We start from the raw sequence: 57,671 nt of genomic DNA on the forward strand, positions 1-57,671 counted from the left end.
AATCCTTGGGTTCTTTCCACTTTCCGCCATTCGCTCTGAAACAGGGGGCCTTGGCTCCACCAGCGTTACCCGGCTTCATCACTACTACGCCCCCATCCGCCATCCGCGCGGCCGGCTCGATCTCTCACGAGATTGCCGTTGCGCGACTGCCCGCCACGCACCGACACGGACTTCCCTTGTTGCACGGTTAATCGCTTCTCTGCGTGCTGCCACCACTACCCCGGTGGAACCGCCGGATGCGTATCTCGCTCGCTTCTCCGACGACATCGGCCTTCCTCGTTATTATGGCGAGTCGGCTTCCACAACGACCTTTCGAGGCCTGCTCAGTGTTCACTCACGTTGCGGCCCGCAGAGCCCGCTGACCTCCTTCGAGGCCTTTTCAAAGAGTGCTTCAGCCCATTTGTTACCTCCTGGACCGCCCCTTGTGCTTCCGGCCGGAGCGAGAGTTGGCCGGGTCGGATTTGCACCGACCAATCAACCGTGCCTTAGCAAGGCACACATAACAATCCAGCTGAGAATTCGATTCGTCCATTTGTAGTCGGACGCCGAGCATGGTTATTCGCTGACTCTGTGGGTGGGGCTAAAGCGAGCGCGAACCTGTACTCGCTCGTCCAAACGTGTGTCGCAAATCGTGTCGACGCTTATCGATATCTGGTCGACCTATTTACGGCGCTGCCCTATGCCAAGACCGCCGACGACTACGAGGCCTTGTTGCCTTGGAACCTCGGCAAACCCGAAAGGGATGTCTCGGCATAATCTATTCCAGTCCGATGCGTGTCCTTCACCGACCGCTTACTCTCATCCAGTCGGCTAAGCTTAATGGGCACGATCCCTATGTCTATCTGAAAGGCATCCTGGCACGACTCCCTACACAGCCCGCCAGCCGGCTCGATGAGCTGTTGCCGCATCTCTGGCAGCCTCAGCTTCAACGGTAGGCTGATGTCGGCTGCCGAACCCCTGGGATCGCCGGGTGCTTACCGTGCAAGCAACAAATCGTTGTGATGTCACTCGATGAGCACCGCGAGCTGGACCGTCGCACCGCCCTGCTTACCGCCCCGTCGTTACGGAGACGTCGTACCCGGAAGTTGATTTCTAGCTATTAAGATCGACGCCGTTTCCTCTCGAGTGCCGACACACCGTGTCACAAAGCGACAATCCCTTTGCCGACAGCCCGTTCGCCCGAGGCAAAACGGTGCAGGAGGCAGCACGGCTTCAATTGACCATTCACACTAACAATACATCAGGTATTTTGGGCCTGTACATATGTACCTCGTCGACATCACTCTGATGCGCTAGACACGGACCATCTCATTTGAGCGAATTTAGCTGGTGAACGGCACGTCCTCAATTCCGGACACGGCCGTTGCCATCTTGCTAACATGCGATTCTTGCGGTGAAGCACCAATCGACTTGCTCTGGTGTTTCTGACATCCGGCGGTAGATCAGGTGTCTTCTAGTGCATCCAGCGTAACGCTGGGGCCGATAAAGCATGAGCGAATGCATACAATGAAGCAATCGTGAGTATTAGTGCGCAGGCCTTAGCAGCAATCGCTCTTTCTTAATCAGAAGCAATCGGCCGAAGTCTTTCGCGGCAAAGTTAGAATCATTTGGCAAAGTGTAGCGGACTCAATATTGCTGGCAATAGCGCCCAACTATACAGCTCATACCGGCCCACGCCTCGCGCGCGTAAATTATCCGACGATGTGCGCTTGACTTCGCCGACTCAAAACACCGAGGCCCCCCATTAAGCCAGGGCCGGCTATCAAAGCGAGCAACAAGCGAAGCCACCGGAAGCCAGAGGCTAACAGCGTTAATCAGCGCACCCCATGATTGTTGCGATTTAGCTGTGCCGACGCGCCATCAAAGGACCGACCAACGTACATTCTCCTAAGGCTGTGAAGTAGTAATGGGTTTAATCCTGTAAACATTTCGCCGCCCCTCTCGAGTAATTACAACAAGTTCATGTGCGACCAAGGCTTCCAGCGCTCGACGTGTTGTTTCTTTGCTCTTATCAATCTTCTCGGCGAGTCTTTCGATGGTGACTCGTGCTTCATGGTACGGATCAGCAATTTCGCGCAATACAGATAATAGGAAAAAAGCCTGCTGGTCGATGTTGGCTTTTAGCATTTAATTCTATGCCTTGATTTTCTCAAAAAAGTGATGCCGCCACTCAGCTCATTACTGGCCGTTCGCCCGATAAGAATTGAGCATTATGCATCGACGAAGATTGGGATGGTTCAGGTGAGCGGGTTCAACGATTATCATCGTTGGTAATGACCCTCTTTTGCCGACCATTTCCTGTACGAACACTCCTAGAGTCCTTCACCCGCCATGTACTCGCACTAATCAGGGTTCAGATGCCGCGGGCGTTATGTTGCCCTTTCGAGAAGAGTTCACCTTGGCCTCGGCGTTTTGAACATCTTGTGGATAATCGGCTCTGCCGCCACCTGGTTTATATCCATTTTTTTCTAGAGCTCCAAGTTCTGCAGTTGACCTAGCGCGATGCGCTTTGCGGTCGGCTTTGCGCTGTGCCTTCTCCGCTTGTCGGGCTTGGGTACTCGCGATATTCGAACTGGCGCCCGACTGGGCATGAGCGGACCACGAGAAACAGACGGCAAGTGCAGCTGTCAACGTAGCCCATCTAACAATTGCTTTCATTATGCAATCCTCAATAAAAAGTTCATACGGTAGCGAATTTTTAAACGCGTTATTAAAAATTTACAATTTGATGACTGTCAGTTTTACTAATCAAATTTTTTTACCAAAAAAACGGTAAAATATATATTTTCACAAAGCGTTGGACGTCTTTGAGTACTCGTAAAGACACAAAGAAGGGAACCTGCCTATCGCTTATGGAGCGTGTCGAGGAGGACTTTAAGGATGCTGCTAAGAAACGATTTGAACCGTTCCTCGTGCATAGTTCTGCATGCCACGGCATCAACCGTGACAAGCACACACCTCAACCGATCGCCGAAAGCCGCCGGACGACCGACAGATCCACAGAGGCTCTGACAATTACCCCTAGGCGATTCGCTGTTCGGGAAGGCGGAGCCTGCTAATCAGAGCATCGCCCTGCGTTGAATTGTGCTCTCTGGCTAGTTGCTCCGCCGTATCACCGTCCCCGGCGAGCAGAGCTTTTACCAATGGCTCGTGGCACAATCCAATTCCGCCATAATCTGCGTACTGATCGTCGCACGAAGCAATGAAAACTCTGATTTGTTGCTCGATTAACATGTAATGCTCTTGAAGGCGACTGTGCCCAGAAAGAACGACAATAAGCTTGTGTAATTCGAAGTCTGCGTTTGCGATAGCCTTTTGATTGTTTCCAGTACAGGTCAGACAAAGCCTTTGGTATGCAGCTTCCAAGCGCTTCCGACCTTCCGTGTCGATATGCTCGGCCGCAAGGCGGGCAGCTAGCCCATCAAGCACACGTCGTAAATTATGCAGTTCCCACGCATCATGGGCGGTGATTGCAATAACATGCCAACCCGTGTATGGGGTCTGAACAACCAACCCCTCCCCGTGTAGCTTTTGGAGCGCTGCTCGAATAGTTCCCCGTGACACTTTAAATTGTTCGGTAAGCTTTGCTTCAACTAGACGCGAGCCGGGTTCCAGGCCTCCAGATACGATTGTCTCGCGTAAGATATTTGCCGTTTGTACATCAAAGCTTTGTTTAGAAACTTCAGTCAGCTTGGGCATTCAAAGCTCCTGGTTTTGTCGATTCAGACATTGCGAACAGCCTGTAAATTCAGCATTATACTCGTGAGTGGGTGAATGTTGACAATCATCCACCAGCTCACATTACGCTGAGAATCTGCCAGACACACGCTATCGACAACCACCGCCAAGGCGTCGCCACACCGACGCGACGCCTAACCTCTTAGCATCTGCTCGTTGGATAACTCGAGTAGCTTAACCGCCATCAAATGCGGGGCTTGGCTCCCGAATTCCGAAACCGCGCGATCGTATATATTTTCAACGTGCTTGCAAAGCGGCAGATCTGCGGATACCTGCTGCGCAAGCTCTAGCGTAAGTCGCATGTCCTTCAATGCAAGTCCAAGTTCAAACGTGGGATCATAGTCGCCGTTCAGAATTGAGGGTCCATATCTATCCGCGACGTAGCTTCGCCCAGTACTGTGTTGAATGATAGAAAGCATTTTACCTGCATCTACCCCGCCCTTTACGCCAAGCATCAATGCTTCCGACAGCGCGATTGAATGCAAGTAACAAAGAACGACCTGAGCGATCTTTGCGACATAACCAGCGCCTGAATCCCCTAGATGTTCTATTCGGCTGCCGATCGCTTCGAAAATTTTGTGATGCCGTTCATAGACCGCCTTATCTCCTCCTACTAACACGGTGAGCGTACCAGCTTCCGCACCCTCAGCTCCGCCGCTGATAGGCGCGTCCAATGTGTGGACGCCGTACTGTATGGCATTCCCGCGAAGCTCGCGCCATACGTCTAGATTATTAGTGCTCAATTCGATCCAAGTTGCTCCCGATTTCATATTGGCAAGAAGCCCGCCTTGAATGGCAACTTCCTTTATGATTGAGGGCGTTGGGAGCGACGTCATTACGACTGAGACGTCTTGAACCGCCTCGGGAATCGAGTCCACCCAGCGAGCACCCGCCTCGATCAGTCCCGACGCTTTACTGCGGTCCAGATCATTAACCGCAAGATCGAATCCCGCTTTCAGCACATTGGCAGCCATGGGGGCGCCCATATTCCCCAAGCCGATGAATGCGATTTTCATTTGTTCGAACCCATTAATACGTTATAAAAACATCGGTTGCACAATGTAGGGTAACGGCCTATCCAACCAACACTAGCAACCCACGATTCAAGAAAAGACCGAATTGCTACAAAAGGAACCATCCACCCTTATAAATCAGTATTTGTAAGAGGGATCAATCCTTTCAACTTGGCGAACTAATGCTGGCCATTCGTACTTGCCCGGAATGAATGCTTCATATTGTTGAGCGGCCTTCTCCCACATAGCGGGATCAGTTTCAGCAAGCGGCAGTCCAGTAGCCGCAGCTTGCAACATGTTTGCGCACGCTCTTACCAGATAGTGCATGTTCATAAATGCTTCACCAGGTGTCTCGCCAACCGTCAGGAATCCGTGGTTGCGCATAATAAGGCATTTATTCTTTTCCATATGCTTCGCAATACGCAGACTCTCATCGGTGTCAACTGATAGGCCTTCCCACTCGTGATACCCAATCTTCCCGTAAAGCATTGACGAATCCTGCACAAGGTGCACGACGTCTCGAATCGCTGTTGCCGCCAAACCGGCAGGCGCGTGAGAATGGAAAACAAACAGAGCGTTCGGGATAGTCATGTGAATGCCACGATGAATGACGAAGCCCGCCGTATTGACTTCAGGTGGCCCGTCAAGCACGTTGCCGTGCTCGTCGATTTTGATTAGATTGGACGCAGTAATCTCTGTATTGTGGAGACCAAAATGATTCATTAGAAAATGGTGGTCGGAACCCGGAACTCGCGCCGTTATATGGTTCCACACGATATCGTCATAACCATAAAGATGGGCTAAGCGATGCATCGCTGCCAAGTCGACACGGGTTTGCCACTCAGCTTGTGTAAAGCGCGGCTTGGCCGAACTAGCATGTTTAAATTCTGCCATGACTTTCTCCAATAGTTAAGCTGGCCATGAATTGCCGAAACTAGTAACAAGGTACCATTATTGTTAATGGTTGACAATGTTGTTTCCTCTACACATCGCTTCCGTTCACGTTCCTAGCCAATTCATAGCGTCACGCGATCACAAGCGGAGCTCTTCGCAGTCCTACGCTGGTCTCAACTGGAGCTAGGAGCCACCGGTAAGATTGATGAGTCAAATTTGTCGCCTGCAAGCGGCGCAACTTGAACGCGTCGCTCGCTCATAGGCGACCTGCCAAAACCAATCCGATACGTCGTGCTAAAGTGACCCGCTGATTGAAAGCCACAAGCGACCGCGATGTCCATGATTGGCATGTCAGTTTGCAGCAGCAGTTCTCGCGCGCGCCGCAAACGTAGCGTTGTATAGTACTTGGTCGGTGTAACGCCCAAATATTCACGAAAGAGTCGCTGCAGCTGCCGCTCAGACTTGTTCACTATCCGGGCGAGATCCTCTCGCATCAATGGCTCTTCAATATGGTTTTCCATCAGTGCTATGACGTCTAGTAAGCATCGGTTTGCCGAGCCGAGTCGAGCCACCAACGGTATGCGTTGTTGAGCGCTGGAATCGCGCACGTAGGAGACAGCGAACTGCTCGGCGATTTGCGTAATCATCGCAGTACCCACTCTAGGTGCGATCAGATTCAGCATCATCTCCAACGGTGCCACCCCACCGGTGCACGTAACACGATCGCGGTCAATGACGAAAAGCTCTCTGAGGAATCGGGTCGATGGGAATTCATCCCGAAGCGCCGATAGGGTCTCCCAATGGATTGCACACGCATATCCCCCAAGCAAGCCAGCGCGCGCTAGTGCGTAAGCGCCCGTGCAGACGCTGCCCAACAACGCGCCAGTCTTAGCGAACATACGCAAGGTAGCAAGGTGCGCCGCTGTCGTTTCGTCCTGGACATCGACGCCCCCACAGACAAAAACTATGTCCGGCCGTCCGATACTATCAGCCGAGACAGTGTTCATGAGAAGTCCGTTGCTCGACACAACGGATCCTCCTTGTGGACTGGTTACTGACCATCGATATAGTTCTCGCTGGCTTACCTGATTTGCCATCCGAAGAACTTCGATCGCGTTCGAAAAAGCAATCAGAGTGAATCTCGGCAATATCAGAAATGCAAAATGTGCTATCGACGCGGCAAGATCAGGCGACATAGGCCGCAGTCCGTGGGACGTGTGCGCCCCAACAATGGTGTTGGCATCAACTCCCATGGAACAAAGTCGAACCTCATTTTGGTAAGTCACATTCCACACTCTAACGTTTGATCATCGCAAGTACCTCGGACTTGTCGAGATAGCCAATAAGATCGCCATCTTCGCTGCGCACGACCAAACAGGTTTTGCTGCTCATCAAAAGTGGCATCACCTCATCAAGGGTTTGATCAATTTTGACTGCTGACGCGTAATTGATAGAAAAGTCTTCAAACGAATTACCGTGGTTCGCAATCTCCATTGGCATCTTCCGAACCAGATGTTCGACGCGAATTGCCCGATAACGATTCACCCCTCCAACGAACTCGCGGACGTAGTCAGTAGCCGGGCGCATTAATATCTCTGTCGGAGTGCCGTGCTGTATTATTTCCCCATCTTTAAGAATCGTAATCCGGTCGCCGATTTTCAACGCTTCGTCTAGATCATGAGTAATAAAAACGATGGTTTTCTTCAGCTTTTTCTGTAAATTTAATAGCTGATCTTGCATTTCCGCCTTGATTAGGGGGTCTAGAGCACTGAACGCTTCGTCCATGAGCAAAATGTCCGGGTCATTCGCGAGCGCACGGGCTAAGCCCACCCGCTGTTGCATACCCCCCGAAAGCTGCCTCGGATAGTGTCGCTCAACGCCGACTAGTCCGACCTGCTGTAACCAAGCACGCGCCCGTTCGTCCCGTTCGGCGCGTGGTACTCCTTGCACTCGTAAGCCAAACGCCGCGTTTTCTAAAATGGTTTCGTGAGGGCAAAGGCCAAAGCGTTGAAACACCATGCTGACCTTGTGGCGTCGATAGTGCTCAAGCTGTTTCTTATTAAATTTAAGAATATTCTCTCCGTCAACAATGACTTCTCCACTAGTCGGTTCTACCAGACGATTGAAATGGCGAATCAATGTTGACTTGCCTGATCCCGACAAGCCCATAATTACATGTACATGCCCGGGTTCGACGGCGATCGAAACATTGTTCAGCCCAACCACATCCCCCGTTTCTTTCAGTATCGCTGTCTTCGTTGCACCAGCTTTGACCTTTGCCAGCGCCTGCACCGGAGCAGCACCAAAAATTTTGTAAACATTGCGGACTTCGATCTTGTATCGGCTGCGCATCACGTGTCTCGATCAGCTATTAATGTTCAGGTGAGCTTGAGCTCTTTTCCCAAAAGCTTGACTGATGCGATCAAAGATAACAGCCAAGATCACAATAGCTAGGCCGGCAAGAAAACCTCGTCCCACCTCCAGTCGGTTAATACCTTGCAGCACTTGAAAACCGAGCCCCTGGGCACCGATCATTGATGCCACCACTACCATAGCCAGAGCCATCATGGTCGCTTGATTGACTCCGGCCATGATGCTTGGAAGGGCGAGTGGTACCTGCACCCAGAAAAGTTTTTGAAGCCGGTTTGCGCCAAACGACTGAGTGGCTTCCACAATCTCATCGTCAACTTGCCGGATGCCGAGATCCGTGAGCCGAATCAACGGCGGGACGGCGTACACAACTGTCGCAAGTACTGCGGGGATTTTTCCAGGTCCAAAGAGCATTATTGCCGGGATCAAATACACGAAGCTCGGAAGAGTTTGCATGACGTCAAGTACGGGTAGCATCAATGAACGAAAGCGGTCCGACCACGACATCAAAATCCCTAAAGGAATGCCAAACACCACGGAGATCGTCGTACATACCAGCATCAATGCAAGAGTCCGCATTGCGTCGTCCCAAAGGCCAAGCAAACCTATCATTGCCATCGCGACCGCGATCCACAAGGAAACTGAAAATTTTCGGGCGCCCAGGTACGCTAACGTTGCGATAACAATTGTCACCAGCCACCAAGGGCTACCGAGCAACATTGATTCAAACAGGTTGAGAAGCTTCAGAAAAGGGACAAAGAAACCCTCGAGTTGCGTCGCCCAATCAGTGACAAATGTATTCACAAAACTATCGATGGCACTTCGCAACAACTGCGGATCAATTAGCTTAGGAAACATGGATTAGAGCCCTCGGTGTGTCGTCTTGGCACGCATAAGATACGTACCAAAACTTGTCATTTAAGACTTGAGATCACGCGATCCGCGACATCTTTGGTTACCCATTGGGTCCAGGTAGCCTGCTCCGTTTTTAAAAATTGCTCTGCAACGCGCCCGGGGTCGGCCTTTTGGTCCTGACCCCATGCGAGCATACGGCTGACAGTATCGTTCCGAATACTTACTTTGCTTAGAAACAAGTAGATATCGGGGGAGGATATTCTTAAATTTTTAGTCGCTATTGTGTTGACCGCGGACGGCGGAAAACTGGAAGCGACCGGATGCTCGCAGTTTGCCTGACTATTGCAAGAATCGTTTGCGGCATCGTACGAATTCATCTTCAGTTGAACCATTTTATATTTTCCTAAAATTGCAGAAGGCCCCCAGTAATAAAAGAAGATCGGTTTCTTCCGCTCATAGTTCGATACGATCGCCGCATCAAGCGCGGCCGTGGAACCTGCGGAATAGAGTTCAAACTTCTGATCAAGTCCATATGCTTTAAATAGGTTGCTTCCACGCGTTTCCGTCGCCCACCCCGGAAGACTATTGTAGAAGCGCCCCTTGTCGCTACCCGGAGGGGCGAAAATGTCAGCGTAACGAAGAAGGTCCTTCACGCTTTTGATATCGGGATGTGCGTCAATAACATATTCAGGTACCCACCAAGCGTCAATGCCACCGCTTGCAAACGTGTTTCCTGCGACACTCACAGCACCGCTGCGTTTTCCCTCTTCAAGTATCTCCTTCGCGTTGCTGCTCCACAGTTCCGGCGCGATCTGGGGGCGCCCTTGCTTAACCATGGTTGTGATGGTCGGCACAGTGTCACCGGGAATCAACTCCGTCTTACACCCGAAGCCCTTCTCGATGAGCGTGGACTCGACGTGAGCAAGCATCGATGCCGACGCCCAGCTCATGTCGGCAATTTGGATAGGCCCGTCTGTAGGACAGGCGGCTTCTACGCGTGACGCTACACCAACAAAACACACAGCCAACGATATGGTTCGAGCAAGTTGGTTCATTAAACACCTTTTAAGCAAGAATGGACTAGTTGCGTTACTGCGCCGGACAAGCCACCGATAGCAGTCGGTTTACAAAATTTACGAAGACACTAGCAAACTGCCTGATAACTTTTTAAGTCGCCAATTGTTGATTGTCAACCATTGTAAACATCACTATGCTTACGGAACTGGCTCGGCATCGCGATTCGCTCAGCGATCCTGCCGCAAATCAATCAGAGGGGTGCAGGCGAATCTATGAAGATTACAAACCTAAGAACCGTCACAGTAGATCTGCCGTTGGCCAAGCCGATGGTCACAGCGATTCATGAAACGAGGTCAGTGGGCTGCGTGTTGGTCTATGTTGAAACTGACGTTGGGTTGACTGGAGAAAATTACATCTTCACGTTAAATAAGGATCGACTGCAAGTGTTTGATTTCATGATCAAAAGTCTTGGTCATCACTTGATCGGTCAAGATCCTCACTATGTCGAGCGTATGTGGGATGGCATGTGGAAGGAAATCAATCCAATCGGTCATGAAGGCATCAGCGTTTCAGCGATTTCGGTGCTGGACACAGCATGCTGGGATCTGGTGGGAAAGGCCGCAGGCCAACCGCTATACAAGCTTTTCGGCGCATATCGCGATTCAGTAAAAGCCTATGCAAGTAGCGGGTTGTGGCTGTCGCAAAGCATCGATGAACTAATTAGCGAAGCTGAGCAGTTTATCGCGCAAGGGTTTCGGTCAATGAAAATTCGATTGGGGAAACCTCGGATCTCAGAAGATGTCGAGCGTGTCGCTGCGCTTAGAGGAGCGGTCGGTGACGACATAGAATTGCTTGCGGACGGAAACCAAGCGTTCAGCCCGGACCATGCAATCCGGTTAGGAAGGCAGCTCGAGCAGTTCAATCTCGGTTGGTTCGAAGAACCAGTGGTTGCTTATGACCACATCGGGCACGCAAAGGTAGCGGCTGCTCTCGATACACCAATTGCGTCCGGCGAGACTGAGTACACGCGATATGGCATGCGCGCGTTACTAGAAGCTCGCGCGGCGGATATCCTCATGCCTGACCTACAACGCATAGGCGGCCTTACGGAATTTCGTCGCGCATCGAGCCTTGCAGCCGCCTTTAATGTACCTATCTCCACACATATTTTCACTGAGCAAAGCCTTAGCATCGCCGGCTCGGCACCCAACTGCATCTCCGTCGAACATGTCTCATGGTTTTCGTCACTTTATCGCGAACGCGTTGTCGTCGCCGATGGACTTATACAGTTGCCACAGCGGCCCGGTCTTGGCTTTAGCTTTGATGACGATACGGTAGATCGTTGTCGTATCCGCTGATAATCTTTTTCGCCCGGAGACTCAATGGCCTTGTTATTTAGCTATGCGGGGGCAGACCCCGAACCGTGGTGTAACGAATTCCGCCGCCTTTTACCCGACTTAGAGATAAGATGTTTTCCCGATGTTGGTGACTCGCAGGACATCGAATATGCCGCTGTCTGGATGCACCCGCCCGGCGACCTATGCAACTATCCAAACCTCAAGGCGATCCTTTCGTTTGGCGCTGGCGTCGAACATATCATTCGCGACGCCGCGCTGCCAGCGAATGTACCAATCGTACGACTAGCTGATGATCGAGTTGCGCGCGACATGGCTATGCATGTGCTGCACTGGGTTATTCATTTTCATCGTCACTACCATCTTTATCGCGTTAACCAAGCCAACCATATCTGGCATCGTCACGAGCATCGAGAGACGGCCCAGCGCCGCGTTGGCTTCCTTGGCTTGGGAGCGATGGGTGTGGCTGCTGCACGTCTTGTTCGCGACATGGGCTTTGCCGTGGCTGGGTGGAGCAAGGACCCGGTAGACCTTGATGGGATCGAATTCTTTGAAGGCGATGAAGCCTTAGTACCTTTTCTCGCGCGCAGTGAGATTGTTGTGAACGTGTTGCCATTGACGCCTGCAACCGAAAGCCTATTAAATCGCGAACGATTCGGCTGTATGCCCAAAGGCGCCTGCTTCATAAACGTCAGTCGAGGAGCAATCGTGGTCGAGGAAGATCTTCTTTCGGCGTTGGACACCGACCATCTCGGCGCCGCTGCATTGGATGTTTTCCGGAACGAACCTCTAAATAAAGAGGACCCGCTTTGGGCGCACCCTCGCGTGTTTGTGACGCCGCATATTTCAGGAGTTAACTACCCACTGTCTGCGGTTAATCTCATGGCACGAAATATTCGACGCATCCAGGCAGGAGATCTTCCTTTCCCTATGTACGATCGTGCTCAAGGTTACTAAAAAATAAAGGCTGGAAAGTTCAAAGTCACCGGAAACCGTAATGGAAGAAGTAGTACCACTCAGGTTTTTGGGTTATTACAATCGGCTGGCTATAAAACGGTCGAGCTAATTATAATTAGGTGTCAGGAATCATATGTCACCCTGCAGCCATTACTAAACTAACTTACTCATCAACATAAGTCCTGCCCCAAATTATGCCCGACCAAAATTCATCAGTGCACTCCGTTGATTTTACTGTGCAGCCGGACTGGATCGACGAATATGGCCATATGCATGCTGCTTGCTATGTGACCGCCTTTGACCAGTTCGGAAACGAGCTTTTTGAACGATGTGGCGTCGGCTCACATTACACCGCAGCAAGTGGATGTGGAATTTTTACACTTGAGCTACATACAAGCTATCATCGCGAGCTCATTGCGGGGGATCCTTTGCGTTTACAACTACGGGTACTTAGCTGCGACAAAAAAAGGCTCGTCACGCTTCTTGAATTGACGCAACTTCGTGACAATTATCTCGCCGCCACGATGGAGCAGCTTTCAATTAACGTAAATTTAGAGACCCGCCGGGTTTGTACTTTCCCGAACGAAACTTATGAAACCCTCGCCGCAATTACTGAAACGCATGCGGTTCTACCACTTCCACCGCGCTTTGTAAGCCGCTGTCCGATTACGTCCGCATAACGCAGCCAACTTCAACTCGTGTCGCCTTGCTGCATTCCATGCAAACTATAGGTTTGCAATTGGCGATAAGTATTTTTCGCGTGCAGGATTAACCGATTTATGCGCACCTTTCGGAGGTTCAGTGCGAACGATAGCATTAGTAATGCTTGCTTCAGCGATCGTAGCTGAGGTTGTAGCGACATCGGCGTTGCGAGTTTCGAACGGATTTACTCGACTTGTGCCGTCACTTATTGTCCTTGTAGGTTACGGATTGAGTTTCTACCTGTTATCACTCACGCTACGGGTTTTGCCTATCGCGCTTGTGTACGCAGTTTGGTCCGGCGCTGGAATTGTCTTGATTGCGACCGTTGCAGCAGTTCTTTTTAAGCAAGTGCCTGACGTACCCGCCTTGATTGGAATGAGCCTTATTATCTCGGGCGTCGTCGTGTTGAATTTATTTTCTAGAGTTAAAGCTTAGCCACTGCTTTCTTGTTCCCTCGCATAGCTAAAAAATACTAACGCCGAAAATAATGGCAACAGTGTGAACCCCGCGACTGTTAGCGTCCTGGTGCGGACGGCTTGCAGATTAAGCTTTCCTGATGAGATCAATCCGTCTGGGGCTTACTTTCAAACAGGATACGGCGCGCCGGATATCGGCCACGCCGGCGAAAGCAATATTAATAAGGCGCTTCCACATCATTCATTGACACATAAACACTTTTCATCTCACTAAAATGATTAATGGCCAGCTTTGAATTCTCCCTACCAACCCCTGAAAGTTTAGATCCCCCGAACGGCGCTTCGACAGGTGCCATATTGTACGTATTGATATAGCAGCTTCCTGCCTGTAGTTTGCTTGCCACCCGATGTGCGCGAACGAGATTGTTGGTGAAGACACCTGCAGCCAGGCCAAAATCCGTGGCGTTCGCACGAACTATCACTTCCTCCTCTGATTCGAAGTCGAGCACTGACATTACCGGCCCAAATATTTCTTCTATTGCAATCGTCATCTCATCGCGCACGTCGGCAAAAACGGTCGGTTCCATGTAAAAGCCGGGGCCAGGAAGGCTCTTCCCTCCACTTACCAGCCGCGCGCCTTCGACAATGCCCTTTGCAATATAAGACTCGACAATGTCTAATTGACGCTTACTTACTAGAGGCCCGAAATTAGTTTTGGAATCCATCGGATCGCCGATTTGGACGGTTGTCAACCTCTCCTTGAGTCTGTTTAAGAAGGCAGCCTTTATGCCTCGCTGGACAAAGACGCGAGTGCCGTTGGAGCAAACTTGTCCCGAAGAGAAAAAGTTGCCCAGGATTGCACCGCTTACGGCGTTATCCAGATCGGCGTCATCGAAGATGATGAGAGGTGACTTCCCTCCGAGTTCCATTGTCACATGTTTCATTCCGGCAGCCGCTGCAGCGTAGACCTTCCTTCCCGTTGCGGCTGATCCCGTAAGCGACACCTTAGCCACACGCGGATCGGTAACCAGCGTTGCGCCTACATCACCGTAACCCTGTACGACATTGAAGACGCCTGAAGGAAGCCCGGCCTCGATTAGAATCTCAGCAATTTTCAATACCGAAAGTGGCGTCAGCTCCGAAGGCTTAAAGACCATTGTGTTTCCACACGCCAGAGCGGGCGCAGCTTTCCAGCATGCTATTAGAGTTGGGTAATTCCATGCGCCAATGCCCACACAAAGCCCGAGAGCCTCTCGAATTGTATAAACGAAGTCTCCCCTACCTAGTGGAATATGCTCGCCGGTCAAGCTGCCTGCTAAACCGCCAAAATACTCGAGCGCGTCAGCACCTGAGTTGGCGTCTGCGACGGTGGTCTCTTGTATGGGTTTGCCCGTATCATGCGTTTCAATTACCGACAAATCGTAGTTTTGAGCGCGTATCATATCCGCAGCACGGCGCAATACTCGACCGCGCTCGGTACCAGTCAGCGCTGCCCAAGATTTTTGCGCCGCCTGCGCCGATTGCAAAGCCTTCTCCAAAATTTGCGGCGTCGCCGAATGCAACTTTGCGATTAACTCGCCAGTGGCAGGATAAATGACTTCAATTGGCGTGCCGCTTTCATCCTCTACGTACTGGCCATCTATAAAATGACTTGCTTTCGGCTGGAAATTCAAGGTAATCCTCCTTTAAAACTCACGGCACGCGCATTTAACTAAAATATTCAATTACCTGTCCAAACCCTTAAACTTTTCTTGGCACGCGTCCAGCGCAGCCCGAAGGCCTTTCTCCGTCGTCAATTTTGTAAGCGTCTGGTATTCCTCTACCGGATAAGCTCCGAGAATGGCAACTTGTTCAAGATAATAGCTCGTTGCGGCTTTAAGTCCCTGCAAGTCATATACGTAATTAAGATAGGTCTTGTGCATTCGTTGCATTTCTCGCGGTATGCGAGCCATCAGTGTTGCTTTGGCACGAGTTGCCTCTTCAAGCTCAGAAGGGGATACTACGTCAGTGATAAGCCCGAGTTCCTTCGCCTCTTCAGCCGACACCTCCTTTCCTGTTAACAGCAAATTTTTCGCCGTCTTCATATTTACTAGCCACGGAAGAAACATGCAGTGCGCTGCAACGCCATAACGAACTTCTCCGTAACCCATTTTCGTATCGTTGGTGACAATGGTAACGTCACAAAACAACGAAAGTTCAAACCCTTTTCCGATTGCGTACTTATGTACGCTAGCGATCACCGGTTTGGTAATTCGCCACGGGGTTGTGAAATCATCAAACTGCTTGAAATAATGGTCGCGATATTCATAAATTGTAGAATATTTTGACGTTCGGATTTCTTCCGCATCCTCCTCGAGATCGTGCCCAGCACAGAAAGCACGCCCGGCCCCGCGGACCACAACCACATTTACATTAGGGTCTTCTTCTGCGCGCTCAAAGCCCGCCCTTAATTCTGCAATAAGCTTTAAGTTCATTGCATTGAGCTTATTCGGGCGGTTTAACGTCAGCCAGCAGATGTGTTCCCCATCAACTTCGTAGATTAAATGCTCGTATGTCATCGATTTGCCTCGCTATGTGTTTAACCGCGTAAACAAGAATCTAAAAAGAGTGGCGAATGCCAACTCGAACATCGCTTTGAGTAGTCGATCTGGAAGGCGTGAAGCTGTAACCTATGACCGCATCGACTCCGCTAGATGCTTTTAAGTAGTCCCCGGAAAGGTAGACATCAGTACGCTTTGAGAGCAAATAGTGCAACCCTAACGACCCCATGTTCCATTTATGGTCTTCAAACGCCGTGAATTGATAACCTCCATATAAAACCAGAGCTGGTGTAAAGTTATAGCCGGCACCGCCTTCCACCACGTGCATGTGAGATGACTGGCCAAATCCTTTGATAGTGCTGTAAGTGTAGTTGCCCATCAGGGTAACATTGCCAAATACATAAGAAGATCCAACACCATAAGTCATTTGACTATCTACGTTAAGGGGCGTACTGCTATAGAGATCGGTCACCGCTCCGGTTGCAGCGCTTACGGTTGCTACCGTCTGTCCAAGGAACGTCTTCGTACCTATCATTGCATATGGATCAAATGCGTAAATGCCATTTGGATCGTTCAAGCGCGTGACGGCCGTCCCAAGGGTGAAATTTCCATGTGCATAGTGAGCGCCAAAGCTATAAGCACTTTTCTGATGAAAATCGCCTGCAACGTTGCCAAACGAATACATGCCGCCAAAAGTCAACCCATTGATATCTGGAGACATGTATTTGATCGAGTTCGGCAAGCGATCTCCATTCATGCGGTCGAAGTCACCTTGATGAATCGCGTAACCGCTCCCAAAAGCGGATATATTATAGCCCTCCATAAAGATAAACGTTAAATCGAGTTGGTCGCCCAATGAGATCGTTCCCCATTGATTTTGCAAGCCAACATAGGCTTGCCGGCCAAACTCTGCACCGCCCTGTGCAAGCGTGCCGTCGCCCAAATGAAACCCGGACTCGAGCACGAACACCGCCTTGAGACCACCGCCTAGATCTTCCGTGCCTTTAAATCCAATACGATTACCATAGGAAATACCGTCATCGAACTTCGCCAGGTGTGACCCTCCCGCATTGTTGACATACGTGATGCCGCCGTCAATGATGCCGTAAAGGGTCACGCTGCTTTGCGCGTGAGACCACGTCGATGCTAATACAGCACTCGCCGACAACGCGAGCTTTGCTAATTTCACAGCATTCCTCTTCTTCATCTTTTTTCTCCCTTAGGCCGAGTGGAAATTACAGATCAGTGATGCGCGTTAAGCCGCTCCGGGGATTTACTCGTCGTCAGGCATGCGTCGCATGTATCGCCGCAACTTTTACAAGCAACATACAAGAGCAGTCTCCCAAGAGATAGCAAGTACAAACAAACTCGTCAGGGAACGCTCCAAAACAGGCGCCCTTAAGTCCTATCCATACTCGAATTCTTTCTCGTTCTCCGACGCACAAGCATTACCGCATTTTGAAAAAACGGTTTTCATTTTTCCTGTCTTCCGCTGCTTCCGATGCTCGATCTGCGAAGTCAGCTTATCTCGTGAGATGCACCACAACCAAGACGCAATCAAATGTAGGATTCCTAAGGTCGTTACCCGACCTTTCATCTTCATGGAATTCGACGGACCTTTTTAGCTTGTAACTTCTTGATTGACTGATGTAGCACGACTCGTCGTAAGACTATCGAGCCATCCGATTTCCATTTTTGGCACAGACTCGATCAACCTTTGTGTGTAAGGGTGCCGAGGATCGGTTAAGACCGACAACGCGTCTCCAGCTTCAACACACTCGCCATCTTTCATCACTATAATTTCGTCAGCAACTGCGTGCACGAGCGCGATGTCGTGCGTAATAACGAGATATGAAACGTGAGTTTGCTTTTGTAAGCGGACGAGGAGCTTTACGATGCCGTCTGCGACCAATGGATCCAATGCTGACGTGACCTCGTCGCAGATAATTATTTTCGGTGAGGCTGCCAATGCGCGCGCAATGCATACGCGCTGCTTTTGACCACCAGACAATTCAGCCGGCGTTCTCCCTAAGTATGTCGCGTCGAGCTCCATCTGTTCAAGAAGCGTAATTACACGTGATCGAAGTTCTGCTCCTTTAATTTTAAAATAAAGTTGCAACGGCCGAGCCAAAATTTGCCAAACCGTTTGCCGCGGGTTCAAAGCGACATCAGGATTTTGATAGATCAGCTGGATTTCACGTCGAGTCGCCATCTCCCGACTTTTCAAGTGCCGTGACAGGGGCTCGCCATCATAGACAATTGTTCCTCGCCTTGCAGGTAATAACCCGGTGATGACCCGTGCAGTGCTTGATTTTCCCGAACCTGATTCACCTACTATTGCCACCGTGCTGCCCGCTCGGAGTTGAAAGGATAAGTTGGATACTACTTCTTTAGCGCCGTATCCAGCAGAGATATCGTTCATTTCTAACAGAATCTTACCGGCCTCGGTCGCAGCAAGGCGTTTTGCCAACTTTACAGATAACAGTCGGCGGGTATAGTCCTCCTTCGGGCAGGTTAACATTTCGAAAGTCGAAGAATACTCTACCTTCTGACCCTTTCGTAGCACCATAATGTCGTCGGCAACCTGTGCCACAACTGCTAAGTCGTGAGAGATATAAATCGCTGCTAAGCCCGACTTCGTGATCACCTCGCGAATCAGATTCAAAACCTCAACTTGTACGGTCACGTCTAATGCTGTTGTTGGCTCATCGAAGACCACTATGCTGGGACCAGTGCAGAGAGCCATCGCAGTTGCAGCACGTTGCAACTGCCCCCCAGAAACCTGATGAGGAAACCGATCTCCAAAGTTAGGCGCGGTAAGACCTAGGCGAAGGAATAACCGCTCCGCCGTCGTAGCGGCATCCCTGCGGTTCAATAGTCCTCGCAACACCGCTGTTTCAATCACTTGTTTTACAAGACGAAACGCGGGATTAAAGGAAGCTGCTGCCGATTGGGGGACGTATGTTATCGCCTCTCCACGCAATCTATTTTTGCCAAAGACTGATTTGCCATTTAATAATATACTCCCTTCACTCACGAAGCAGCCTTCGCGAAGATAGCCTAATGCTGCCAAACCTATTGTGGATTTTCCTGCGCCTGACTCTCCGATTAGCCCGAGTACCTGGCCTGGCGCGATGCTAAAGTTCAACTTATCCAGCAGCTTGACGGGGTGCTCGCGTTTATCCTTAGAAGTAACCTCCACTGAAAGGTCGCGTACCTCGAAAATAGATTTCGGTTCGATCCCCATTTGTCCTACTCCTTTCGAAGACGGGCTGATTGGCCAATCAGTTTGTCTGCTAACGTATTAGCTGCAAACGCTAATATTGCAATTGCGAAACCCGGTATCAGCGCAGCAGGTACGCCAAAAATAATGCCGTCTTTATTCTCGCGCACTAGGCTACCCCAATCGGCATTGGGCGGCTGTACGCCCAATCCTAGAAAGCTTAATGCGCTTAAAAACAATATGGCGAACGCAAACCGAAGAGCGAATTCCGCGATCAGGGGAGCAAGTGCGTTAGGAAGTACTTCGCGAAGCATTACCCAAGCGAACCTTTCACCACGTAGTCTTGCTACTTCCACGTACTCCATGACGACAATCTCGCTTGCTAATGAGCGAGCAAGGCGATAGACCCTGGTTGAATCGAGTACCGCCATCACAACGATTAAGGTAAATAGGTTTATTGGGACTATCGCAAGAACGACTAGGGCAAGAATTAGGGTAGGGATCGACATCATTAAATCATTTATCCGCGATAACACCTGTTCAAGCCATCCTCCCACTACACTCGCAAGAAACCCAAAAAACATCCCAATAAAAAATGCTAATACCGTGGAGCTTCCAGCAACAAGCAGAGTAATCTGCGCCCCGAAAATTAATCGACTCAGTAGGTCCCTTCCCAAACTGTCAGTTCCGAACGGATGTCCACGAGTGATTGGTTCCCAGACATCGCCTACCGTAGTGTTAAGACCATACGGTGCCACCAGTGGTGCCAAAATTGCGGTGAAGACAAAAATCACCAACACCGTCAGCGCAAGGAAACCCGAATATGAGAGCCGGCTAAAGCCGTGGCGACCTGTCATTTTGGATACCGGATTCGAGGGTTTGATGTAACAGCAACAATATCTGCAACCAGATTCAGAGCAATATATGTTGCACCAAAGATCAGCGCGCAGGCTTGAACTACTGGAATATCGCGCTTGGAAACGCTATCTACCATCAATTGTCCTACCCCAGGATAGACAAACACGACCTCAACGACCACCACACCCACGACAAGGTATGCCAAGTTCAGTACAATGACAGTAACGACTGGAGCAATCGCATTCGCTAAAGCGTGAATGCCAACGACGCGTAAGCTCGAAAGACCTTTTAATCTTGCCATCTCTATATACGAACTACCTAACACATTCAGAATCGCTACTTTTGTCATACGAGTCATGTGTGCCGAAACGATGAAAACTAAGGTCAGACAAGGCAGGGCAATTGCAGAAAATCGTTCGCCAAGGCCCATGCCAGGATGGACGTTCGCCAAGTTGGGAACCCATCCAAGCTTTACTGAAAAAATAAAAATCAGCACATAGCCCAAGAAGAAATCGGGAAAAGAAATAAAAGTAAGGTTTAGCCAAGAAATGCACTTATCCATAACGCTGTTTTTGTTTACAACCGACACAATACCTAAAAAGAGTGAAAATGGGACCGCTATCGTGCCAGCGATCGCGGCCAAGAAAAACGTATTGGTTAAACGTTCGCCGATCAAAGCTGAAACACTTATGTCATTGGCAAGAGACTTACCTAAGTCGCCTTGCACAATCGCATCTATCCATTCGAGAAAGCGTTCCATTGGCGGTCGATTAAGATGTAACTGCTCATTCAATGCTGCCACGGACTCAGGGGTTGCTTGTTGCCCTAAAATGGCATGCGCGACATCGCCAGGCAATAGCTGCGTACCGAAAAATATCAGAATTGAAATGGCAAATAAAATTAAAAGACCAAGGAACACCCTTTGGGCAACGAGAAGAGAAATACTTTTCATGACAGTGTTTTATCAAGTATTAAGCCAGCAGCGCTCAGAATAACGGTAATTGGATAGTTCGCCATTAACATCGGCGAAATAGCCGCCGACCTTGTTGCTCACTCCATCGAGGAACTGGGGAAATACGGGGATAATAGCTCCTCCGTTATCACGGATTAACTCGCTTGCCTCTCTGTAAATTGCAACCCGCTTCTCTGCATCGCGTTCGCGTCTTCCTTGAGCTATCAAGTCGTCAAAATGTGGATTTGACCATGCCGTCTCGTTCCACGGCGCGCTTGACTCATAGCCAGTTGTTAACATTTGGTCTTGAGTTGGCCTTCCATCCCAGACGCTAGCGCAAAAAGGGACTTTGTTCCAAATGTTCGCAAAGTAGCCATCGCCTGGCTCGCGTTTCACTTCGATCACTATGCCTGCCTGTGCAGCTTGTTCTTTGAAGAGAACTGCCGCATCGACCGCACCTGGGAAAGCTCCGTCGGATGTGTGTAAAACGATTGGGCCCGAATGTCCTGATTTCTTGTAGAGTGCGGCTGCTTGCGTTGGATCGAATTTACGTTGGGGCAGTGGTGTTGCAAGCGGGTACAGCGAGTTGATCGGCGTATCGTTCCCTACTGTTGCCAAACCTCTAAAAATCTGTTTGGCCATCTGGTCACGGTCTATGGCGAGTTTGAGAGCCTGTCGAACAAGTGGGTTATCGAAAGGTGTGACGTTACATCGCATAGCAAAGAGATAGTGATTCCGTCCGGTCGTTGGAACAATTCGCGACACATTAGACGACGACATCATAGCCACTACTTTTGGTTCAACGCGATTGATCAAATGCACTTGACCGTTCATTAATGCTGAGACCCGTGCTGAGTTATCGTTGATTGTGAGCGTCTCGATGGAGTCGACATGGCCAACGTCACGACGCCAATAGTTGGGGAATTTCTTTGTTAAAAAGCGAACGCCGGCCTTTGCTTCGACAATTTGATACGGACCTGTTCCAATTCCCGAATCCCCAGGATCGCCATCAGGTTGTATAGCGAGGTGATAGTCTGTTAGCAAAAATGGGAAGTCGATGTTGGGCTCGGATAGGAAAACAGCAATTTCATGCTCTGACACCGCGTGAATATCCTGAACCGATGTGAGCGTGCTCGCGATCACCGATTTTGACTTTGGGCCTCTGTGACGGTTCAACGAATAAACTACGTCTCTCGCCGTCATGCGCTTTCCGTTATGGAAAGCGACATTGGATCTGAGCTGAAAGTTCCACGTTTTCAAGTCATCCGAGTGCGTCCAGCCTTCTGCAAGCATAGGCTGTAGCTCTTTTCCGTTCGGAGTCACAACGATAAGCTGCTCCGATGTTTGCTTGAGCACGTGAATCATAACCTGCGCATTAGACAGTGCTGGATCTAGGCTGTCGGTGGTCTGCCCTCCCACTAGGCCGACTACTAAGTGACCACCTTTTCTTGGCTTGTCTTGCGCTAACGCCGACGCGCCCGGAATTACGACCGAGATGCCAGCTGCTCCTACGCTAACAATGAACTTGCGGCGATCCAGCGACAGATTTTTCATTCGTTCTCCTCGGTCTGATATAGCGCAGATAAGTCAAATTGACATAACCGGTACGACCGCAGTCGTCCGTACCTGCTAAGGTTGTGCTCGAAAAAGCCCTATACCTAACACGCCTTGCGGTCCGCAAGTGACCTTTCGTCCTCTTTGCGGCGGCGATGAATCCTCGACCGTGCTCAATGCTTCGTCCAACGAATACTTTTTAAGTCGCCAATTGTTGATTGTCAACCATTGTAAACACCACCTGTGGAACTGCTAGCAACCCGCTAGGTCGCGGCAACAGCTCTATAGCGATGTCGTTGTGTTATCAGGCAACCGGATTTTGTGCCCTCGATGAACTAGAAGATCTTGCACTGGGCCTGCTTGTGCGTCTCGAAGCGCACGCGCAAAAGTTCGCGCTCGAGTGTGGCGAGAAGCTTTCGCACATGGCGTTGTTGAAGCAGCCGCCCACCGTACCCATCGAGGGGCGCACCCCCATCTCGCGACAATGCTGGCCGAAGCGATCGAGGTGTATCGGGCGGATTCAACTGGTCGTTGCAACATCTCTTAAAGGAGGTGTCAAATGAGACGGCCACAGGGTTCGGGTTCGCAACAGACAGGAACACCAATAATGCAATCGCCCAGCCCACCACGCGCCGGCTGAACACGTCGAGCACCACCGCGAGATACAGATACCCGACCACGGTCGGTACATAGGTCGCGTCGGCCACCCAGAGTTGATTGGGCGCCTTGGCGCTAAAGTGCCGCTGCACCAGATGGACCGGACGAGCACGGGGTTCACCTCGCGTGATGGTGACCCAGGGGCGCCGGCTCACGCCGCGCAAACCCGCCGTGTTCATCAAGCGCCTCACCCGCTCGCGGGCAGTGTGAATGCCTTGTTCGATAAACTCCGCATGGATGCGCGGCATCCCGCACGTGCCTCGTGAGCGCGTATGAACCGCGCGAATGCGGGCGAGCAGATCCGCATCGCGAAGCGCATGCGCGCACGGGCGGCGCTTGAGCTACGCATAAAGCCGCTGGTCGAGACGTTCAGCAGCCGTGCCATGGGGCAACGGGCCAGGTGGCCTGATTCGCCTTCAAGAACCCGAACCCTTCTCGGGTACGGTCACGGTCTCCGGGCGAATCAGGCCGCGGCCTTTGACAGGATGTCCCGCTCAAGCTCGAGCTGGCGAACCTCGCGGCGCAGCTGGGTCAGTTCCTTGCGCTCCGCTGTCGTTAGCCCTTCATGGCGCCGGCCTGCGTCGCGCTCGGCCTGCGCTAACCAGTTGAAGATCGACGCCGCGGTGGGCTCGGATTCCTCCGCGAGCTCCTAAGGCGTGCGCCCCGCGCGCATTAGTTCAACAATCTGCGCCCGGAAATCCGCCGGGTACGGCTTCCGACGTCTCTGCATAATGGACACCCCCTGTTCTAAAGAATAAGCGTCCACGAACCCGGGTTAACTCAAAGTTGATGTAAAGGAGAGGCACGGCCATCTCAACACGGATCCGGTCGTCATGACCAACTCCTTAAGGTTAGCGCGGCGACCATCGATCGTATGCTGGCCAGTGCGCATGCGTACATCGATGGGCGGCGCACTCAAACGGCCCACGGGGGATGGGCTCGGCCCTTCGGCGCAGCATTCCGGCGCATACCTTCGCCGATTGGCGTGATCGTCCGCCAGGTTTCTTCGAGATCGGATGGCCGAACATTGCGGTGGCTCGAAGATCGACGGCGAGTTCGTCCACACCTCTCATGCTGACTGATATCGAAAGCGGCTGGACAATACGTGTGGCGATGCGGGTATGTAACCAGATGCTGCTGATTGAAAAATTCGAAAAAGCAGCTGCCGATCTGCTATTCGCAATAATTGGGGTGGACTTGGATAATGACAGAGCGTTCATGACCCAGAGCGTTCTCGAACTCTGCAAGGGCCGTAACCTGGCAACCGCGATCGAGGGCATACAAGGAGAACGATTGGGCTTGGGTGGAGCAGAAGAACGTCGCAGTTTTGCGGCGACCATCGGTTACGGCCTTTTGAGCGGAGTCGAGGCCAGGAACCCACTGGCGCAGCCGTACGCATCATCTCGGATACGTTAATTTCTTCCAGCCATTGTTCAAGCGCAAGTCCAAGACCCGTGACGGCGCGCGCGTACACAAGGCTTATTAGCGCCCCCGACGCCGTGCGATCGACTTTTGGCGCACGACAGTGTCGGACCCGCTACCAAAGAGAAACAGAAGGCGCACTCAACCCTCGACTCTATACACCTGCTGCAGGTGATGCGGACGGCTCAGCAGGCATTGAGCGTTTCGCATCCCACGGCGTGCGAGTTAAAGCAGCACCGTCGGCCGGATCAGAGCTTGCCGTCTTCGTCGCCGGCCTCTCTTCGGCATCGAAAGAAAGTGAAGCACGTCCAACGCACCGCAAGTGTTAAGGCAAAACCGGCGGAGAAGTCGAGCGAATCCGTTCGCCGATGCGTCGCCGTTGCTCGAAGGATGGTTGACTGGAGAGCCCTCTGCCGACCAATGTATTGATGGATAGGTCGGCTGCAATATTTCCTAGAGCGTAAGCGAGTCAGGCACAACTACGAACGCTACACCGTCGGAGTGAGGCATGGCGAGCCGAGCGGGTAAAAGAATTGATTTTGGGTGGCTTGCGAAAGACTGTTTATGCGCCAACTGACGTGTAACGCAGACGATTCGAAAGTCGCTGGTGCCGGGGTATTCCGCGCCGAGGAAACCACGATGAAAGGAAGGGAGACAACAAGAAAACAACAGGACAATAACCGTCGCTGGCATTCTATTGTGAGGTCAAACGGCCTGACTTGCTGACTGTCGCCGTCCACCTTGCTGCGTCCTGCACTGTTTGCTTTCTACGGACTTTTTGCCCTTCGCGCGTTTTGAAAAGAGTTTGCTCAAGCGTCAAACTCTTTTCCTAAAATGCTCATCGCCGACCATTAATAGTCCACCGGCGATAATTAAAACGGCTCCTACGAGCACCTCCGTGCGAGGTAAATCGTGCCAGATTGCAAATCCAAGAATGAATGCCCAAAGCAAAGAAGTATATTCCAACGGTCCAAGGATCGAGAGCGGGGTTCGGTTTATGCCCTTAAGTAACATAAACTGGGCCGCCCCCCCTAGCACCGCCACCCCTATTAGCTGGAACGATTGCAACAGATCGGGGACCCTCCACCACAAAATTGCCGGAACGGCGGAAAACAACATGAAGTAGGTATTGTTCAGAACAAGCTGAACGGTCGCTCGCTCACGCAAAGAGATAGTGCGAAGAAGCAAAAGAGAGATGCTCCATAAAAATGCAGCCACCAATGCTAATGCTATGGGCAAGGTAATACCAATCCGCGTAGGATCACAAGCAACCACGACGCCAGCAAACCCGATGAAAACCGCCGCCCAGCGGAGAGGTGGGACGATCTCGCCAAGCATCAACACTGAAAGCGCCGTGACGATGACTGGAGCCGCGAAATAAATCGTAGAGAGCTCGGCAAGCTGTAAAGATTTTGCCGCATTGTAATAGCAGATCCATGCGGTGAAGATAAATGCGCTGCGAATAAACATCGGTCGCAGTATGGGCGATTGGAGTGTCTCGACCAAGAGCTTTCGCCCTCCGAAAACACCGCAGGTAGTCAAAATGATAATGGAGCGGCAGAACATAATTTGCCATACCGTCAGTCCCGCTACCACGAGCTTGATCAAAGCGTCATGACCGGAGAACAAGAAATAGGCAAACACGGTGAACAGTATGCCTGCCAGCAGCGGTACCCGGATATCTTGCGCGCAAGCATCGTTCATAAACGCTCCTAGAGCAATAAGCAACGGCAAGCATCGACTTAGCTTGCAAGCATTAAACCAAAGCAAATTTTCGTATCTGTTTCAATCACCATATAAAGATTCTTGGAAAATGGTAGCGGGCGTCGATCCATTCAATGTCGCAAACATCAGGAGGCAACAATCGATTTGCTGGAACGGTTGGCTCTATCTACCTCCGACTCGAGAAGATAATCGACAGTTGACTGTCGGCCTTTGACCGCCCAAAGCCTCGATTTGGCAGGATGAAAGACCGTGACGATTCCGTTCTTGCAGAAGGTCGTCTCGAGCTCTTGGGGGCTCCGGTTTTATCCCAACGCGCCTGATTCCTTTAGCGACGTAATTTCAAAATCGTTAAGCCCCAATTCACGGAGAATATCCAAGGTATGCCGCCCCTTAACTGGTATCGATCTTAATTCAGGAGATGGGGTAGCCATAAAGCGCGGAGCTGGGCTAGCCTGCAGCGCTCCATCAACGTTTTTATATACCTCACGCGCCAACAAGTGTGGATGCTTGGCGGCCTCCGTCATGGACAGGACAGGAGCAAAACATGCGTCGCTTCCTTCAAGCAACTCGCTCCATTCCGCACGCGTTTTCGTCTTAAACAATGCGGCAAGTTCTTCGCCAAGAGGCTCCCAAACGAGAGGATCTGACCGTAGATTTTCGGCGAAACGCTCTTCATCTTGAAGACCAAGAAGCCTAATTAGATGCTTATAGAAATGAGCCTCGACGGCCTGAAGAATTATCCACTCACCATCTGCACACACATAACTGCGGTCCCAATGTTGACGCAAAGCTCCTGGCCTCAAGTTCGCGATCGAAAAATCGTATTCGGGAAGGAAAGATAGCATCAGGTTCATCACGTGCGCTGACCCATCGACCATTGCGGAATCGATAACCTGCCCAGTACCGTCTTGCCTTGCGCGCAATATTCCCGCTAAAACGCCAATTGCCAGGTATAACCCACCACCGGCCACATCGCCAAGAATGGTTGGCGGCGCCTCCGGGGATTGGTTAGGCTGGGTGGACGACCATAGGGTGCCAGAAAGAGCCACGTAATTCGCGTCGTGGCCCGCTGCGTTTGAGAGTGGCCCGTGCTGCCCCCAACCAGTCATCCGTCCAAACACTAATGATGGACGATGCGAGAAGCAAACATCAGGCCCCAGTCCGAGTCGCTCCATGACGCCAGGCCGAAAGCCCTCAATTAAAGCGTCGGACTTGCCGATAAGTCGCAAAAGAGCTTCGACGGCTCCAGCCTTCTTCATATCAAGAACGATAGAGCGCTTGCCACGGCTACATATTGACCAAGCTCGTGGATCGCCAACGGTTTCGTCAGGACGTTCCACCGCGATCACATCCGCGCCTAAATCGGCAAAGAGCATTCCGCAAAATGGCGAGGGTCCAAGCCCGACCATTTCGATAATCTTCACCCCGCTTAGAACGCCCATAAAGCACCTTTTCCTCAACATTGCGATTTGAGAGGTTACGTCCTCAACCTCATGACAGCGTCCACAGCAACTGCGCCGTACCCTTCTCTACGCACCATGAGAGGGTTGATTTCCGCTTCAATAACGGCGTCTTGGTTCTTGATTGCGAAATCAGCAAACCTAACGATTGCAGTAATGGCGCCTTCAATATCTCCTTTCGGTCGCCCACGCCAGCCAGTGAACAATGGGAACAGCCTCAGGTTGCTCAACGACTCGGCGATCGTCTCCCGTGAAGCTGGCAGGAGCAAAGTAACAGTATCCCGCAATAGCTCGGCCTCAATGCCGCCCATACCAATCGTGAGAGCTAGTCCGATTGAATCGACGCGCCGGATTCCTATCAGCAGCTCACCAACCACGTCCTTTACCATCTCCTCAATCAGAAAGCTTTTAATAGCAAGCTCGGGGGCGTCCTGCTCAAGTTTCTCAGCCATTGCATATACAGTTTGCCAGGCCGCCTCCGAAGTACTTACGTTCAAAGCCACGGCTCCCAATTCTGTCTTATGAGCAAGCTGCGCGCTAAGGGCCTTCACGACTACCGGGAACTTAAGCTCGTCCAAACGACCTTTTCCTTCAGCCGTAATAACAACATTGCTTGGCACTTGAAGTCCTGCATCTTTCAGAGCGGCTTTCGCGGTGGCTTCGTCGAGGGCAACGCCAAGGTCTTCACCTGTCGGACAACTACCTAGAAGAATCTCATCGTCCGACATCGAGGCAAGCCTGTCAGCCATTTCTGAATATTGAACGGCACCCGCTACGGCTGTCATTCCGTCAGCCATCCCTAGTAGTGGGACCATGCCCTCCAAGATCATTCGTTCTCGCGCTTTCCTTGGCATATCTTCGGGTAACGTATTTATCCATGCTGCTGGAATTCCACGTTCACGAGCAATATGTGCGAATGCTTTTGCAGTGATATCCCAACCTGTTGGATCCCATCCCCCTTCTGGCGGATAGCACAAGACTTGAATTGCGACATCGTAATCGTCAGAGAGTAAAGCACGAAAAATGCTTAGGTTTTGATCCCATGCAGAATCATCGCCGCTATGAGCTGAAGCAATGTCAAGCGGATTCGCAGCATGGATGAAAGGCGGCAAATACGCCTCAAGACGTGCTGCGGCCGCTGCAGACGGTGGTGGCAAAATCAATCCACGTGCTTCAGCGCAATCGCTTCCAATGACGGCATATGATCCCGAGCTAGTAGCCAGTGCCGCGCGGCGCCCTCTCACTCTTGGTGCCAAAACCAGCATCTTTAGTGTTTCTAACGCTTCAGTCGTTGTACGCACCTCAACAAAACCAAGTCGTCGAAACATAGCGGAAGCTACGATATCATCGCCTGCCAGCGATGCGGTATGGGATTGCGCGGCTCTGCGACCGGCGGTCGAACGTCCGCCTTTAACAACTACTACAGGCACGCCCTTACGCGCCGCTTTTAAGCCGGCCGCTGAAAAGGTAACTGCATCCGGCATCGCCTCAAGGTAGAGGTTTATTGCAAGAACTCGATCATCGTCCAAGACGACATCCATAATGTCCGCAATATTTACCATGGCTTGGTTGCCGAGGCCCACGGAATATGCCACGGGCAAAGATCGATCGGCGCACCCAATATCGGAGAGGTAGGCACCCCCATTACTTATGACTGCTACACCTGAAGTGGCGCCGTGATCTCCAAAGTGATCCATCATAAAAACGGATCGATCTGCGAAATTTGCAACACCGGGACAATTCGGACCTATAACCGGCATTTCGCCGGCTGCTTCTACGAGAGCAGTTTGCGACTCTCCTCCCTGCATTTCGGAAAAACCCGCGCTATTGCAGATTGCCCCGGCAACGCCAAGTTGGGACAGGTCACGTACAAGTTGGACAACTCCCTCACGCGGGATGGCTATGAACGCGACGTCCGGAACCTCTGGCAACCCCGCCAAATCGGGAATGCAAGCAATCCCGGCAACTTCAGTGCGCCGCGGATTTACGACATACATCCGACCTGCAAACCCTCGCGCACGGCAATATTCGATCGCAGGCGTCAACGCCGCGCCACCCACAAATACCGCACTCTGCGGTGTTAACATTCGCTTAAGACGCTCGCGACGGCTGAATTGGGCAGTATGATGGTTCAAACAGGGCTCCATGGATCAGTTTTCTCGACATATAGGTGGCGATAAGCCATTACATCGATGGCTTTCAGAATCTTTGGATCGCAAATGCTGCAAAGTATGGTTGCTAGCTCTGCAAATCTACGTGATCAGCCTTGGCCGCGACGAAGTCTGCAAGAGCTAACCGCCGGGGAAGCGCAGTAGCAGAGCGCGCACCCTATTCGAGCAACTGCTAAAGGTGTACAAACAGTATAAGCGAAAAAAGGTTAGTTGTTAACAATCATCAATCATCGAGCCTCATCTTTCGTCGGCTTTACGCTTTTGTTCTTCGCGGTTGAGCGGTTCGAGGCGTCCTAATCAAACGATGGTAGGTTCCGGGGAGAGTGGCCCTTCTTCGAAGGCAACGTCATCGGAGGTGGTTCACAAGGTAAGTGGTTTATTTGTTGGAGATCGAAGCCCACACGCGCGCGTGGATGAGTGGCTAGGCATTCAACAACGCCCGACTTTGCCTCACGTGGTCAGTGCAACAAGTATTCAGCCGTAGAGCTTAAAGCTAGTTTAATAATGTTGGGCGGCTCTCTACTGTCGTGCTGAGTATAGTGTCCCCAAAATGGCTGGGAAGGAGGGGAAGACGAAAGGGATTGACGTCAAACACGCAGTGAGGGTAGAAACAAAACCTTTGTTATGCCCCGTGCTCTGCGTCCTCATGCTCAGCCGTTGGCACCGAGCTGTAGCTGACTTGCTCACTGCAACGAGCGAAAACGACAAGATGCATTGTTCACCCAAGTCTGGGTCTTAGAGGCATCATATTTGATAAAGGCGACCTTCGTGGGTGAACTCATAGTGTTCTTGTTGATGCCTGGTTTTTCGCTGCTCGACTTTGCGGCGATCGCAGAACCGTTACGTTCTGCTAACCGACTTGGCGGCGATCTCTACTGTTGGAAGGTGTTAAGTGCGGACGGGCATGCGGTCACGGCCAGCAACGGTATGTCTATGGCAGTGGACGGACCCTTAGAAGCAATTGAAGCTGCATACATCCTGTTCGTTGTAGCGGCTTATGATCCGCTAAAGCATCTTGATCGAACTCTTAAGCATTGGCTCAAGCGACATGCGAACGCGGGAGTTATTTTGGGTGGAGTAGATACCGGTGCGTTTGTGCTAGCGGAAGCAGGATTACTCCGAGATTTTCGAATAACCGTTCATTGGGAGACAATTGCTGCTTTCGTGGAGCGGTATCCCACGCTTCGGATCACTCATGAAATCTTCGAAATCGATGGCCAGCGAATCACATCAGCAGGCGGCACAGCATCGATGGACTTGATGCTGGAACTGATCGCGCGCCGTCACGGGCGCGATCTCGCAATCCGGGTAGCAGACCAGTTTGTATTGGGACAAATTCGCCCCCAGAAGAACCTACAGCGCACAAGGTTCGCTGAAAGTCATGGAGTAACCAACTCAAAACTTTTATCGGCAATTGCACATATGGAGAGAAATATAGAGCAGCCTTTGGCTATGGATATAATCGCATGCAATGTTAATATTACGCGAAGGCAGCTTGAGCGTCTCTTCAAAACAACCATGGACGAGACCCCAGCAGGCTTCTACCTCAGAATAAGATTAGACAGAAGCCAACAACTACTGCGACAAACCGGACTTTCGATTCTTGACGTCAGCGTTGCGAGCGGCTTCGAATCCGCTTCTTATTTTGCGCGCTGCTACAAACAGCGTTTTGGAAAATCGCCGCGGGAAGACCGAAGGGAAACCGCCGGAGTCCGAGATAACACGGCAAACTAGCATTTTTTCGCGAGGAGTATTGGATCCGCATAGTCAAGCACCCGAGCTCCCATATCAACTACGTACAAAGTACAAAAATTCGGCCTTGTCAAGGTCCACAGCATGGATCCTCGATAACGCTGGAATCGTATAGGCCGTTGGATTTGTTATAGCGGTAAACTTGCGCAATCTCAACAAGACGCTTGATTTGCGTGCGGGATTAACTGACGTACAATAGTGACAACGCATGAACGCGTTATTACGCAGCTATCCCAATAATTTTGTAGCGCGCAGCAATAAAGTGTTCGAGTCCTCCAGCAGTTTTACGGCCATCAAGTGCGGAGCGTGATTCCCAAACTCCACGCCTGCTCGTTTATACATGTCGTCCACGAATGTGCATAGAGGCAGGACAGCGGATACATGGCGGGCTAGCTCTATTGTTAGGCGCATATCCTTTATGGCTAGACCTAGTTCGAACGTTGGATCATAATCGCCGTTCAAGATCGAAGGGCCATACTGATCTGCCACATAGCTTCGACCCGTACTGTTTTGAATGATGGACAGCATCTTACCCGGGTCCACCCCACCCTTCACGCCGAGCATTAAGGATTCTGCTAATGCAATGGAGTGTAAGTAGCACAGTACCACTTGTGAGATCTTAGCGACGTAGCCCGCGCCTGATCGGCCGAGATATTCGCTACGGCTTCCTATTGCACTGAAGATCTTGCAATGCTTCTGATAGACCGCTTCCTCCCCTCCAACGAGTACTAACAGCGTGGCCGCCTTCGCACCTTCTGCACCACCCGTAATCGGTGCATCCAATGTAGAAATGCCGCGTAGTTTTGCTAGGTCACAGACCTCCTGCCAAACTTCCAAGTTATTCGTGCTCAAGTCTATCCACGTTGCTCCAGGGTTCATGCTAGCAAGCAAACCGCCATTAGTTGCAATCTCGCGGACTATGGCCGGCGTTGGAAGGGATGTCATAACAACCTCCGCATCCCGAACGGTCTCGTGAATCGTGTCATACCAGATCGCCCCAGCGCTAATTAGGTCCTCCGCTTTACCACGATCCAAATCATGTACGGCAAGGCGGAATCCCGACTTAAGCAGATTGGCTGCCATTGGAGCGCCCATATTTCCAAGGCCGATAAATGCTATCTTCATATTTCTTTAACCCCTAACTTGTTGTTTAAGTCGTGACGGTCCCGAAGCTCCAATCGTGAAGCCGGGTCGAGATCTAAAAGCTATGGGTCTCACGCGTTATCATTTATATAACGTATCTCGACAGCCGGAGCGATGCCCAATAAATTTATCTATTTTAGTCGTTAATGCTCAACCGTTCTGCATGGTCAAACCTGGCGGGCTACTTTGCAAAGAACCCCTACGTGTTAGAACCCTTATACTTAGCTTGGCATGCATCCAATGCTGCTCGCAATCCTTTCTCGCTGGTTAATTTTGTCAACATTTGATACTCCTCAACTGGACAAAACCCCATAATCGCTACTTGCTCGAGGTAATAACTAGTAGCTGAGCTAAGACCTTGCAATTCATAAACATGATTCAGATATTTTTTATGCATACGCTGCATCTCACGAGGTAACCGCGCCATTAGCGTTGCTTTTGTCCGCGTCGCCGCTTCAAGATCGGAGGTTGGCACAACATCAGTTACGAGCCCTAATGCTTTCGCCTCGTCTGCGGATACCTCATTCCCGGTCAAAAGCAAGTTTTTGGCCGTTTTCATATTTACAAGCCAAGGAAGAAACATGCAATGACCCGAAACTCCATAACGCACTTCCCCGTATCCCATCTTAGTGTCATCTGAGATGACGGTTACATCACAGAACAAGGAGAGTTCGAATCCCTTCCCAATTGCATAGTTATGAACACTTGCTATCACCGGTTTCGAGATGCGCCAGGGAGTAGTAAAGTCCTCGAACTGCTTAAAATAGTGGGCGCGGTACTGATAGATTGATTGGTAAGTGGAAGACCGCATTCCCTCAGCGTCCTCATCAAGATCATGTCCCGCGCAAAACGCACGACCCGCGCCGCGGATAACGACCACATTAACTCCAGGATCTTCATCCGCTTTCTCTAGACCATCTCGCAATTCGGCGATGAGCTTCATGTTCATCGCATTGAGCTTGTCAGGGCGGTTCAAAGTCAGCCAACAAATATGTTCAGCATCGACTTCGTACAACAGATGCTCGTAGATCATCGATCTTCCTTTTTTTAATGTCATTAGTCGAATAAAACATTACTCTTGTCTTCCAGTCCGAGACTGGATGCTCTTCCGATTCGGGAGTCCTGATCGCTGATGTGCTGACACATCTACGAAATATCAAACAACAACAAAACCATTAATTCGGTTGGGGATTTTGAAGCGCTCACTGCGACCTGCGACCTTTTTCCAGCAACTCATTAAGGGAGCAGGACAATGCTATCGACCTACATTCACATTGCCCGCGCTCATGGAGGTAAACAGTCAGCTAGCGGCCATGGGTGTGGATCGCACATGGCTACGTTCTAGTACACGAATGCGGGAAAGCAACTCGTCTCGGTCCATATAACCACCGCGCAGGAAGCGCTGCCCGCTCGTCGGATCGAAAGCCTTTCGCCCATGCATGATCCTTCGATTATCGAAGCACCACATTTGGCCTGCCTCCAAGCGGTGGCTCACAAGAAATCGCGAATCACGGGTAAGTGCTGAAAAGTGTTGATATGCGCGGTAGAATGCGCCCATTTCTGATGATGGTAAGTTGATCGGTGCTCGAAGCCAGTTCGTCAGTCTAATCTCGCTAAGCTCGCCGCGCGCATCAAGGCCAATAATGGGCGCGTGGCTTCTATAGTCGCTTTGCGGCGCCTTGTTCCAAAAGTCTATTGGATGCTCACAAAGTACGCGAAAGTCCTCGGGCGCTTCTGCTTGCAACGCCGCTGCGATAGCGAATCCGTCGACGAAAGTACTTTCGCCGCCCGCAGCATCGTTGATTAAACAATGGAGAAACTGCAGACCCGGTTGAAGCTCTCTTGTCGACATGTCCGTATGCGCCGGAAGCTCAAGCGAGGTGTAAGCATTGCTGTCAGTCGTTTCAGCTTTTGTCTTCACTTCGAAGATGCTTCCAAAGTTAGTTTCGCGCATAAACGATATACGTTTTGCTGCGGTTTCCACCGCTTCATTTGCTGAGGGGACGCCCGTTAGCATAGTAAGTCCAACATCCCGCGCGGCTAGCAACCAATCAAGCAGGACCGAATCCGAAGAGACTACTTCTGAATAGTCAAATGAAGGAATAACCAATTCGCTACCCCAAGGCTCTACGCTGCGTAAGCGTTCTGCTCGCTCGCTTCGTGATGCAGGGTCGTATGCATGTGAACGCAGCCACCCGGCCTCGTACTGGCTGTTATGACCGTCACTCCAACCGACAATCAACTTGCCCTCCTTATCTAAGGAAATTCTCTGGGCAGAAAGGTTGGCAGGCGCGTCCAGTACCTCAAACAGCTGTTCCCGCGTACGTGGATGCACGCATTGCGAACAAGGGCAGTTGTCGCGCAACCAAAGAAAATGATAGTTGCTAATCCGTTCATCGTCCCATGTCGTTTCCAAGCTGTCACTCAGCACTTTGTACGTACGAATACGATGTGTTGTTTCGAATGTTCTCCAGTCCGCGGCGAATGTCTCAATGACAGGGTTTTGGTTTTCGCTCATTTCGTTCTCCTTGTCGTACTACACGCTTTTGTGTCGATATACCGTCAATTCGGTGTTCGACGTATTGATGAAGACGTACCGCATTTGGATGGCGTTGCGTCATATTAAAGGTGACCAATAGCGATTGGAAACGCGAACGGTCATTATGACCCGAACCGGATTCTATCGGCTTTAATCGCGCTAACGTCTAAGCAACTTTACGGTCCTTGTTGGAGAAGAACTGCTAATTTTGCGACTTTCTAACGCAGTTTTGCGACAAGATGTGTATTTGCGCTGCTGTGTAAGGGATCGCTGTGTCAGAGCCAAGTGATGAGCGGCGCAAATGCCCCATCGGAGGATCGGCATAATGGAGCCATTCGATGATCGGCACATAGGCGCAACCTGTGTCGTGCAGTGAAGGCGGTTCAAACTTTCCCAATTGGATGCGCTTCGCTCTTCCTGAGCGGAGCGCCCATAGCCAAGCGAAGGTTCGAATTGTTTGATACCTCCAAGTCCTTGTCCACATGCGGCAAGGCGATCCTGACCGCGACATAGTCCGCGCTAGGTTCATGGGCCGCTAGAAGCCCACCGCTGTAAGGCACACTGCGCAGGAGCTCGGCTGACCTGATCCGGCGCAGTCGCTGCCGAGTTAAGGTCGAAAGTGGTGTTCGGGATGAGGCAGGGATTTGAAGGCGGTGGCGGTTTAGCTGAGAATGTTGCTTGTCTAGAGTAACAACCTGCCAAACCGGAATCCACCACCAATGAAGAAGGTTACAGAAGAAACAAGCGCGGGTAAATCGGAAGCACCGCCCAGCGGCCTTGACGATTTGATTCAGCGAGGCGCACGGCAGATCATCCAGCAAGCGATTGAGGCGGAGTTGGCGACATTGCTCGAACGCTACGATAACGTGAAGACGCTCGACGGGAGGCGCGCCGTGATTCGCAATGGCTACCTGCCTGAGCGCGAGGTCGTGACAGCAATCGGTCCGGTCACCGTGAAGGTGCCGAAGGTTCGCGATCGCTCAGGCTCGGGCGTGAAGTTCAATTCGAACATCGTGCCGCCCTATATTCGGAAATCACCCCGCGTGTCGGCGGCGTTGCCCTGGTTGTATCTACGTGGCGTCTCGACCGGCGACATGAGCGAGGCGCTGAGCGTGCTGCTGGGTGAAGAAGCCAGGGGCCTTTCGCCGAACGTGGTCAGCCGTCTGAAGGCGCAGTGGGCCGATGAGCACGCCTTGTGGAATCAACGTGATCTGTCAGGCGCTCGCTGGATCTACTGGTGGGCCGACGGCATCCACACAGGGCTGCGTAGCGACGATTCGGATGGTCAGTGCCTGTTGGTCATCATCGGGGTGAAGCCGGACGGAACGAAAGAACGCGTGGCGATCGGCGACGGGTTCCGCGAGTCGAAAGACGCCTGGTGCGAGCTCTTGCTGGATCTGAAAGCGCGAGGCCTGCAAAGTGGTCCGCTGCTCGCGAGCGGCGACGGCGCGATGGGTCTGTGGGCAGCATTGGCTGAAGTGTTTCCGAAGACTCGGCACCAGCGCTGCTGGTTCCATAAGACTGGGAACATTCTCAATGCCTTGCCTAAATCCCAGCATGGTCGGGCCAAAGCTGGCCTGCAGGAGATCTGGCAAGCCGCCACGCGCGAAGAAGCGCTCGTGGCCTTCAATCGCTTTACTGACATTTATTCGGCCAGGTATCCAAAGGCAACGGAAAAACTCACGAAAGACAGCGATGAACTGCTTGCCTTCTATGACTTTCCTGCCGAACACTGGCAGCATTTGCGAACGACCAATCCCATTGAGTCCACCTTTGCCACCGTTCGACATCGAACAACCCGCACGCGCAATTGCGTTTCGCGTCCGACCTTCCTTGGTCTCGCATTCAAGCTCATCGAGTCGGCGCAACAATCATGGCGGCGCATTCGTGCACCAGAGAAAATCGCCTCGCTGCTGGAAGGCATCCCTTTCAAAGACGGACTACCGGTGACCGACAGCACACCGGCTCAGCAACCGCTCGCCGCCTGATCACGCCACGCCTCGCAAACACCAGATTTGACAATAACTCGTCGCTGCCGCAAGACACCGTGATCGCCGCTCAGTTCGGCCGCATACCGCATCTGCCCTGCACCTGCGTATCGACGCTCGAACCCTTTGGCGGACAGATCAGCAGCTGGTTCAGGCTGATGTTGTGCAGGACACGACGATCCACAGTGCGCTTAAACGCGACCACCGCTACACCAGTAGATATTCTGCGCTGCGCCGCTTCCTGAGGCATCCGGGCGTCGAACGTAGCGTCACCGCGGCGAGCATTCTGGACTTTCCGCCGGGCGAGGCCGCGCAAAGTTAACTTCGGCGCTGGCCCCGCGCTCATTCACGAATCAGGGCATGCGCTTAAGACGTAGTTCTTCGTCATGACGCCATGCTGGTCGCGTCACCGGTACGACGAACTCGTCTTCGATTATACCGTCGAGACGTGGCTGACCTGTCATCGGTGCGCTTTTGAGTGGATCAGCGGCTATCTATGCTGATCATCATCGACAACACGAAGTGCAGGATCATCAGGGCATGCATGTATGACCCAATGTCCAGCGTTCCTAAGCGGGGCTTGCTGAAGGATACGGCTTCAGGATCGATGTCGTCCGCCCCACGACCCGCAGAAGAAAGGCGTCGTTAAATCGGGCGTCAAGTACGTCGCGAAGTCCTTCATGCCGTTACGCACGTTCCGTAATCTGCTGGATGCAAACCGGCAATTGCGTGAATGGATCATGCTGGACACCAGTGTTCGTGAACAAGGCACGACACGCGAACAACCACTGGCGCGTTTTGCCATCCAGAAGCCGCTGTTGACGGTACCCCCGATTTGCCGCCGGTGCACGCCGCGTGGTTCAGCAGGGATTGGAGAATGCGACCGAAGCGGCCGCCGTTGACGTAGGTATCGGCGTGCGTACTGCGGGGACTGCGCGATGGCCGCGCGCTCCAGACCTATGGCAGAATCGCTTTAATGGACCGCCACCTGAGGCTGGCATGCGCCAGCGCCCGTTCGCATGCGGCCTCCAGTCTCCCGTCGCCCACCTTGTCCGCGAAGCCGCACAATGCCCTGCCTGCCGCGCAAATTGCCAAGCGCCTCGTCGTTGAAGAGCGCCTCAATCACTGCGTGGCAGTAAGGACCGACTCGTTCGGCCTGGGCTAGACACCATTAAGGGTCGTGTTCGCGCCACGCCTTCGCTGCCGGCGGCTGATGATCCCGGCCTGTGTAGCGAACGCCAGGCTTACGTAACCGGGGGTGGGTGGTGACGATTTCGTGCTGATGGAACAGTTGCACGACCGTCGGTTGCCTTTGCCCAAACGTCTTGCCGAAAAAGGCAAACGGCACCGAGTAGAGCATTTTGCGATGCTGGATGTGAGCGTCCCGAAGAACCGCGATCGATCCACTAGATGCCCATAAACCTCAGTCCTAGATTAACACGGCGCTCAAGCAATTGCGCCCGTCTGGCGTGCTCAATTCCCTTAAGGAGTGCAACCACCAAGCCGTTGACAGCCATCTCGCCTACACGGAGTTCCTCGCCATGCTGCTCCATGACGAAGTCTCCGACGAGACCAGAAGAAGCTGCGCACCTGCCTGGCCCGTGCTGACTTCGCAATGAGCAAGACCCTCGAGACATTCGACTTCGACCGCCTGCCGAACCTGAATCGAACCCATATCCATGACCTTGCTATTGGTCGCTATATCAATGAGAAGGTCCCTATTCTCATTACCGGGCCAACCGGTACCGGCAAGTCGCACTTAGTCCAGGCTTTGGGCAATTGCGCCGCCCGGCAGGGACGTGATGTCTTGTTGGCCACGCAGCCCCGGCTATTGAACAGTCTGCAGACAGCTCGCGCGACCGATCCTTATAAACACAAACTGACGCCTGCAGGCGTACCGGTCCTAATCGTCGACGAATTTGCGCTCAAGCCGCTGCGCTCGTCGCAGGATGAAGACTTCTACGACGTGATCGCCGAAAGGTACGAGAGCGACGCGACGGTCCTGGCCGAGTAACCTTGCCTTCAGCGAATGGGGAGAGGCGTTTGCCGGCAACCGCATCCTCGGCGCTGCGACTCTCGATCGCTTACGCCACGGCGTCTATAGCATCGTGCTGGTGGCGACGGCTTCTGTTGTTGTCCGTCAATAACGGGAGTGGACAAAATTTAAGGGAGCGCGACTTTTTGCTCTAAGCTACCTTCGACACCGGTTAGAGATAAAGTCAAATGTGGTGTTTGGAAAGTTCGGTCTGATCAGGCGGCAAGCGGTTGCTGAGCCGGTGTGCTGTCGGTCACCGGTAGTCCGTCTTTGAAAGGAACACCTTCGAGCGACTTTTTCGGGCGCACGAATGCGCCGCCACGATTTTTCCGCCGACTCAATCCGCTTGAATGCGAGGCCAAGGAAGGTTGGACGCGAAACGCAATTGCGCGTGCGAGTTGTTCGATGCCGAACAGTGGCGAAGGTCGACTCAATGGGATTGGTCGTTCGTAAGTGCTGCCAGTGTTCGGCAGGAAAGTCATAGAAGGCGAGCAAGTCATCACTGTCTTTTGTGAGCTTCTCCGTCGCCTTCGGATACTTGGCCGAATAAGCGTCAATAAAGCGGTTGAAGGCCGCGAGCGCTTCTTCGCGTATGGCGGCTTGCCAGATCTCCTGCAGGCCAGCTTTTGCCCGACCATGCTGCGATTTGGGCAAAGCGTTGAGTACATTTCCAGTCTTGTGAAACCAGCAGCGCTGGTGTCGAGTCTTTGGGAATACTTCGGCCAATGCTGCCCACAGCCCCATTGCCCCACCGCCGGCCGCGAGCAGTGGACCACTTTGTAGGCCTCGTGCCCTCAGATCCAGCAAGAGCTCGCACCAGGCGTCCTTCGACTCGCGGAAACCATCGCCGATCGCCACGCGTTCTTTCGTTCCGTCCGGCTTCACGCCGATGATGACCGACAAGCACTGGCCGTCCGAATCGTCGCTGCGCAGCCCCGTGTGGATGCCATCGGCCCACCAATAGACCCAGCGCGCGTTTGACAGATCACGCTGATTCCACAGGGCGTGCTCTCGGACCACTGAACCTTTACACGGCTGACCACGTTGGGCGAAAGACCTTTGGCCTCTTCGCCCAGCAGCACGCTCAGCGCCTCGCCCATGTCGCCGGTCGAGACGCCACGTAGATACAGCCAAGGCAACGCCGCTGACACGCGGGGTGACTTCCGAATATAGGGCGGCACGATGTTCGAATTGAACTTCACGCCCGAGCCCGAGCGATCGCGAACCTTCGGCACCTTCACGGTGACCGGGCCAATCGCGGTGACAACCTCGCGCTCAGGCAGGTAACCATTGCGAATCACAGTTCGCCTTCCATCAAGGGTCTTCACGTTGTCGTATCTTTCTAGCAATGCCGCCAATTCTGCCTCGATTGCTTACTGGACGATCTGCCGTGCGCCCTGTTGAATCAAGTCGTCAAGTCCGCTGGGCCGTGCTTCCGATTTACCCGCGCTTGTTTCTTCTGTAACCTTCTTCATTGGTGGTGGATCTCGGTTTGGCTGGTTGTTACTCTAGACAAGCAACATTCTCAGCTAAACCGCCACCGCCTTCAAATCCCTGCCTCACCCGAACACCACTTTCGACCATAACTCCACCGGTTAAGCGAGGTGACGGATGGATATGCACTGGACGATCTACCTACAGCGAGACGGCGCCGATGAAAAAATGCCGTTGGCGCGGTTTAAGCGCCCGCTCGAAGGAGCTACCCCGGCTGACTTCGGATTGTCGATGTCAGAGGCAAGAAGCGTGCTTTCCAGTCTTCAGCAGTTGGTGGCTCAAAATCAGATCCGCGCCTACGATGCTCGACGCCGCCGCTGCAGACATTGCGGGCGATATCGCCGCATAAAGGACTGGCGCTCCCGAGTTTTTGCGACTGCGTTGGGCGATATCAAAGTTCGAGTGCCCCGTGTGATATCGTGCTTGTGCACCCCCGAGCCACTCGACGATAACGACGACTCAGCGGATCTTCGATTTTCCGAGTGCCCGATAGAAGGTTTGCTACCGGGGCGACGTACGCCGGAGCTCGATACATGTGTGCAAAGCAAGGTGCTTGCGTTTCCTACCGGTCCGCCGCGCGCAATGTCGCGGATCTCACTGGGTTGCACACACTATCTCACGCCACTATTCGCAGAGAAACGCTCAACTGCGGTGAGCACATTGAAAACGAGCAGTTCCACGTTGGGTGGTTCGCGGGAACCCAACACCGTAGTGGAGCGAAGCACTTGCGTCTGGCAATTGACGGCACGGTAGTCACAGCGGTGCCGCTGGAAGAGGTGCGAAAGTTCGAAGTTATCGCGGGCCGTGTTGAGTGTGAGGGCATAGTTGCTCGACGGTTTGCTTGTGCCCTCCAGCGTACAAGCCTGACACGCGTGCTTATTGCGGCTGCGCTCGACCGGTGTGGTTGGGTACATTCTACTTTGGTCGACGTGGTCGCGGACGGTGCTCGAGGTATGCGATCGTTAGTGACTTCGGTGGCGCCTTGCGTTGCACCGCGGATCCTTGACTGGTTTCACATCGGTATGAAGCTTCGCGCGGTGCGTTCGGCGCTGTCCGCGTACACATTTCCTCTCGACCAGCAACCAGTGGTCATGCGGCGATGCCTGCGACTAATTAATCGCGTGCGCGATAAGCTGTGGCGAGGCCGGGGCGAAGCGGCAATTGAAATTCTAGGTACTCTCATCGCCTCCTTGAATCTTGAGGTTGGATCTTTGCCACAGTTCTACAGTCTAGCTGCCGGCACAGCGAGTAACGCGGCCGGTCGATTATTGACTTTCCTGGTGAACAATCGCAGCGATCTCATCGACTATCAACAAGCACGTATGAACGGCCGTCGGGTATCGTCGGCGTCGGCCGAATTGGTAATGAATCATTTGATAAATCGACGGCTCACGAAGCGACAACAAATGCGGTGGTCATTGAGAGGTGCTCACTACCTACTGCAAACACGAGTGGAGCTGCTCAACGGTAGGCTGGAGACCTGCTTCGCCAAGCGCTTCCCTCACTTCAGATCGCCAGAGGTCGCCCATCCTTAGGTGCGTCTCCCCCATATTTTGTCCACTCCCAGAATTAGTGAACTGCAACAGATGGCTGCGAGACCGTTGATGCTCTTGCGGAAGTCAACGGCGTCGCAATGCACCTAAACCTTTAGTTCATCGTCCAGGCGGAACATCGCACCTCCTAGCGTCTCGATCTTGGCCGATAGCAACGGCGCGTCGTTGCCGCTGCATTCAAACCGGAGTGTGACGCCGTTGGACATCTGCACTGTCAACCGCGCCGACGCCAACGCGGACGATGACGTCCTTGCTGCGGGGGTGTGCCGTTGTGGACCACGACCCAAAATGCCGAAGTGCATGCTATGTCAGCCAACTGCGTGACATCAAGCGCGACGATTGACCCTTTTTCAACAAACGCGCGCGTCCCGTCGCTGAAGCGACTCGTACCTAGCTGGTTTCGCAACGAGAACAAGTGAACGATGGTTTGTACCTACCGAAAGCGCTCGACTACAGCTTGCAGCGGTGCACATGATCCATACCCATATTGGTGACAGTGATTTGGCCGAAACCAAGTATTCCCGATCTTCAGCAATATTGATTTCCACGTCGCGAGCAGGAGATCGTTTCAAAAGATTTTCTAAGTCTGTGGCTGCGGCCATTCAATACAAAAGGAGAAGCATCGGGCCCTATGCCTCAAGAGGTGAGCCAGCAACGTTCGAAATATCGACGATTTGATAATTCGCCGCCGACGTCAGGTATGTATCCACCAACCCTAGTGCTAACGCCATCGAGAAAATGAGGAAACATCGGGATAATCGCGCCACCATCATCACGAAGCAACTGATTAGCTTGCTCGTAAATAGCAACGCGCTTGTTTATTGCTCTCTCCTGTCTTCCTTGCGCCAGCAGCTCATCGAACTGAGAACTAGACCACGCTGTCTCGTTCCAAGCTGCGTTCGACTTATAAACCAAATTGAGCATCTGATCTTGCGTGGGTCGTCCATGCGAATAGGTCACACAAAAGGGCACTTTATTCCAAACATTGGACCAGTAACCATCGCCCGGCTCGCGCTTAACTTCAATCGCAATTCCGGCTCTTGCAGCTTGCTCCTTGAAAAGCACTGCCGCATCAACCGCCCCGGAAAAAGCTGCGTCAGACGTATGCAAGACGATTGGGCCGGAGTGGCCAGACTTCTTATAAAGCATCGCAGCTTGTTGCGGATCATATTTACGTTGCGTAAGCGGGGTAGAGAGCGGGTATGATGAATTGATAGGAGTATCGTTTCCTACAGCACCCATGCCTCGGATGATTTGTTTTACCATTTCATCTCGGTCGATCGCTAACTTGAGGGCCTGTCGAACGAGCGGATTGTCAAATGGGGGAACATTGCAGCGCATCACGAATAGATAGTGACCACGTCCAACGGTCGGTACAACTCGAGCAATTGTTGCCCGCGTCATCATTGCCACAACCTTGGGCTCGACGCGATTAATCAGGTGCACTTGACCGTTCATCAGGGCGGAAACCCGAGCGGTGTTATCGTTAATAGCAAGTGTTTCTATCGTATCAACATAGCCCACGTCGGGACGCCAATAGCGCGGAAACTTCTTCGTTACGTAACGGACTCCTGGCTTCGCTTCGACGATTTGATATGGACCGGTCCCAACGCCTGAGTCTCCTGGGTCTCCATCAGGCTGTATAGCTAGGTGATAATCTGTAAGTAGAAAGGGGAAGGCTACATCGGCTCCTGCAAGCGTCACCACGATTTCCCGCTCAGACACCGCTTGAATATCGACGATAGACGCCAGTGTGCTAGCGGCTCCCGATTTCGACTTCGGTCCCCTATGGCGGTTCAACGAGTAAACGACGTCCTTCGCGGTCATTGGCTTGCCATTGTGAAAAAGGACACCAGGCCTGAGCTTGAAATTCCAAGTTTTCAAGTCGTCGGAGTGTGTCCAGCTTTCAGCGAGCATTGGTTGGAGCTCTTTGCCATTGGGGGCGACAATTACGAGCTGCTCCGTCACTTGCGCAAGCACATTTTCAATGACTTCTGCAGTCGATAGAGCCGGATCAAGGCTGTCGGTTGTTTGACCGCTTGACAGACCTACGACCAAGTGGCCGCCGCGCCTCGGTTTCTCCTGGGCTATAGCAGATGCACCAGGGATGGCAAGCGAGAGACCAGCAGCGCCCATGCCAAATATAAATTGACGACGATTAGGTGATTGTTGTTGCATAGATTTCCTTTTTCCGTTTTCTCGCGACGCTTCTGTGTGCACCACAAATAGTTGCTGGCTAATTATCCTGTGCTTGACATGTGCTTACTCCCCTCACCAACCTCCCCATCACCTGTATGGACGTGGAAAGACTTTTTAAGCTGTCAATTGTTAATTGTCAACCATTGTACGCGTGTAGCGTTGGATTTGGCAGCTGGCGATGTGAACCGGACATCGTTGTGCTAGCAAAGCTTGCAAATCGTCTCTCCACGTTCATGCGACGCGGGTTGTGAACTGCTTGCGCTAGCAAGGCTCTGAACACGGGCTAGTGGAATTAATGAATGCAACAGTTGCTTACCCGTCGCCGTCAATACGTGTCTCACCCTAGGCGTGCAAATAAGAGGCCACCAACGGTCGTCTCAATGTTCGCAAGCCGGTGGCCGACGGCAGACGGTGTCGGCCCCAGCTCGGCGGCTGCGACGATTTACACTTCTCATTCGCGCAACGCTGTCGAAGGCGACGATAGCTTTTAGGGCGGAATTCGCATATCTTTGGTTAGGCACGAGTTCTAAGATTGTACGGCACCCGCTTGCATGACTTCCGCCCTAGGCAGCGCGAAGAACGAGACTTCCCGGATCACTGCTCAGAAGGCATAGCGTTGGAACCCCTCACCTTGTGCGAGAAGCTTTTCTGATCGATGCTTGGCATTCCAGCTGGCATATCGGCATCAATCTCGGCTGATCTTCGCGAAACTGGAGCAGTGCTGCAACGTAACGCGCATCGGCATCGCTTAGCTCCTACGTCCAGGTATTTGGTGCTCGGGTGATACATGCTTTGAGGCACTGCGCCGCCGCGACGAAATCTTCGTTCTGTTCTTTCAACGTCTCCTCATCGCTCAGGTAGAACGTCCAGTAGAGCGTCTTGAGCCTGTCATCCCTTACTTTCACTGGCTAGCCTTCCATTAGCGTAACCGGCATGACTGCCGCAGCGAAGAGCAGCCGCAATTGGAAACTGCTGCGTGGGCAAATCTACCAGACGTTAGGTAGATAAAAAGAAGAATTCAAAGCAGACGGCCCTGATTATCCTCATTAAACCAACCTTCCCAAAAACCGTCGTACAAATTTATCGGATGCGGAAGTCCAGCAGTCGTTCCCTTCGAACGAAGCGAATTCAGGCGTCCGGCGCACGAAGCATCGTCAGTGATGAAATGAGATATCCCGGCTGCGACGCACTGCCCGATCAACTTGGCGTCATCCTTGATCGCCACGCGAGCGTCGCCCTCCTGGCGTGCTGCAAACATCGCATCGAAGATCCGCGCGGTGACAATGGCATGATCGATGTTGAAGGGCAAGGTCATGAAATTATTCAATCCCAGATCTGAGATGCGCTGGCGCACTTCAAACTCACTGATCACGATCGTGGACAGATGCATCATGACGCCGGCGCCGATGAACCGTTGGAAATATTCTTTGGCCAGCTCATGATGCGGACGACTTGTGCTGCTCAGGCAGATCAAAAAGCTGGTGTCGACCAAAACCGAGTTCAATCGGTCTCCCCCCGAATGTGACGCACCCACGTGGCGGGATCTTCGGCATCCGACCACGCCTGCTCGCCGTTCGCAGTCAACCGCGCGAACTGCTGCTGATCGAACTTCGGCTCGTAATGCACGAATTCGACCAGCTGAGCATCGATTAGCTCACCGGTCGCCAAGTCCATCGAGGCCCGGATGCGCACGTGAACCTCTTTGTAGAGATGATTTTCGGTTTCGGCACGAATCAGGGCTCTGTCCGTCTGAACAACGAGCGTTTTGCCGTCGGGTAGCTTGATATGGGCATTCGCCTGAGTTGATCCCCCCAAGTCCACGACCTCCCCGCGAATGTAACGCTCGACGTTGACAATCGTCCTTGCCTGCTCCGCCTTGAACCTAGTCTGATACGTGATGGCAATGACTGCCCCGCTTGGCGTCGAGATCTTAAAGTGCATCGATGCTTTTCTATCGGCGGCGGCCTGCCATTTCTGGATGATGATCCGGCGTTTTGGATCAATTCCGCTGATATCGGTACCTGATTCTAATATTCGCAGATCGTGGACCAGGCTGGGGGAGGAGAAATCCCGGGCCTGAACCGCGAGCGAGCCGTGGACGACCGCCACCTCGGCTGCGTCGGCGTCCGCATCACGGCCACTTCCCTTCAAAAAGTCCCTCACGTCGCTGGCAAAGCTCGCCAGGGTCGCGAGCGGAACCCTCGCCGGGCTGATGTCGTAGCCCGGTGAGTCGTCTTCAAGCGAGAGAGTGAGAGGTGGTTGGTCCATGACTGCATTGTCCCGCGTTTTTCCGGTGTCCGTCTATGCCTTCGCGCAGGCCCCGCTGTAGAGATCGCTGACGGGCTACTCCACGCCCGGATTGCACTCATCTTACCGAGCATGCGCAAATGAAGGGGATGATAGCTGTAACTATCATCCCCTTCATTTCAATCCCAGCGCTTCGGAAGAAGCCAGCTACCAAAAGTCGCGCAGGGGAGACGGCTCCCTGACTTGCAACGGCACCCTGCCCTACCAAACAGCCCGTTATTCCCGTGACGGTGGAGCGGAAGCGGAGCAAAGTACCCGCAACCGCATCCCAACCCTCAATCCAAGCGAGGTTATGTTGATAACCGGTGGTATCAGCATTGAGGTTTTCCACATGTGCACCGCTGTCCCCTCCCTTGCTGATTTAGGCGGTGCCGCTTGAAGACTCCGATCGTCCGGACTGGAGATCCAGCAACATTCGGTCAACCTTGCTTACTCGCTCGCCGATGTCGCCAACATGGGGCGTCGAGCGTCGGGACCAAAACTTAAGAAGCCCCGGTACGCCGGTCCAGTTCCGCTGTAGTGCGCTCCAGCTCCCGCGCGATCATCGCCTCATCTGGCAACACCGTCTGGTATTCCGCGGCGAGAATCTTGTTAGGCAAATTGTCCAGCGCGTAGTGTGCTTCGGCCGCACCTTTTTCGGCGCAAAGGATCAGACCAACAGGCGGATTCTCCCCAGGCTTCATCCAGTGCTCGCGGGCGTAGTTCAGATAGAGATGCATCTGCCCGGCGTCCGCGTAGCTGAAGCGACCGACCTTGAGATCGATGATGACCAGACATCTCAAACGTCGATGAAAAAACACTAGATCGACCCTAAACCACGTGTCGTCTATTCTTAGGCGGCGCTGCCTTCCGACGAAAGCAAAGTCGTCGCCGAGCTCCAGCAGGAAATCCGCCAAATGGTGGATCAGCGCCTCCTCAAGATCCGTCTCCGAATACTCGTCCTTGATGTCGAGAAACTCAAGTACGAACGGGTCGCGAATCGCCTCCTCTGGCGTAAGGAGATCGCCTGGCTGGACGTCAGCGGCTTTCCTGAGCAGGGCAGCCTTGTTGCGCGACAGCGCGAGCCGCTCATAAAGCTGGCTACTGATCTGGCGGTCGAGCTGGCGCACGGACCAGCCTTCGCGCAACGCCTCGGTTTCATAGAAAGCGCGAGCGGCCGCCGTCTTCACTGACAGCAGGCGCACATAGGCGGACCAGGGCAACGTAAATCGGGTGGCTAGCGCCATGTAGTTGGGCGCCGTTGCCGTCGTGTCGACGACGTCTTTTGCAGGCCGCGATTTTCCAGACGGCGTCTGGACATTCATCGGGGCTGCAGATTTTCCAGACACCGTCTGGAAAATGTCCGCCGCGGACCAGGCCAGATAAAAGGCCCGCATGCTAGCCAAATTGGCCTTGCCGAATCCGCGTCCGAAACGTCGCGTCAGGTCGTTCGCGAGTCGCGCGATGAGCGCCTGACCGTAGCCGGCGCGCGCCTGCCCGCCCTGCTCACTGCCCACGATCCGCCGCCCGATCTCCCAGTAGGCAGCGGTCATCACGGCATTGACGTTGCGTGCCGCCGTGCGTCGCGCCGACTCGACCACGCTGATCAATTCATTGTGCAATCCGGCGTAGTCGCCGAGCCCGATCCCCGGCTTCGTCATGGCCCGCCCACCGCGTCCGTAAACACCTTGCCGACCGCAACCTTGAGCGTCTTCTCTGCGGTAATTTGAATTTCGGCGCCCATCGACGGGTTGCGGCCGATGCGTACAGGATACTGCCCCATCGAGACCGATTCGAAACCGTCCAGTTGCACGACGTCGCCGGCGGTCACCGAGCGCGTGACAACGCCTAGTACTGCAATGATTGTTTCGCCGGTGACAGTCTTGCTGTCGTCGACGCTGGCTGCGACAGCGTCGACGAGATCCTTTTCGTTCATGAGCAGCCCTGTTCAGTGAGCGAGATTCGCACCCTACCCCATCGCTCCTCGCACAGGCAAATCACTGCGCAAACGTGACGCGTGCCAATGTCAGCGCATTTGCATTTGTGTGTGATGTGCACAGTGCGACTCCGGATGGAAAAACGCCGGCAGCGCCGGCGTTCTTTTGAGCATTGTCTACGATTACGAGGGCTTGCACTTGATCCGTGGTTGTCGACGATACCCGTTTTGTACAAGTCAAGTTCCTTAATAGACCGTTAGTTGCAAGCGGTGCCTGTTCCATTCTTCCGCTTTGAAACCGAGCAAGCACGATGATTGAACCGAGAGAAGGAAAATCTCATTTTTTTCTGCTGGGCCACGTGAGGACGAATTCGAGCATCGGAACGGACGGGAAATCGCTTTGTTCCACGCGTAGAGTTTACTTGAAGTTAACCAGCTACGCGGTTATTCTCCCGGTTATTGGCTTTTTTCTTCCAAACCGGGATAGTTCCCGCTGACCGCGACAAGGAACAGCATTGTGAGCGTTGCAGATCTTTCAACCACAAGAATCCCTGATGTCGAGGAATCCGTTTCAATCGATGATTTGGTCGATCTTTCTAATCAGGCGGCGGACGTCCTAGATCAGATCCGGGATGCAATGCTCGAACCATACCCTCGGAAAAAAGCGCCTTCATTCACTAGTGCGACGCTTGCGATGCTGTGCGGGATCGATAAACCCCGAGTGAAATATCTTAGTAGCAAAGGAGATTTGCCCGTCGGTACGTCAACAGGTTCCGGGCGGGCTAAAGTTTTTACTCTCGAAGAAGCTATTACTTGGATTAAGGCTACTTCCAAGCGCCCTCTTCGCCCGTCCGGCGCACGTGCGCGTGTTTTTGCCATCGCTAATTTTAAAGGCGGTGTGACGAAAACTACAACGGCCGTATCGGCCGCGCAGGGTTTAACGCTCTTAGGTAGGAAGGTATTAATTGTTGATTGTGATCCGCAAGGCTCGACAACGCAACTTTGTGGTTATGCGCCGGAGACCGAAGTTTCAGACGATACGACTCTGCTTCCGCTCTTCTATGGAGACGAACCCGATGTGCGCTACGCGATACGCCCGACCTACTGGCACAACCTTGACCTGATTCCCGCGCGTATTGCGTTATCTGACGTGGAATTCGAAGTGCCAGCCAAGTTGCTGTCTGACCGTAAATTTGAATTCTGGGATATTTTAAATAAAGGTCTTCGCCCGGCACTCGCGGACTATGACGTAGTGATCATCGATACCCCGCCTGCACTGAGCCAGCTGACAACGAATGCGCTCGTTAGCGCCGACGCCATAATTCTTCCGTGCCCCCCCGAAGGCATGGACTTCGCAAGCTCTACTCAGTTTTGGCGTCTGTTTTCTGAGGTCGCAAGGCGACTCCCGAACGTGCGTACGAACAAACGTTACGACTTCGTCAAGGTGGTCATGACTAAAGTCAAAAATACTGAGCTTTCTCGGGTCGTCCAAGGCTGGCTTCATAAAGCCTATGGTGCGCGCGTTCTACCGATATTGCTTCCTGAGTCAAGCGTCCAAGTCAGTGCCGCAGCGATGCTATCGACGATTTACGACGTAAATAAGGCAGATGTTAATAGCACTTCCTATGCGCGCATTCGAGAGCCGTTTGACCGCTTTACCGAATACTTGGATAGCCAATTAGTTCGTGCCTGGACGAAGGAGATGGCTCAATGAGCATGGCAAAGAAAATGGCGGAGCGCACGAGCAGCATTGATGCGGATCGGTCGAAGCGGCTCGGCGCATCGACTGACGCTGCGCCGGCAACCTCTACTGGCCGCTTGCTGGACGTTCAGCTCCGCGTTAATGAAGCGATAGATAGGGCAGATGTAGCAGAAGAACGTGCGACTAAAGCTGAAGCCGCACGAATCGCCTTGGAACGGTCGCTTGATGATGCAAAGCAACAACTTGCAGAACTAGAGGCTTCTTCATCCGCAGCAGGTGAAGACATATTGGTAAGCTCATTGGTGGAAGTTCCAGGGCGTCGCCGCGTTCTTTCTAGCGAAGAATATGAAGAACTGAAATCCAACTTGACTGCGAGCGCACTGATCCATCCGATTGTATTCATGGACGCGGGCGCCGGCAAAAACGAGATCATCTCGGGCCATAACCGCGTGCGCATTTATCGCGAATTGGGACGCGAACGCATTAAGGGAGTTCGGTTTTCTGGATCGCAGGAAGAAGCCGAGATGGGTGCCGCATTCTCGAACTTACTTGCCCCTTCTCTCCCCGATTATGAAAAATATCGACAGTTTGAACGAATGAGGGATCTGTCCGGGTTTTCGCAGTCCGACATTATCCGATTGTCGGGATTGGCTCAGGGGCACGTCGCTCGCATATTTTCATTCGCGAATCTTCCCCAAAAAGCTAAAGAACTGATTTCGCAAAATCCGCACAGACTAGGCGGTCACGCAGCACAAAAGCTGGCAATGCTTTCGGAACAGGGCCGTAGCGAACAAGTGGTCGAAGCAATTGCAAAATTGGTTGTGGATTCAACTTTTACACAAGAAAAAGCTGTCGCGCTCGCCTCACCTAAAGCCAAGGTCACTTCGGCCCCAGCGGTCCAAACTTTCAGTCGCGGGAAGCGAAAAGTCTGCGAGATGTCAGTGCGAAGCGGAGTGATTGGATTGCGATTTAACGGCAAAGAAGGTGATGCGCTTGCCACAAACTGGAGCGAACGAATTGCTGAGTTCATTAGGTCCGAACTGCTTAGCGAAAGTTGATATTCCACTGGATTAGCCAGCAATATCAAAGACTTAACGGAAGAACAATCCCTTGCAGTCAATTTATTCCAATGGAATAGTACGCAAAATCAATGACTTACGACTCGAAGGCTTCGCGCATATGATCTAGACAGCAAAAAAGACAAAAGCCTCCGGTTGGCGCCGAAGGCTTTTGAATACAAGGGCTTGGTTGTCCCCTGCGAAACACTCTCCGACCGCAAATCGGAAAGGGCTCTGACAGTTCGGAGTGTAGCGCAACGATAAGGACAGTCAAGTACGACTCAACCATTTTTTTAATGGTCGACAGACATGTCTATCGCGCAACGCTCCGTTGCTAGCGAGGGTAAGTTGCATCTAAACGATCGCGATGCCCTTATTGCCTACAATGCGGAAAACATAAATTTACCGTGGATCATTTTTCGCGCTGCCTTTCGGGCGAGTCGAACCGACCAGCTTCCCGCGCGCGCACGCGCTACGCTTGCTGCCTTGGCGCGGACCGTTGATGCTTCTAAGCCTTTTGGTGCGATCTACGCCAAGCGCGAGCTACTCACTGACCGTGCGATGCTCTCCATGCGAACCTTCTATCGCAGTCTCGATGACTTGGAGAATGCAGGATTAATAGATAGGCGCCCGCAATCAAGGTATGTCGAAGCTGGATTGTTTGGGCGATCATATCTTCATCTCACCGAACAGGCGGCAGTCCTCCTTGGCCTGATTGAACCAACTCAAGCCCAAGGCGTTCAGACTGACGTTGAGTCTGCAACCCCATCAAGTGCTAGCCCGGGAACCTCATTTACTCGACCGTCTGCCACCGTGGCAGACGGTGGTATATATATAAATCTTTACCCTGATTCTTCTCAAAAGAGACAACCGGGACAAGTGCCAGCGGACCTCCAGCGCCTGCGGGCCCTGGGATTTTTTGATTTCATGATTTTTAAGCTCATGCGCGAAGCTCGGGAGCAGGGAAAGCGCCTCTCCGATGTCGTTGAGGCGACCTGGGATCACCTGAAGCTCGCCGCTGCGCCAATCAACTACCTGCGCGCCCTGCTGCGCAACCCGGTCGATTTTTCACACTTAGTCCGCCGACGGATCGAAGCCAAGACCGCTCAATCCAGGGAAAACGATCTCCAAGCACATGCTGTCCAGACAGCTCGAGAACATGCTGGCAGATCGTTCGTCGATGCGGATGCCCAACGCCATTACCTCATCGAGCCCGACGGCCAATCGATGACGATTACCAATGCAGGGGAGGGCGTTCCCCGCCAAGCTGTCAATTGGGTGCAGCCGTTCGCTGTCGCATTGCAAAGCGCCAAAATCCGCCTCGCAACGACCGCCGATCTCGAGGCATTTGCCGCGACCTGTCGCAAGGGATTCACCCCTGATGGGCCCGCCATGGCAATCAAGCGGCAGCCGATTATTGCCTCTGCGTCGGCCCAACAGCGCCCGCTGGTCACACAGGAGGTCCGGGCACACATCGCGTCGCTGCGTCGATTGCTGCAGCCTCGGGCGCTTGCCACGTGACTGCCGTCCAAGGCGCGCTACGGGCGCCTTGGAGGCTTCTCATGGTCCAGGTTCATGTTTGATATTCGATTCCAAGACCTAGGCACCTTTATGTTTGTCATTCGAGAAACACAACACGGCAGCGACCAGCTTCATTCGGAGATGCGGAAGTGTAACGCGACCAACCAGCATCGGAATCAAGTTGGCGCCACCAAAATGCAACTACCGATCCGCCGCGCAAGCGTCCTCGAACAGCTGGCCGAGTTTTGAAAGATCGCGACAACGCCGGGCGGCTGAGATGGCGGGGCAGGGCGGATAACAGACCCACGAACGGATTTTGATAGATCACCGGTCAAGCCTGATAACTCGTATTTGCCTTCGCCGGCTGCGCTTGTTACCCGCGATCAAATTAGTCCCGGCAAAGCAACTACTTGGGCCATGTATAAGGAACGAGCCTCGTCGATTTTTGTGCATACCAAAGATTGGTATATTATGAGGGTGCTAACAGGGAGGTTCGCGATGGCACGCAATACGTCCGTTCTGCTTGGTGATCATTTCGCCGAATTTGTTGACGCTCAGGTAGGGTCGGGCCGTTATGGTTCGGCTAGTGACGTCGTACGTGCAGGTCTGCGCCTCTTGGAGTCGCACGACTTACAAATCCGCGCACTGCAGGAAGCGCTCAAAGCCGGCGAGGCGTCGGGTGAACCTACGCCGTTTAACAGCGAGGCTTTCCTAGCGCGGATGCAGTCAGAGCATGCCCAAAAATAACCGGGTGCTCCGGCTTACGCCGCTGGCGGAAGCAGATCTCGAGGATATCTGGCGCTATACGTTTGACCAGTGGTCGCTCGAACAGGCCAACCTATATCATAACGATCTGGTCGCAACGATGCAGGCCCTGGCCCGCGGCGACAAATCCGGTCGTGCCTGTCCCGTGCGCGATGGTTATCAGCAGTACGCCGCGGGCTCGCACATCCTGTTCTACCGAGAAACAGCACGCACGCTCGATGTCATTCGAGTGCTGCACCAGCGAATAGATATCGACCGCCATCTTTAAACATGTTTGATGCAATCGCCTCGCCCTGGACATTGCACGCCGGGATACGCTTTGCGGGGCGGAGGGCAGCAAGAAGCCTGAGCTAGCCGGCCTAGCTTGGCTTTTCGCCCTTGTACATTGCTTGAACGATGGTTAGCGCACATAGCTGTTCACTTCGGAACTTGCCTTTGTCATATAGGCGCACTATCTTTGATACTGTATAAACGTACAGCTATCGGAGGGTGCCATGGAGGAGTGGGTCCGAGTCCAGAATGAGCGCGATCGCAGAGTGCTGGTTTGGCTGCGTGGACAGGTGAGCGATGACGCAATCGCCTCGGCCGCACGCGCATGTACCCGGGGCGATTCGAAACCGTATTTATCTGCTGTCTGTCGACGCCTAGGTCTCAAGGCGCCCATCTTGCCGTCTATGAGTCCAAGCAGCGAAGCGGTAGGGGAGAAGCACTTGGCTGCAATGTACGAAATCCTCCGAGGGCGTCCCAACGGCGTTCGGCCCGGACGCTGAATTTGATCCGACTGGCGGTCATTTCTGGCAATAAATGGGCGGTCTTTAGCAATCCGCCCTTGTCTGATAATTGTTATTAGCAGACAAGCGTTTAATGGGTAAAATCGAGGTATTTCCACTTCGCGCCCGTCCTAGAGCTAATGATCTGCTTTAAAATGCAGGTTTCCCCGAACTCGTCGGCTGATAAGCAGACGGTGAGGGCGCGTGGCTAATCAGGCACAACAACTCACGCTGCCCACGCCGCGGACCTATACGCGCACTGATTTCGCGGCGCTGCGCGCGTTCGTCCAGCACATCGCGCCCTCAGTCATCGCGCACCGGTACTACGATCCGGATGACCGCGAAGTTTCTCCACAAGCAACCACCGCCGACGCGATGGAGCGGTTCCTGCGCACCATGCTCGACGATCTTGTGCAGCTTGCGCTGCGCAATGGGTCGGCAGCACTTGCCTCACATCTAAAAGCGTCCATCAAGCAACACGGCAGCGCCAAGCTCACGGCGGTTACGTTACGCATGGTCGAGCAGGCGTCGGTACTCGCGGCTGCGGCTCCCGCGGCGGATCATCACGTTGGCCTCTGGCTGCGACCGCTGGTGGCCAAACGACTGACGGCCGAGCGGATCACGACACTCGGCGAACTCGTTGCGTATTGCAATTCGCACGGCGGCAGCTGGTGGCGCTCGGTGCCCCGCATCGGCGCAGGCCGAGCGAGCGTCCTTGTTGCCTGGCTGCGTCGTCACGAGCAAGCGCTCGGGATGCGAGTCGATGATGATGTGGATGCGGGGCCGCTCGTGCCGGCGGTGGGTCTTGGCAACGTTGTCGTGGTCGGCGGCTCGATCGACGCACCGCTTCTGGCACCGTTCGAACGCCTCGCCATCCCGACCGTGTTATCTGGTGAACACGGGACAAACCGCGCGCGTGAGTTCGCATTCATCCGGGCCGACCACGACCTGGCTGCAGTGCACGCCTATTTGAATCGCTACCGCGATCGGCCACCGACGGTGCGAGCATACACGCGTGAACTCGAACGCCTTGTTTTGTGGCTCGTGATCGTACGCGGCGTCGCGCTCTCGTCGATGACGGTGGAAGACTGCGAGGCGTACAAGGATTTTTTGAAGACGCCGAGCGCGAGTTTTGTGGGTCCGAAACGCTCGCGCGCAAGCGGCCGGTGGCGGCCTTTTACGCCCGAGGGCTTGTCGCCCGACAGTCAAGCGTACGCGGTGCGCGCGATTCGGGCGGCGTTTGCGTGGCTCACGACAGTACGGTATCTCGCCGGCAATCCATGGAGTGCGGTGACGGATCCGGCGACGATCACGCGCGAGGCGGAGGTGCAGGTCGAGCGGGCGTTATCCACCGATCTCTGGACCCGGGTGCGCGCAGAATTGGATGCCCGGTGCGATGGCGAGGACCTGGGCGGCTTGACGCCGACCAAGGACGAAGCGCGCCAGTGGCGCATCGCGCGCGCGGCCATTTTATTGATGGGGAACTCGGGTGTGCGGCGTGATGAAGCGGCCAACGCTCGTCGTGAAAATTTGAGTGTCGCTGTGGTCACCGCACAGCGTTCGTCAACTGACTCGTCAGCCAGCTCAGCCAACGAGCAGCGCTGGGTGTGGGCGTTGCGCGTCACAGGCAAGCGCCGCAAGCAACGCACGGTACCCGTGAACGTGACGACCGTCGCAGCGCTACGTGCGCATTGGGCGGATCGGGGACAGGATTTTGATGCAACGTGGGCCGAGGGTCCCTTGATCGCACCGGTGGTGACCAACGGAACCGATGCGTCGCTGGCGAAGCATGGCGATGCATCGGAAGGCAAGGGCGCGGGTGTCCACCGAATCCATGAGCCTTACGCGGCAGATGCCCTCGCGAGACTCGTGCGCGAAGCCATTCGACGCATCGCGCAAGCGTTGTTGCGCGAAGGTGCACTGTCACACGACGCGCACGTCAAACTCCTGGCCACCTCGGCGCACGCGTTCCGGCATACCTTTGGTACACAGACAGTCGCCCGTGGCATGCCGATCGATGTTGCTCAACGCATCTTGGGTCACGCGTCACTGCAGACGACGTCGATCTATGTGCGGGCCGAGCGGCAGCGCATGCTTGACGAGGCGGCGAAATATTATTTGGAAGACGGGGGCTAGTCGGCTTCGGCAAGTTCAGTACAGAAGCAGTTGCGCCGCGGCACTCCAAAATTGGCCCTGCTGCGCATAGAGCACGTGTCCGGGTAAGGTATCCTCAGGCGCAGTACGCGTTGCGGCTTTCATTCAAATCAATGGAGAAGACGGACATGAACAAGCAGGAACTGGTCGACGCAGTGGCAAACCAAGCGGGCATCGCGAAGTCAGCAGCAGAAGAAACGATCAACGCATTTCTGGAGACCGTGACCAAAGCGGTGGTCAAGGGCGATTCGGTTCAGCTAATCGGCTTTGGGTCGTTCGGCACGGGCGCACGCGCTGCGCGAGCCGGGCGCAATCCGAAGACCGGCGAGCCTCTGCAAATCGCGGCGTCCAAGACCGTCAAGTTCACCGCCGGCAAAGCATTCAAAGACGTGGTGAACAACTAGGGCGACGGTTGGTTGTCCGCCTGCAGGAACGCAGGCGGTGGCACTGAGCGCATCTTGAGCCTGCTGTTTCACATTGAAACGAGAGTTCGCATAGTAACCTCGCGTCCTTTTGCTTCACTGGCATGATCGCTTCGTTCCAGCAACTGAAGAAACCGTTAGGGTCGACTTCCGCCGCAGGCAGAACGATCACTCGCCGATCGCTCCAGCTGCAAGGTTGGACCGCGTTCGGCCAACAGCGACAATCATGCAGTCACATAAGAATGACCGGTGCCAACCATAAAGGAGCCACTTTGGTCGACGACATCCGTGGTCGCTTTAGCATCGAGAACGAGGGCTTGCGACGATAGTCTATGACCCGCTTTTGCTTGGTTCGAATGAAACATGCGTCGCAGTGGGAAGGCGGGCAGCGCCAGTACAGCTTCCCAACAGCAGTTCACATATATTGGGGGACGTACTCGCTTGATCCGATGCTGAAGCTTTTACGAAGCGCCGA

At 53.1% G+C, this 57,671-nt stretch carries 43 protein-coding genes and 4 pseudogenes; 18 read left to right on the forward strand and 29 right to left on the reverse strand.

What is annotated here, in order from left to right; translation table 11 throughout:
• Nucleotides 1–501: 501 nt before the first annotated feature.
• Nucleotides 502–756 (forward strand): annotated as a pseudogene (locus ACRWA7_RS34370) (transposase domain-containing protein); the annotation flags it as partial.
• Nucleotides 757–791: 35 nt separating this feature from the next.
• Nucleotides 792–935, forward strand: a pseudogene (locus ACRWA7_RS34375) (transposase domain-containing protein); the annotation flags it as partial.
• Between the two features lie 952 nt (nucleotides 936–1,887).
• On the opposite strand, the gene ACRWA7_RS34380 reads toward ACRWA7_RS34375, so the two are convergent.
• The 8 genes from ACRWA7_RS34380 to ACRWA7_RS34415 form a co-directional block, all read right to left on the reverse strand.
• On the reverse strand, nucleotides 1,888–2,127 hold the full coding sequence (locus ACRWA7_RS34380) for a hypothetical protein (RefSeq protein WP_438397309.1): 240 nt from the start codon (nucleotides 2,125–2,127) through the stop codon (nucleotides 1,888–1,890).
• Between the two features lie 894 nt (nucleotides 2,128–3,021).
• Nucleotides 3,022–3,699, reverse strand: coding sequence for a GntR family transcriptional regulator (locus ACRWA7_RS34385; RefSeq protein ID WP_438397310.1), 678 nt, complete (start codon nucleotides 3,697–3,699; stop codon nucleotides 3,022–3,024).
• A 173-nt stretch (nucleotides 3,700–3,872) separates the two neighbouring features.
• Nucleotides 3,873–4,754, reverse strand: coding sequence for an NAD(P)-dependent oxidoreductase (locus ACRWA7_RS34390; RefSeq protein WP_438397311.1), 882 nt, complete (start codon nucleotides 4,752–4,754; stop codon nucleotides 3,873–3,875).
• A gap of 135 nt (nucleotides 4,755–4,889) precedes the next feature.
• Nucleotides 4,890–5,645: a class II aldolase/adducin family protein gene (locus ACRWA7_RS34395; RefSeq protein ID WP_438397312.1), complete on the reverse strand. Its 756-nt coding sequence runs from the start codon at nucleotides 5,643–5,645 to the stop codon at nucleotides 4,890–4,892.
• A 173-nt stretch (nucleotides 5,646–5,818) separates the two neighbouring features.
• Nucleotides 5,819–6,898, reverse strand: coding sequence for a GlxA family transcriptional regulator (locus ACRWA7_RS34400; RefSeq protein WP_438397313.1), 1,080 nt, complete (start codon nucleotides 6,896–6,898; stop codon nucleotides 5,819–5,821).
• Nucleotides 6,899–6,941: 43 nt separating this feature from the next.
• Nucleotides 6,942–7,997 carry a quaternary amine ABC transporter ATP-binding protein gene (locus tag ACRWA7_RS34405; RefSeq protein ID WP_438397314.1) on the reverse strand — a complete coding sequence of 352 codons (1,056 nt, stop codon included), beginning with the start codon at nucleotides 7,995–7,997 and terminating at the stop codon, nucleotides 6,942–6,944.
• 12 nt (nucleotides 7,998–8,009) lie between these two features.
• The gene (locus tag ACRWA7_RS34410; RefSeq protein ID WP_438397316.1) at nucleotides 8,010–8,873 is read right to left on the reverse strand and encodes an ABC transporter permease; all 864 of its coding nucleotides are present in this window, start codon (nucleotides 8,871–8,873) and stop codon (nucleotides 8,010–8,012) included.
• Between the two features lie 56 nt (nucleotides 8,874–8,929).
• A complete protein-coding gene (locus tag ACRWA7_RS34415) occupies nucleotides 8,930–9,925 on the reverse strand; it encodes an ABC transporter substrate-binding protein (RefSeq protein WP_438397318.1) in 996 nt (331 codons plus the stop codon).
• Nucleotides 9,926–10,159: 234 nt separating this feature from the next.
• On the opposite strand from ACRWA7_RS34415, the gene ACRWA7_RS34420 reads away from it, so the two are divergent.
• The 4 genes from ACRWA7_RS34420 to ACRWA7_RS34435 all read left to right on the forward strand — a co-directional run bounded on the left by ACRWA7_RS34420 (nucleotide 10,160) and on the right by ACRWA7_RS34435 (nucleotide 13,336).
• A complete protein-coding gene (locus ACRWA7_RS34420; RefSeq protein ID WP_438397320.1) occupies nucleotides 10,160–11,245 on the forward strand; it encodes a mandelate racemase/muconate lactonizing enzyme family protein in 1,086 nt (361 codons plus the stop codon).
• A 24-nt stretch (nucleotides 11,246–11,269) separates the two neighbouring features.
• Nucleotides 11,270–12,199 carry a 2-hydroxyacid dehydrogenase gene (locus ACRWA7_RS34425; protein WP_438397321.1) on the forward strand — a complete coding sequence of 310 codons (930 nt, stop codon included), beginning with the start codon at nucleotides 11,270–11,272 and terminating at the stop codon, nucleotides 12,197–12,199.
• 215 nt (nucleotides 12,200–12,414) lie between these two features.
• Complete coding sequence (locus ACRWA7_RS34430) at nucleotides 12,415–12,879, forward strand: thioesterase family protein (RefSeq protein WP_438397322.1); 465 nt, start codon at nucleotides 12,415–12,417, stop codon at nucleotides 12,877–12,879.
• A 142-nt stretch (nucleotides 12,880–13,021) separates the two neighbouring features.
• A complete protein-coding gene (locus ACRWA7_RS34435; protein WP_438397432.1) occupies nucleotides 13,022–13,336 on the forward strand; it encodes a DMT family transporter in 315 nt (104 codons plus the stop codon).
• Nucleotides 13,337–13,535: 199 nt separating this feature from the next.
• Here ACRWA7_RS34435 and betB read toward each other — a convergent pair whose 3' ends face one another.
• The 8 genes from betB to ACRWA7_RS34475 form a co-directional block, all read right to left on the reverse strand.
• The gene (gene betB, locus ACRWA7_RS34440) at nucleotides 13,536–14,990 is read right to left on the reverse strand and encodes a betaine-aldehyde dehydrogenase (protein ID WP_438397323.1); all 1,455 of its coding nucleotides are present in this window, start codon (nucleotides 14,988–14,990) and stop codon (nucleotides 13,536–13,538) included.
• Between the two features lie 51 nt (nucleotides 14,991–15,041).
• The gene (locus ACRWA7_RS34445) at nucleotides 15,042–15,875 is read right to left on the reverse strand and encodes an enoyl-CoA hydratase/isomerase family protein (RefSeq protein ID WP_438397324.1); all 834 of its coding nucleotides are present in this window, start codon (nucleotides 15,873–15,875) and stop codon (nucleotides 15,042–15,044) included.
• A 40-nt stretch (nucleotides 15,876–15,915) separates the two neighbouring features.
• Nucleotides 15,916–17,064, reverse strand: a complete 1,149-nt coding sequence (locus ACRWA7_RS34450) for a porin (RefSeq protein WP_438397325.1) — start codon at nucleotides 17,062–17,064, stop codon at nucleotides 15,916–15,918.
• A gap of 414 nt (nucleotides 17,065–17,478) precedes the next feature.
• Entirely contained in the window at nucleotides 17,479–19,104 is a 1,626-nt protein-coding gene (locus tag ACRWA7_RS34455) for an ABC transporter ATP-binding protein (protein WP_438397327.1), read from the reverse strand.
• A 5-nt stretch (nucleotides 19,105–19,109) separates the two neighbouring features.
• A complete protein-coding gene (locus tag ACRWA7_RS34460) occupies nucleotides 19,110–19,937 on the reverse strand; it encodes an ABC transporter permease (RefSeq protein WP_438397329.1) in 828 nt (275 codons plus the stop codon).
• A complete protein-coding gene (locus ACRWA7_RS34465; RefSeq protein ID WP_438397331.1) occupies nucleotides 19,934–20,890 on the reverse strand; it encodes an ABC transporter permease in 957 nt (318 codons plus the stop codon). The genes ACRWA7_RS34460 and ACRWA7_RS34465 overlap by 4 nt, the downstream gene beginning before the upstream one ends.
• A gap of 12 nt (nucleotides 20,891–20,902) precedes the next feature.
• A complete protein-coding gene (locus ACRWA7_RS34470; protein ID WP_438397333.1) occupies nucleotides 20,903–22,444 on the reverse strand; it encodes an ABC transporter substrate-binding protein in 1,542 nt (513 codons plus the stop codon).
• A gap of 335 nt (nucleotides 22,445–22,779) precedes the next feature.
• A complete protein-coding gene (locus tag ACRWA7_RS34475) occupies nucleotides 22,780–23,349 on the reverse strand; it encodes a DDE-type integrase/transposase/recombinase (RefSeq protein WP_438397335.1) in 570 nt (189 codons plus the stop codon).
• Nucleotides 23,350–24,172: 823 nt separating this feature from the next.
• Between ACRWA7_RS34475 and ACRWA7_RS34480 the strand changes: the two genes are divergently transcribed.
• A complete protein-coding gene (locus tag ACRWA7_RS34480; protein ID WP_438397336.1) occupies nucleotides 24,173–24,517 on the forward strand; it encodes a hypothetical protein in 345 nt (114 codons plus the stop codon).
• Nucleotides 24,518–25,339: 822 nt separating this feature from the next.
• On the opposite strand, the gene ACRWA7_RS34485 is transcribed toward ACRWA7_RS34480, so the two are convergent.
• The 3 genes from ACRWA7_RS34485 to ACRWA7_RS34495 form a co-directional block, all read right to left on the reverse strand.
• A complete protein-coding gene (locus ACRWA7_RS34485) occupies nucleotides 25,340–26,227 on the reverse strand; it encodes a DMT family transporter (protein ID WP_438397337.1) in 888 nt (295 codons plus the stop codon).
• Nucleotides 26,228–26,550: 323 nt separating this feature from the next.
• Complete coding sequence (locus ACRWA7_RS34490; protein WP_438397339.1) at nucleotides 26,551–27,690, reverse strand: CaiB/BaiF CoA transferase family protein; 1,140 nt, start codon at nucleotides 27,688–27,690, stop codon at nucleotides 26,551–26,553.
• 35 nt (nucleotides 27,691–27,725) lie between these two features.
• Nucleotides 27,726–29,843: an acetate--CoA ligase family protein gene (locus tag ACRWA7_RS34495; RefSeq protein WP_438397341.1), complete on the reverse strand. Its 2,118-nt coding sequence runs from the start codon at nucleotides 29,841–29,843 to the stop codon at nucleotides 27,726–27,728.
• A gap of 831 nt (nucleotides 29,844–30,674) precedes the next feature.
• Between ACRWA7_RS34495 and ACRWA7_RS34500 the strand changes: the two genes are divergently transcribed.
• Nucleotides 30,675–31,613: a GlxA family transcriptional regulator gene (locus ACRWA7_RS34500; protein ID WP_438397433.1), complete on the forward strand. Its 939-nt coding sequence runs from the start codon at nucleotides 30,675–30,677 to the stop codon at nucleotides 31,611–31,613.
• 246 nt (nucleotides 31,614–31,859) lie between these two features.
• Here ACRWA7_RS34500 and ACRWA7_RS34505 read toward each other — a convergent pair whose 3' ends face one another.
• From ACRWA7_RS34505 to ACRWA7_RS34515, 3 genes are all read right to left on the reverse strand, one after another.
• Nucleotides 31,860–32,756: an NAD(P)-dependent oxidoreductase gene (locus ACRWA7_RS34505; protein ID WP_438397343.1), complete on the reverse strand. Its 897-nt coding sequence runs from the start codon at nucleotides 32,754–32,756 to the stop codon at nucleotides 31,860–31,862.
• A gap of 217 nt (nucleotides 32,757–32,973) precedes the next feature.
• Complete coding sequence (locus ACRWA7_RS34510; protein ID WP_438397345.1) at nucleotides 32,974–33,807, reverse strand: enoyl-CoA hydratase/isomerase family protein; 834 nt, start codon at nucleotides 33,805–33,807, stop codon at nucleotides 32,974–32,976.
• Between the two features lie 267 nt (nucleotides 33,808–34,074).
• Nucleotides 34,075–35,292, reverse strand: a complete 1,218-nt coding sequence (locus ACRWA7_RS34515) for a TauD/TfdA family dioxygenase (RefSeq protein WP_438397347.1) — start codon at nucleotides 35,290–35,292, stop codon at nucleotides 34,075–34,077.
• Between the two features lie 740 nt (nucleotides 35,293–36,032).
• Here ACRWA7_RS34515 and ACRWA7_RS34520 point away from each other — a divergent pair.
• Nucleotides 36,033–37,301, forward strand: a complete 1,269-nt coding sequence (locus ACRWA7_RS34520) for an IS256 family transposase (protein ID WP_438397348.1) — start codon at nucleotides 36,033–36,035, stop codon at nucleotides 37,299–37,301.
• 1,171 nt (nucleotides 37,302–38,472) lie between these two features.
• On the opposite strand, the gene ACRWA7_RS34525 is transcribed toward ACRWA7_RS34520, so the two are convergent.
• Complete coding sequence (locus tag ACRWA7_RS34525) at nucleotides 38,473–38,661, reverse strand: hypothetical protein (RefSeq protein ID WP_438397349.1); 189 nt, start codon at nucleotides 38,659–38,661, stop codon at nucleotides 38,473–38,475.
• A 73-nt stretch (nucleotides 38,662–38,734) separates the two neighbouring features.
• Between ACRWA7_RS34525 and istB the strand changes: the two are divergent.
• A pseudogene (gene istB, locus ACRWA7_RS34530) lies at nucleotides 38,735–39,448 on the forward strand (IS21-like element helper ATPase IstB).
• Between the two features lie 103 nt (nucleotides 39,449–39,551).
• Here the strand turns inward: istB and ACRWA7_RS34535 are convergent.
• Nucleotides 39,552–40,811, reverse strand: a pseudogene (locus ACRWA7_RS34535) (IS256 family transposase).
• A 744-nt stretch (nucleotides 40,812–41,555) separates the two neighbouring features.
• On the opposite strand from ACRWA7_RS34535, the gene ACRWA7_RS34540 reads away from it, so the two are divergent.
• A complete protein-coding gene (locus ACRWA7_RS34540; protein ID WP_438397350.1) occupies nucleotides 41,556–42,365 on the forward strand; it encodes a hypothetical protein in 810 nt (269 codons plus the stop codon).
• A gap of 654 nt (nucleotides 42,366–43,019) precedes the next feature.
• Here the strand turns inward: ACRWA7_RS34540 and ACRWA7_RS34545 are convergent.
• The 5 genes from ACRWA7_RS34545 to ACRWA7_RS34565 all read right to left on the reverse strand — a co-directional run bounded on the left by ACRWA7_RS34545 (nucleotide 43,020) and on the right by ACRWA7_RS34565 (nucleotide 48,804).
• On the reverse strand, nucleotides 43,020–44,561 hold the full coding sequence (locus tag ACRWA7_RS34545; RefSeq protein WP_438397351.1) for an ABC transporter substrate-binding protein: 1,542 nt from the start codon (nucleotides 44,559–44,561) through the stop codon (nucleotides 43,020–43,022).
• Between the two features lie 1,039 nt (nucleotides 44,562–45,600).
• Nucleotides 45,601–46,086: a type II toxin-antitoxin system VapC family toxin gene (locus tag ACRWA7_RS34550; protein ID WP_438397353.1), complete on the reverse strand. Its 486-nt coding sequence runs from the start codon at nucleotides 46,084–46,086 to the stop codon at nucleotides 45,601–45,603.
• Nucleotides 46,083–46,850, reverse strand: a complete 768-nt coding sequence (locus tag ACRWA7_RS34555) for a hypothetical protein (RefSeq protein WP_438397354.1) — start codon at nucleotides 46,848–46,850, stop codon at nucleotides 46,083–46,085. The genes ACRWA7_RS34550 and ACRWA7_RS34555 overlap by 4 nt, the downstream gene beginning before the upstream one ends.
• A gap of 521 nt (nucleotides 46,851–47,371) precedes the next feature.
• The gene (locus tag ACRWA7_RS34560) at nucleotides 47,372–48,529 is read right to left on the reverse strand and encodes a PDDEXK nuclease domain-containing protein (protein WP_438397355.1); all 1,158 of its coding nucleotides are present in this window, start codon (nucleotides 48,527–48,529) and stop codon (nucleotides 47,372–47,374) included.
• A complete protein-coding gene (locus ACRWA7_RS34565) occupies nucleotides 48,526–48,804 on the reverse strand; it encodes an HU family DNA-binding protein (RefSeq protein ID WP_438397356.1) in 279 nt (92 codons plus the stop codon). The genes ACRWA7_RS34560 and ACRWA7_RS34565 overlap by 4 nt, the downstream gene beginning before the upstream one ends.
• A 517-nt stretch (nucleotides 48,805–49,321) precedes the next feature.
• On the opposite strand from ACRWA7_RS34565, the gene ACRWA7_RS34570 reads away from it, so the two are divergent.
• The 7 genes from ACRWA7_RS34570 (at nucleotide 49,322) to ACRWA7_RS34600 (ending at nucleotide 57,178) form a co-directional block, all read left to right on the forward strand.
• Entirely contained in the window at nucleotides 49,322–50,518 is a 1,197-nt protein-coding gene (locus ACRWA7_RS34570) for a ParA family protein (protein WP_438397358.1), read from the forward strand.
• Nucleotides 50,515–51,564: a ParB/RepB/Spo0J family partition protein gene (locus ACRWA7_RS34575; protein ID WP_438397360.1), complete on the forward strand. Its 1,050-nt coding sequence runs from the start codon at nucleotides 50,515–50,517 to the stop codon at nucleotides 51,562–51,564. The genes ACRWA7_RS34570 and ACRWA7_RS34575 overlap by 4 nt, the downstream gene beginning before the upstream one ends.
• A 309-nt stretch (nucleotides 51,565–51,873) precedes the next feature.
• A complete protein-coding gene (locus ACRWA7_RS34580) occupies nucleotides 51,874–53,085 on the forward strand; it encodes a Replication protein O (RefSeq protein WP_438397361.1) in 1,212 nt (403 codons plus the stop codon).
• A gap of 498 nt (nucleotides 53,086–53,583) precedes the next feature.
• Complete coding sequence (locus ACRWA7_RS34585; protein WP_438397363.1) at nucleotides 53,584–53,832, forward strand: type II toxin-antitoxin system ParD family antitoxin; 249 nt, start codon at nucleotides 53,584–53,586, stop codon at nucleotides 53,830–53,832.
• Nucleotides 53,819–54,118 (forward strand): type II toxin-antitoxin system RelE/ParE family toxin, encoded by a 300-nt coding sequence (locus ACRWA7_RS34590; protein WP_438397364.1) that lies wholly within the window; start codon nucleotides 53,819–53,821, stop codon nucleotides 54,116–54,118. Before ACRWA7_RS34585 ends, ACRWA7_RS34590 begins: the two co-directional genes overlap by 14 nt.
• A gap of 706 nt (nucleotides 54,119–54,824) precedes the next feature.
• Nucleotides 54,825–56,756 carry a phage integrase family protein gene (locus ACRWA7_RS34595; RefSeq protein ID WP_438397365.1) on the forward strand — a complete coding sequence of 644 codons (1,932 nt, stop codon included), beginning with the start codon at nucleotides 54,825–54,827 and terminating at the stop codon, nucleotides 56,754–56,756.
• Between the two features lie 146 nt (nucleotides 56,757–56,902).
• Nucleotides 56,903–57,178, forward strand: coding sequence for an HU family DNA-binding protein (locus tag ACRWA7_RS34600; protein ID WP_438397367.1), 276 nt, complete (start codon nucleotides 56,903–56,905; stop codon nucleotides 57,176–57,178).
• The last annotated feature ends 493 nt before the right edge of the window (nucleotides 57,179–57,671 follow it).

The organism is Caballeronia sp. DA-9 (assembly GCF_051615025.1).
Classification (GTDB): domain Bacteria; phylum Pseudomonadota; class Gammaproteobacteria; order Burkholderiales; family Burkholderiaceae; genus Caballeronia; species Caballeronia sordidicola.

What these genes read in the sequence shown, in the direction of transcription:
- ACRWA7_RS34425 (WP_438397321.1), top strand. Translation starts at nt 11,270, where the DNA reads ATGGCCTTGTTATTTAGCTATGCGGGGGCAGACCCCGAACCGTGGTGT.
- ACRWA7_RS34475 (WP_438397335.1), bottom strand. Translation starts at nt 23,349, where the DNA reads ATGCCGCGCATCCATGCGGAGTTTATCGAACAAGGCATTCACACTGCC.
- ACRWA7_RS34525 (WP_438397349.1), bottom strand. Translation starts at nt 38,661, where the DNA reads ATGCTCTACTCGGTGCCGTTTGCCTTTTTCGGCAAGACGTTTGGGCAA.
- ACRWA7_RS34500 (WP_438397433.1), top strand. Translation starts at nt 30,675, where the DNA reads ATGCCTGGTTTTTCGCTGCTCGACTTTGCGGCGATCGCAGAACCGTTA.
- ACRWA7_RS34515 (WP_438397347.1), bottom strand. Translation starts at nt 35,292, where the DNA reads ATGAGCGAAAACCAAAACCCTGTCATTGAGACATTCGCCGCGGACTGG.
- ACRWA7_RS34520 (WP_438397348.1), top strand. Translation starts at nt 36,033, where the DNA reads ATGAAGAAGGTTACAGAAGAAACAAGCGCGGGTAAATCGGAAGCACCG.
- ACRWA7_RS34485 (WP_438397337.1), bottom strand. Translation starts at nt 26,227, where the DNA reads ATGAACGATGCTTGCGCGCAAGATATCCGGGTACCGCTGCTGGCAGGC.
- ACRWA7_RS34450 (WP_438397325.1), bottom strand. Translation starts at nt 17,064, where the DNA reads ATGAAGAAGAGGAATGCTGTGAAATTAGCAAAGCTCGCGTTGTCGGCG.
- ACRWA7_RS34395 (WP_438397312.1), bottom strand. Translation starts at nt 5,645, where the DNA reads ATGGCAGAATTTAAACATGCTAGTTCGGCCAAGCCGCGCTTTACACAA.
- ACRWA7_RS34590 (WP_438397364.1), top strand. Translation starts at nt 53,819, where the DNA reads ATGCCCAAAAATAACCGGGTGCTCCGGCTTACGCCGCTGGCGGAAGCA.
- ACRWA7_RS34555 (WP_438397354.1), bottom strand. Translation starts at nt 46,850, where the DNA reads ATGGACCAACCACCTCTCACTCTCTCGCTTGAAGACGACTCACCGGGC.
- ACRWA7_RS34400 (WP_438397313.1), bottom strand. Translation starts at nt 6,898, where the DNA reads ATGGGAGTTGATGCCAACACCATTGTTGGGGCGCACACGTCCCACGGA.
- ACRWA7_RS34415 (WP_438397318.1), bottom strand. Translation starts at nt 9,925, where the DNA reads ATGAACCAACTTGCTCGAACCATATCGTTGGCTGTGTGTTTTGTTGGT.
- ACRWA7_RS34480 (WP_438397336.1), top strand. Translation starts at nt 24,173, where the DNA reads ATGCTGACTGATATCGAAAGCGGCTGGACAATACGTGTGGCGATGCGG.
- ACRWA7_RS34390 (WP_438397311.1), bottom strand. Translation starts at nt 4,754, where the DNA reads ATGAAAATCGCATTCATCGGCTTGGGGAATATGGGCGCCCCCATGGCT.
- ACRWA7_RS34410 (WP_438397316.1), bottom strand. Translation starts at nt 8,873, where the DNA reads ATGTTTCCTAAGCTAATTGATCCGCAGTTGTTGCGAAGTGCCATCGAT.
- ACRWA7_RS34470 (WP_438397333.1), bottom strand. Translation starts at nt 22,444, where the DNA reads ATGAAAAATCTGTCGCTGGATCGCCGCAAGTTCATTGTTAGCGTAGGA.
- ACRWA7_RS34445 (WP_438397324.1), bottom strand. Translation starts at nt 15,875, where the DNA reads ATGACATACGAGCATTTAATCTACGAAGTTGATGGGGAACACATCTGC.
- ACRWA7_RS34405 (WP_438397314.1), bottom strand. Translation starts at nt 7,997, where the DNA reads ATGCGCAGCCGATACAAGATCGAAGTCCGCAATGTTTACAAAATTTTT.
- ACRWA7_RS34575 (WP_438397360.1), top strand. Translation starts at nt 50,515, where the DNA reads ATGAGCATGGCAAAGAAAATGGCGGAGCGCACGAGCAGCATTGATGCG.
- ACRWA7_RS34545 (WP_438397351.1), bottom strand. Translation starts at nt 44,561, where the DNA reads ATGCAACAACAATCACCTAATCGTCGTCAATTTATATTTGGCATGGGC.
- ACRWA7_RS34510 (WP_438397345.1), bottom strand. Translation starts at nt 33,807, where the DNA reads ATGATCTACGAGCATCTGTTGTACGAAGTCGATGCTGAACATATTTGT.
- ACRWA7_RS34385 (WP_438397310.1), bottom strand. Translation starts at nt 3,699, where the DNA reads ATGCCCAAGCTGACTGAAGTTTCTAAACAAAGCTTTGATGTACAAACG.
- ACRWA7_RS34490 (WP_438397339.1), bottom strand. Translation starts at nt 27,690, where the DNA reads ATGGGCGTTCTAAGCGGGGTGAAGATTATCGAAATGGTCGGGCTTGGA.
- ACRWA7_RS34435 (WP_438397432.1), top strand. Translation starts at nt 13,022, where the DNA reads ATGCTTGCTTCAGCGATCGTAGCTGAGGTTGTAGCGACATCGGCGTTG.
- ACRWA7_RS34565 (WP_438397356.1), bottom strand. Translation starts at nt 48,804, where the DNA reads ATGAACGAAAAGGATCTCGTCGACGCTGTCGCAGCCAGCGTCGACGAC.
- ACRWA7_RS34380 (WP_438397309.1), bottom strand. Translation starts at nt 2,127, where the DNA reads ATGCTAAAAGCCAACATCGACCAGCAGGCTTTTTTCCTATTATCTGTA.
- ACRWA7_RS34580 (WP_438397361.1), top strand. Translation starts at nt 51,874, where the DNA reads ATGTCTATCGCGCAACGCTCCGTTGCTAGCGAGGGTAAGTTGCATCTA.
- ACRWA7_RS34455 (WP_438397327.1), bottom strand. Translation starts at nt 19,104, where the DNA reads ATGGGGATCGAACCGAAATCTATTTTCGAGGTACGCGACCTTTCAGTG.
- ACRWA7_RS34505 (WP_438397343.1), bottom strand. Translation starts at nt 32,756, where the DNA reads ATGAAGATAGCATTTATCGGCCTTGGAAATATGGGCGCTCCAATGGCA.
- ACRWA7_RS34585 (WP_438397363.1), top strand. Translation starts at nt 53,584, where the DNA reads ATGGCACGCAATACGTCCGTTCTGCTTGGTGATCATTTCGCCGAATTT.
- ACRWA7_RS34460 (WP_438397329.1), bottom strand. Translation starts at nt 19,937, where the DNA reads ATGACAGGTCGCCACGGCTTTAGCCGGCTCTCATATTCGGGTTTCCTT.
- ACRWA7_RS34560 (WP_438397355.1), bottom strand. Translation starts at nt 48,529, where the DNA reads ATGACGAAGCCGGGGATCGGGCTCGGCGACTACGCCGGATTGCACAAT.
- ACRWA7_RS34420 (WP_438397320.1), top strand. Translation starts at nt 10,160, where the DNA reads ATGAAGATTACAAACCTAAGAACCGTCACAGTAGATCTGCCGTTGGCC.
- ACRWA7_RS34465 (WP_438397331.1), bottom strand. Translation starts at nt 20,890, where the DNA reads ATGAAAAGTATTTCTCTTCTCGTTGCCCAAAGGGTGTTCCTTGGTCTT.
- ACRWA7_RS34600 (WP_438397367.1), top strand. Translation starts at nt 56,903, where the DNA reads ATGAACAAGCAGGAACTGGTCGACGCAGTGGCAAACCAAGCGGGCATC.